We start from the raw sequence: 43,892 nt of genomic DNA on the forward strand, positions 1-43,892 counted from the left end.
TCTGAAAGACGCTGTCGGCCGAGGTGTAAAGGATCGGCCAGCCGGTCCGCAGATGTTCGGCGCCGAGCCGCTCGACGATCTCGGTGCCCGAGGCATGGCAATTGCCCAGCGTGCCGTCGGTGCCCGCGATCTGGCGGATCTCGGCCAGCAGATCCTCGGGGAAGGCGGGAAGCTCTCGCGGGAAATAGGTCCAGTCCCAGGGCACCGGCACCCCGGCCAGTTCCCAATGCCCCGAGGGCGTATCCTTGCCGCGCGACACCTCGGTCGCGGCGCCCCACAGCCCCTGCGGCGCGGCCCCAAGCCCCGGCGCAGTCCGCCCCGAGGCCAGACGACTGGCGGCCCCCAGACCCAGATTGTCGAGATTGTGCAATTTCAAAGGCCCGGAACGCCCGGTATCGGCGCGGCCCTCGGCACAGGCCTGTGCGATATGGACAAGTGTGTTCGCGCCGGTATCGGGCCGGTCCTCGTTGAAGAACCCGTCGGCATCGGGCGCCCCGCCGCAGCCGACGGAATCCATCACCACGAGGAAGGCCCGGCTCATCGCAGAACCCTCCGCTGCACCAGCGGCGGGATCTCGGGTGCGGTGTCGCCCAGGCGGAAGGCCGCCCGCACCCGCGCCGCGACCGCGTCGGCATCGGTGTCGCTGGCCGCGTGGACAATGGCCAGCGGCTCGCCCGGTGCGATCCGGTCGCCCAGCGCCGCCATCTCGGCCAGCCCGACCGCCGGGTTGATCCGGTCGCCCTCGCGCCGCCGCCCGCCGCCAAGCGTCACCACCGCAAGGCCCAGCGCCTCGCCGTCGATCGCCTGAACGATGCCGCCCTCGGGCGCCGTGATCTCGCAAAGCACCGGCGCGGCCGGCAGCCGGTCGGGCCAGCGCTCGACGAAATCGGCCGGGCCGCCGAGCTCGGCCACCATCTCGCCGAACTTGAGCGCGGCCTCGCCCGATTCCAGCGCATTCGCGATCCTCAGCGCGCCGTCGGCCGCATCATCGGCCAGACCGCCCAGCGCCAGTACCTCGCCGCCCAGCGCGCAGGTCAGATCCCAGAGCGCAGGCGTGACACCCGTGCCGGTCAGGGTCTCCATCACCTCGATCACCTCAAGCGCATTGCCCGCGGCGCCGACCAGCGGCTGGGACATGTCGGTGATCAGCGCGGCCGTCATGCAGCCCGCCCCCTGCGCCGTCGCGACCAGCGCGCGGGCCAGATCCTCGGCCTCTTCCATGTCCTTCATGAAGGCGCCCGACCCGACCTTTACGTCGAGAACCAGCGCCTCGAGCCCGGCAGCCAGTTTCTTGGACAGGATCGAGGCGGTGATCAGGTCGATGCTCTCGACCGTGCCCGAGACATCGCGGATCGCGTAAAGCCGCCGGTCTGCGGGGGCGATGTCGCCCGAGGCGCCGACGATGGCGCAGCCAACCTGCGCCGTGATCGCCCTGAGATCCGCGACCGACACCTCGCTGCGATAGCCGGGGATCGATTCGAGCTTGTCGAGCGTGCCGCCGGTATGACCGAGCCCGCGCCCCGAGATCATCGGCACGAAGGCGCCGCAGGCGGCGAGCGCGGGCGCCAGCGCCAGCGACACGCAATCGCCGATGCCGCCCGTCGAATGCTTGTCGAGCACCGGCCCCGGCAGGTCCCAGTCGAGCACCTTGCCGCTGTCGCGCATCGCCCGCGTCAGCCCGACCCTCTCGGGGGCGGTCAACCCGTTCAGCAGAACCGCCATGGCAAAGGCGCCCGCCTGGGCATCGGTCACGGCGCCGGTGGCGAGGCCCTCGGCGAACCAGAGCAGGTCCGCGTCGGTCAGGGCCTCGTCATCGCGAACCCGCGCGATGATGCTGCGGGCATCCATGTCAGTTGTCCATATGGGCGGGCGTGAAGGCCCCGGGCAGCAGGTCGGCCAGGGTTGCGACCCGGGTGGCGCCGCCGGTCGTGGCCAGCGTCACCCTGACCTCGGGCCCGGCGAACTCGGCCAGCTTCTGGCGACAGCCGCCGCAAGGCGGCACCGGATCGGGGCTGTCGGCAATCACCGCCACCTCGCGGATCTCGCGGCAGCCCGCAGCCACCATCGCGGCAATCGCACCGGCCTCGGCGCAGGTCCCTTCGGGATAGGCCGCGTTCTCGACATTGCAGCCGGTATAGACCTGCCCGTCCGCCCCCAGGATCGCCGCCCCGACCTTGAAGTTCGAATAGGGGGCATAGGCGTTTTCGCGCACCGCGCGGGCAGCGGTCAGTAGCGGCATGGGGTCCTCCCGTTTCCCGGACAATCTGCGGCGCCGGTGCGGCCGATGCAAGCCCACGCGAAATCGCGACGAATTGGCGCGGCGGGCGGGCGATTGCGCTAACATTCATTTGAGATGGAGTTTCTATCTTGCGCAACTTGAACTCCCTGCGTAACAGAATTGCGCCAGTTACGCGGAGGGAAGGAAAGTCATGTCATATGCCGAGGTCTACGAACGCTGGAAGGCGGACCCCAACGGCTTCTGGATGGAAGCCGCAGAGGCGATCGACTGGGTGGAAAAACCCTCCAAGGCGCTGTTCGACGAGAATGCGCCCCATTACGAATGGTTCAGCGACGGCATGGTCAACACCTGCTGGAACGCGGTCGACCGTCATGTGGAACAGGGCCGCGGCGAACAGGTCGCGATCATCTATGACAGCCCGATCACCCATACCAAGCGCGAAATCACCTATGTGGAACTGCGCAACCGCGTGGCGACGCTGGCGGGGGCGCTGCGCGACAAGGGCGTGACCAAGGGCGACCGGGTCATCATCTACATGCCGATGATCGTCGAGGCGCTGGAAGCGATGCTGGCCTGCGCGCGTCTGGGCGCGGTCCATTCGGTGGTGTTCGGCGGCTTCGCCGCGCACGAACTGGCCGTCCGGATCGACGACGCCAAGCCGAAATGCATCATGGCCGCCTCCTGCGGGATCGAGCCGGGCCGTCTGGTGCATTACAAGCCTCTGCTGGACGGCGCCATCGACCAGGCCACCCACAAGCCCGAATTCTGCGTGATCTACCAGCGCGAACAGGAAGTGGCGCAGCTGACCGAGGGTCGCGACGTCAACTGGCACGGCTTCCAGTACGGCGTTCAGCCCGCGGAATGCGTGCCGGTCGAGGGCAACCACCCGGCCTATATCCTTTATACCTCTGGCACCACCGGCCAGCCCAAGGGGGTGGTGCGTCCGACCGGCGGCCATCTGGTGGCGCTGAACTGGACGATGAAGAACATCTACAACCTCGAGCCGGGCGATGTGTTCTGGGCCGCCTCGGACGTGGGCTGGGTCGTGGGGCACAGCTATATTTGCTATGCGCCGCTGATCCACGGCAACACCACCATCGTCTTCGAGGGCAAGCCCGTGGGCACTCCCGATGCCGGCGTGTTCTGGCGGGTGGTCTCGGAACACAAGGTGAAGAGCTTCTTCACCGCCCCCACCGCCTTCCGCGCCATCAAGCGCGAGGACCCGAACGGCGAATATGTCAACAAATACGACCTGACCGGGCTGAAGGCGCTGTATCTCGCGGGCGAACGCGCCGATCCGGACACCATCAAATGGGCGCAGCGCATGCTGGGCGTCCCGGTGATCGACCACTGGTGGCAGACCGAAACCGGCTGGGCCATCGCGGGCAACCCGCTGGGGATCGAGAAGCTGCCGGTCAAGATCGGCTCGCCCTCGGTGCCGATGCCGGGCTATGACGTGCATATCCTCGACGAGGGCGGCCACGAAGTCGGCGCGAACACGCTGGGCGCCATCGCGATCAAGCTGCCGCTGCCTCCGGGTACGCTGCCAACGCTGTGGAACGCCCCCGAGCGGTTCGAGAAATCCTATCTCAGCCACTTCCCCGGCTACTACGAGACCGGCGATGCAGGCTACAAGGACGAGGACGGCTATCTTTACATCATGGCGCGGACCGATGACGTCATCAACGTCGCGGGCCACCGGCTGTCGACCGGCGCCATGGAGGAAGTGCTGGCGAGCCACCCGGATGTCGCCGAATGCGCGGTGATCGGCGTCGCCGACGAGCTGAAGGGGCAACTGCCGATGGGCTTCGTGTGCCTCAACGCGGGCTGCGGCCGCGACCATGGCGAGATCGTCCGCGAATGCGTGAGACTGGTGCGCGACCAGATCGGGCCGGTCGCGGCCTTCAAGCTCGCCTGCGTCGTCGACCGGCTGCCCAAGACCCGCTCGGGCAAGATCCTGCGCGGGACCATGGCCAAGATCGCCGACGGGCTGGACTTCAAGATGCCCGCGACCATCGACGACCCGGCGATCCTCGACGAGATCGCCGATGCGGTGAAGCGGCTGGGTTACCCGCAGGCGGCCTGAGAGGCGGTCCGCGGGCCCCGGCGTCGGGTCCCGGACTGAAAAAGCACCTGGATTAGAGCCGACGCAGAGACAATCTTGCGTCGGCTCGCGTTTTTTTTACCTTTTAGGCACTTTTTTTCCCGATCCTGGCCGGACCTGACGAATAGACAGGTTGGTGCTTGGCCGCAGGCGCGATAGTAAGATGAAAATGCAACCCATGCGAGTGTAGTGATGTTGCCGATCCCGGAACGCACCGCCAGTGGGACTGTCGGCGGGGACGAGGACTTCGGCCCGACCGGTCGGGGCATGCTCGCAGAGCCGAGTTTTGCCGGGCGCGGGGCACAGAAACGCGCGGCCATGCTGGGCCATGACATGCGGGCTGCAATCTCGGATATTCTCGGCGGGCTGGCGCTGGCAGAGCTGGGTCCGCTCGACGCCGATTCCCGGTTGCAGCTCAAGCGCGTCCAAAGCGCGGCCGAACAGCTTGCCCGGCTGACCGATGAAACCGTCGCACTGATGTCGGGCGACGAGGTCGACCGGGCCGAGGTGCCGGTCCACACCCAGTTGCACCCGTTCCTCGACCGGATCGCCAGCCGCTGGCGCGCCCATGCCGACGAGCACGGGCTGACCTTCGCACTCGACGCCGATGGCGACCTGCCCGGCATTGTCGGAACCGACCCCGCCGCGCTGGAACGGATACTGGCGAACGTGATCGGCAATGCGATGAAGTATTCCCAGGCAGGAACGGTGCGGCTGCGGGTTCATATGGGGCCGCAGGAATCGCTGTGCCTGCGGGTGCGCGATGCCGGCCCCGGCTTTTCCGAGGCGGCGCTGGCACGGCTTTTCGAATTCGCCGGACGGCCGGTCGAAAGCAGCCGCCCCGGCACCGGGCTGGGGCTTCATATCGTGCGGGATCTGGCACGGCGCGTGCGCGGTCAGCTTCAGGTCGTGAACCTGGCCGATGGCGGGGCCGAGGTTTCGGTCATCCTGCCGCGCGGCGCCTGGGCGCCGGGGGTGCATGCGCCGGGCGATCTGCATGACCTGCCCGATCTGTCCCGCTGCGACGTGCTGTTGGCCGAGGACAACCCCACGAACCAGCTTCTGATGCGGCAGATGCTGGAAACCCTTGGCGCGCGCTGCACGCTGGTCAAGGACGGCCAGGCCGCGGCCGAGCTTCTGGCCGCGCGCCGCTTCGACATCGCGCTGATCGACATCGAAATGCCGCGCCTGTCGGGCATCGACGTGATCCGGCGCCTGCGCACGTCCGAAGGCGACGGGCCCGGCACCGCGGTGCTGGCGGTGACGGCCTTCGTGCTGTCGGCCAATCGCGACCAGATCTATGCCGCCGGCGCCGACGGGATCCTCGCCAAGCCGATCCTCAGCCTCGACTCGTTCGGCGAAGCCATCCTGCGGGTGTTGCGCAAGCGGCCCTGCGGCTGCATGCTGGTTCCGTCCCATGACGTCGCGCCCTTCGACGCGCTGCATCTCGACCGGTTGCTGGCGCTGGCGGGGCCCGAGGACGGGCGCGAGCTTCTGACCCGGATGCGGGACGATCTCGAAACCGTGCGCGCCGGTCTGACCGAGGCCCTCGCCCAGGGCGACCGGGCCAAGCTGCGGTCGCAAACCCATGTGCTGATCTCGCTGGCGGGCGCAGTCGGCAATGGCGCCCTGCAGGCGATGGCCGAAAACCTCAATGCCGCCGCACGCCTGCCCGACGAGACCGAGATCGCGCGGCTCTGCCCAGGCACCATCACCAGCATCGATGACCTCTGCACCGCGCTCCGGGCCGAATTCGACAGCCGTTACAGCAAGGCAGGCGCATGAGTGTTCCCCCGCTTCTGATGATCGAGGACACACCGTCTCTGCAGATGATTTACGAGACGGTGCTGCGCAATGCCGGTTACAAGGTGGTCTCGGCCTCGACCGCGGAAGAGGGGCTGGCGGCGTTCCGCGAACTCAAGCCGCCGGTCGTGCTGCTGGACCTTATGCTGCCCGATCGTCCGGGGCAGGAGTTGTTGCAGGAATTCTTGTCCCTCGCGCCGGAAACCCGGGTGATCGTGGTCACCGCCAACGGCTCGATCAATCGCGCGGTCGAGGCGATGCGGGCCGGCGCCTATGAATTTCTGCTCAAGCCCTTCAACGAACAGCGCTTCCTGCATGCGGTCGAAACCGCGCTGGCCGAACGCGGCGCGGTCCGCGAACCGCCGACCCCCGCCCCGCCGGTCCGGACAACCCCGGAACCGCCGACGGGCTTTGTCGGCAGTTCGCCGCAGATGGTGGCGGTCTACGACCGGATCGCCTCGGTCGGCAGGTCCAAGGCCACGGTCTTCATCACCGGCGAAAGCGGCACCGGCAAGGAGATCTGCGCGCAAGCCGTGCATGCCGCCTCGGCGCGGGCCGACGGCCCCTTCGTACCGCTCAACTGCGCCGCAATCCCGCGCGATCTTCTGGAATCCGAGGTCTTCGGCCATCTCAAGGGCGCCTTCACCGGGGCGCTGGCCGACAAGCCTGGCGCGGCGGCGGTCGCCGACGGCGGGACGCTCTTCCTCGACGAGATCTGCGAAATGGACATGGGGCTGCAGACCAAGCTCCTGCGCTTCCTGCAGACCTCGACGGTGCAGCCGATCGGCGCCTCGCATCCCCGCAAGGTCAATGTCCGGATCGTCTGCGCGACGAACCGCGATCCGCTCGAGGAGGTCAAGCTCGGCCGGTTCCGCGAGGATCTCTACTACCGCCTGCACGTGGTGCCGATCCACCTGCCGCCGCTGCGCGATCGCGGCGAGGACGTCGTCGAGATCGCCCAGGCCGCACTCGAGAAGCTTTCGGCCGAGGAAGAGCGCAGCTTCGACAGGCTCGCGCCCGACGTCGCGGACCTGTTCCGGCGCCTGCCCTGGCCCGGCAACGTGCGTCAGTTGCTGAACGTGCTGCGCCATGCGGTGGTGCTGAACCAGGGCCCCGAGGTCACGCTCGACATGTTGCCGATCGCGCTGCAGCAAGAGCGCGGGCGTCTGGCGGGGCCGGGTTTCAGCCCGCAGCCGGCGACCGGCAGTACGACGCCGCCGGTCCAGGTCGAAGACCTGATCGGCCGTACGCTGGCCGAGATCGAGCAAGTGGTGATCGAAGGCACCATCGCACGGGAAGGCGGCTCGTTGCCGCGCGCGGCCAAGGTGCTCGACGTGTCGCCCTCGACGCTTTACCGAAAACGCGAGGCTTGGGCGCGCAAGGACCAGGTCGGCTGACCGGTCCGCGCCCCCGATTTTTCGCAGAAAAATCGCGCCTGCCCCGGCCGCCGGGTTCTAAAGAAACTGTTCGCGGATCAGCCGCTCTTCGAGCCCGTGGCCCGGATCGAACAGGATCCGGTGCGCAATGGCCGATTCCGACCGGATCTCGACCATGCTGACCACCCCCGCCCCACGGCTGTCGCCCTCGGCCATGACCGGGCGCTTGGCCGGTTGCAGAACTTCGATCTTCACTGTCGCCCGCTTGGGCAGCAACGCGCCACGCCAGCGCCGCGGCCGATAGGGTGCGACCGCCGTCAGGGCCAGCACATCCGATCCGATCGGCAGGATCGGACCGTGGGCCGAATAGTTGTAGGCCGTCGAGCCCGCCGGGGTCGCCACCAGAGCACCGTCGCAGACCAGTTCCTCGAGCCGCACCTTGCCATCGACCGAAATCCTAAGCTTGGCCGCCTGGGGTCCCGCGCGCAGAAGGCTGACCTCGTTGATCGCCAGCGCCTCCACCACCGCCCCGTCCGGCCGGGTCGCCCTCAGTCTGAGCGGGTTGAGGATCTCTTCGGCGGCCGCCTCCAGCCGCTCGATCAGACAATCCTCCTGAAACTCGTTCATCAGAAAGCCGATGGTGCCGCAATTCATGCCATAGACGGGCAGGTCATGCGCCTGCGTCGCATGCAGCGTCTGCAGCATGAAGCCGTCGCCGCCCAGCGCCACGATCACCTCGGCCGCCTCCGGCGCGGTCTGGCCGTAACGCGCGGTCAGCCGGTCCAGCGCGCCCTCGGCGCTCGCCGTTTCGCTTGCCAGAAAGGCGATCCTCGTCCTGCCGGCCATGTCCCTGTCCTTCGCGCGTTTCCGGCCAAGTCATTGCGCGCGCCGATCGGAAACGCAAGGCCCGGCTCCGCCCCGCGCCGGACCCCGGCCCCGGCCAAAACGGGCTTTTGCGATGCCCGGGCTTCCGATAGAACCACCGTCATCCGGCCCAGGCTGTTTCGAGGAGACCCAAGATGAATGCCCATCACCAAGACAGTGGCTTTTTCCAAGACGACCTTGCCACCCGCGACCCCGAAATCGCCAACGCCATCGGCCTGGAACTCGGCCGCCAGCGCGACGAGATCGAGCTGATCGCCTCGGAGAACATCGTCAGCCGCGCCGTGATGGAGGCCCAAGGCTCGGTGATGACCAACAAATATGCCGAAGGCTACCCGGGCAAGCGCTATTACGGCGGCTGCCAGTTCGTCGACATCGCCGAGACCCTGGCGATCGAGCGCGCCTGCAAGCTGTTCGACGTGGCCTTCGCCAATGTCCAGCCGAACTCGGGCAGCCAGGCCAACCAGGGCGTCTTCACCGCGCTTTTGAAACCCGGCGACACCATCCTCGGCATGAGCCTCGATGCGGGCGGCCACCTGACCCATGGCGCCGCCCCGAACCAGTCGGGCAAATGGTTCAACGCGGTCCAGTACGGCGTGCGCGAAAGCGATCTCGAGATCGACTACGACCAGATCGCGGCGCTGGCCAATGAGCACAAGCCCAAGCTGATCATCGCCGGCGGCTCGGCCATTCCGCGCATCATCGACTTCAAGCGTTTCCGCGAGATTGCCGACAGCGTGGGGGCTTATCTCATGGTCGACATGGCCCATTTCGCGGGTCTGGTGGCGGCGGGCCTGTATCCCTCGCCCTTCCCGCATGCCCATGTCGCCACCACCACGACACACAAGACCCTGCGCGGGCCGCGCGGCGGCATGATCCTGACGAATGACGAGGCGCTGGCCAAGAAGTTCAACTCGGCCATCTTCCCGGGCATCCAGGGCGGGCCGCTGATGCATGTGATCGCGGGCAAGGCCGTGGCCTTCGGCGAGGCGCTGCGCCCCGAGTTCAAGACCTATCAGGACCAGGTCATCAAGAACGCCAAGGCTCTTGGCGCGGCGCTGGTCGAGGGCGGGCTCAGCCTTGTGACGAACGGCACCGACAGCCACGTGCTGCTGGTCGACCTGCGGCCCAAGGGCGTGAAGGGCAACGCCACCGAAAAGGCCCTTGGCCGCGCCCATATCACCTGCAACAAGAACGGCATCCCCTTCGACACCGAAAAGCCCACGATCACCAGCGGCATCCGTCTGGGCAGCCCCGCCGGAACGACCCGCGGCTTCGGCGAGGAGGAATTCGCCCAGATCGGCCGCTGGATCACCGAGGTCGTGGACGGGCTCGCCGCCAATGGCGAAGAGGGTAACGCTGAGGTCGAGGCCCGGGTCAAGGCCGAGGTCGCGACGCTCTGCGTCCGCTTCCCGATCTATCCCGCGCTCTGAGCCTGCCGTCCAGACGCCTGCCGAAGGCGTTCTGGACGGACCCGCCCGGCGCGATGGTTCGCAGACAACGTCCGGCCGCCGGTCGAGCGGAACCGTGCGGATGCCCTGGCGCCCGGTCGTCAGGACGGGTTTGTCCGACACGTCTTCTGCTGCCGGCCTGATGCGGGTTGGCCGCTTGCAGGCCTTCGGAGGGTCCGTTGTTCTTGTCTTGACCAAAGGATCGGGGGCGACGGCTATGGCGGCCCCCTGAGGCCCGCTGTGGCCCTTCACCCGCCGCAAGTCTGTCAGGCGATCCGATCGGCCCCGGGAGCGGGACTACCGAAACCGGTGCGCAGGCCGGAGGAGCGGCGGCAAATCCATGCGCCGCACATGACACCCGAAACGGCGTCAGAAGCACGGTCGAATGGCACCGGGACCCGCCCGCCCGAAGGTCAGCCTCCCAGCCCCAGACGGTCCAGCAGGTCGCGCAGGTTCACGCGGTCCGCGTCGCTGTAATCGGCCGAGCGCGACTTGAAAAGCGTCGCCTGGCTGCGGTGGATCAGCCCGTCGGACAGAATTTTCAGGTGGTTGGCGCGCAGCGTCTCTCCGGTCGAGGTGATGTCGGCGATGGCCTCGGCGGTCAGGTTCTTGACCGTGCCCTCGGTCGCGCCCTGGCTGTCGACCAGCTGATAGTCGGCCACCCCCGCATCGCGCAGGAAGACCCGCACCAGGCGGTGATACTTGGTCGCGATCCGCAGCCGGTGTCCATGGGCCGCACGGAAGGCCGCCGCCGCCGCGTCGAGATCGTCGAGCGTGTCGACATCGGCCCAGCAGCGCGGCACCGCGATGATCAGATCGGCAAAGCCGAAGCCCATGGGTTCAAGCGCCAGCACGCGGTGTTCCCAGTCGGCAATCCTCTCCTGCACAAGATCGGACCCGGTCACGCCCAGATGGATGCGCCCCGAAGCCAGCTCGCGCGGGATCTCGCCCGCCGAGAGCAGCACCAGCTCGATCCCGTCGACACCCTCGACCGCCCCCGAATATTCGCGCTCGGACCCGGTGCGGGCGATGGCAATGCCGCGCTCGGCGAACCAGTCGAAGGTCTTTTCCATCAGCCGCCCCTTGGACGGCACCCCGAGTTTCAGCGTCATGCCAGCGCCTCCGTCAGCGACAGCACCAGTTCGGGCCGGACCACGCCGCCGACCGCGGGCACCTCGCGGCCGCGCCCCAGAATGCGGGTCAGCGCGTCATAGCGCCCGCCCGTGGCGACCGGCGGCAGCCCCGGCTTGCGCTCGGCGTAGAAGCCGAAGACGAAGCCGTCGTAATATTCCATCGTGGTCCGGCCATAGCTCGCCTCGAAATCCAGCAGATCGACGTCGATCCCCTGCCCCGCCAGCGCGTCGAGCCTCGCCTGCATCCGGTCGACCGCGGGGCCGATGGTCTTGAGGTCGACCGCAATGTCGCGCAGATGCGCCAGCGCATGGACCGAGGTCTCGCGGATCGACAACAGATCCTCCAGAAGTTCAGTCTCGCCGGTCGAAACCGGCGGCTCGGCCGCGTCCTGCACCAGCGCATGCAGCCTGTGGGCCACGTCGGCGCGCGAGCGCAGCCCGATTTCCGGCGCGGCCGCCTTCAGAACCGCCTCGACCCCATGCGCCTCGATCTCGGCCAGCAGGCGCTTGCGGCTTTCGGGCAGCGGGATGCGCCCCGCGAACCGTTCCAGCAGCGCGCGGAACCGGCGCGGCCGCCAGACATGCCGACGCAGCGCCGCCTTGCGCTTGTCGGTCGTGGAAAGCCCGTCGACGGCGGCAAGGATCAGCCCGATATCGCCGGTCGCGGCCCGCAGGTCGAGCGGCGAGAGCGCCTCGGAAAACAGCGCAAACACCTCGGCATCGGCCTCGGCCGGGCTGTCGCCGCCGAAAAGCTCGTAGCCGACCTGGATATATTCGTTGGGCCGGGACGGGTCGCGTTCCTGCCGCCGGAACACCTCGCCGCAATAGGTGTAGCGGGCCGGGTCGGCGGCGCTGTCCATATGCATCTGCACCACCGGCACGGTGAAATCGGGGCGCAGCATCTGTTCGCCCCGCAGCGCGTCCGAGGTCACATAGGCCCGCGCCCGGATGTCCTCGCCATAAAGGTCGAGCAGGGTCTCGGCCGGTTGCAGGATCGCGGTCTGAACCGGCTCGGCCCCCGCGCCCCGGAAGAACACATGCAGCCGTTCGGCCTGTGCGAGGATGCGGCCCTTGTCCTGCACCGCTCAGCCCTCGCCCTGGGCCAGCAGCCGCCGGACCTCGGCCACCAGATCCGCGCGCGCCGCCTCGAACTGGGCGGGCTGGGACTTCCATTCCTCGAGGCTGGCGCTTTCGGCGATCTTCGCGCCCAGCACCAGGTCCTTGATCTGCACGACGCCGCGCGCCGCCTCGTCGCTGCCCTGGATGATGGCGACGGGCGACTGGCGTTTGTCGGCGTATTTCAGCTGGTTGCCGAAGTTCTTCGGATTGCCCAGATAGACCTCGGCGCGGATGCCGGCACTGCGCAGCTCGCCCACCATGGTCTGATACTCGGCCATCCGGTCGCGATCCATCACGGTCACGATCACCGGCCCGTCCATTCCGGCCCCGGCGCGGCCCTTGGCGCGCAGCGCCGCCAGCAGCCGGTCGACGCCGATCGAGACGCCGGTCGCGGGCACTTCCTGCCCGGTGAAGCGCTTGACCAGATCGTCATAGCGCCCGCCGCCCGCAACGGACCCGAATTGCCGCGGCCGCCCCTTCTCGTCGAGGATCTCGAAAGTCAGCTCGGCCTCGAAGACCGGGCCGGTGTAATAGCCGAGGCCCCGCACGACGGAGGGGTCGAGGACGATCCGGTCGGGGCCATAGCCCTGAGAAGCCAACTGGTTGCTTATTTCCAGCAACTCAGCAACCCCCTCCAAACCCGTCTCCGATCCAGCAACAAGGTCGTTCAGATACTCGACCACCGCGTCGTTCCAAAGACCATACTCGGGCCAGCTAGTGAATTCTTTGCCGAGAACGTGCTGAAATCTGCGATCCGTCGCGTCGGAAGCGATCAGTAGCTTAGCACTACTATTTTTTTCGACGCGAGCGCTCCAACGCGTAAAGTCGTCTTTTACCCTTCGCTTTGCTGAAACGAAGCGCATCACGACTTCAGCCTGCGCATTCGAGAGCTTCGCGCCATCGGTGAAATCGCCCGAATCGTCCTTGCGGCCCTCGCCCAGAAGCGCGCGCACACCCGCCTCGCCCAGCCGGTCGAGCTTGTCGATGGCGCGCAGAACGATGCCGCGTTCGGCTTCGAATTTCGAGGGATCGGCAGGGTCGAGCACGCCCGCAACCTCCATCACCCCGTTCAGGACCTTGCGGTTGTTCACCCGGACCACGTAATCGCCGCGCGGGATGCCGACCGTTTCCAGAGCATCCGAGAGCATGGCGCAGATCTCGGCATCGGCGGCGATGCTCGCGGCACCCACCGTGTCGGCATCGCATTGATAGAACTGGCGGAACCGCCCCGGCCCCGGTTTTTCGTTGCGCCAGACCGGTCCCATGGCGTAGCGCCGGTAGGGGCTGGGCAGATCGTTGCGGAACTGCGCCGCGACCCGGGCCAGCGGCGCGGTCAGGTCGTAGCGGAGCGCGACCCAGTCGCTGTCCTCCTCCTGCCAGGCGAAGACGCCTTCGTTGGGACGGTCGACATCGGGCAGGAACTTGCCCAGCGCCTCGACAGTTTCGACGGCAGAGGTCTCAAGAGGATCGTAACCATAGCGGTGGTAGACCTCGGCGATACGGTCGAGCATCGCCTTTCGTTCCGTGACATCGATGCCGAAATAGTCGCGGAACCCCTTGGGCGTCTCGGCCCTGGGGCGGCGGGGTTTCTTGTCCTTGGCCATCGGTCTCTCGCCACTGCCTACGCGTCGCGCGGGGTCTAGCGGAAGGGGGGCCGGGGGGCAAGGTCGCGCAAGGTCCGGAGGACGCATGGATCGGGAACTGACGGCACTGGAAACGCGGCTGACCCGGCTGGGCACCGAGGTCGAGGGGCTGACACGCGCCATCGACCGACAGGCGAAAGAGATCGCCGGGTTTCAGCGCCTGGTCGCCGGAACGCTTGCACGCAGCGCGGCACGCGACCGGGCGGATGCGGGGTCGGAACGGCAACCGGCACAAGTGGCGCGCTGACCCCGCGGGCCCGCGCGGACGGCCGGTGGAGCGCCTTGGGTATTTGAGCCAAGAAGAAGGTCGCGAAGCGGGCGTCTTGCGGCGGGACGGGCGCGCCGCAGGCATCCCGGGCAACGCATGCGCCCCCTTTTGCGGACGGCACGGTTCCGGACCATCGGAGCGCACCGAGATCGGGGACGGTCTCGCCGCCCCGAAGTCCGGCCGACGGGCAAGGCGGGTTCAGACCTCTTCGACGGTGGCGACGCCTGGCAGGCTGCGCAGCGCGCCCTTGATCTGGGGATTGACCGGATAGCGGTCGTTCAACGCCATCCGGACCTCGCCGGGCAGGTCCGGCGCGATCAGGCAGAATTCAATGGGGCCGCGAGCGCGCGGGCCGCTTTCGGCTCGTGCCCGGTCCAGCAAGGCCGCGACCGCCTCGACCGCGGCTTCGGTTTCGACCACCACCTTGAGCCCGGTCGCCCCGGCATCGGCCACCACGGCATCGACCGGCTTCACCGACCGGCCCAGAAGCTTCAGTTGCTCGTTCTCCAGATTGGCCTCGACCTGGATCACCACATTCATGCCGGGTTCGAGACTGTCGCGCGCGACCTCGAGCACGTCCGAGAACAGCGTCACCTCGAAAAGACCCGTCGGGTCCGACATCTGGACGAAGGCAAAGCGGTTGCCCTTGGCCGATTTCCGTTCCTGCCGCCCGGCCACGGCGCCCGCCATCTGAACGAGGGCCGGCCCCGCCTTGGTCTTTTCCTCGACCTCGGCCCGGGTCATCACCTTCTTCCGGCGCAACGCGGGCATGTAGTCGTCAAGCGGGTGGCCAGAGAGGTAGAAACCGATGGCCTTCTGTTCCTCTGCAAGCCGTTCGTTCGGCAGCCAGTCGGTCACCGGGGCCAGCCGCGGCTCGGGCAGATCCTCGCCCGCCTCACCGAAAAGCGACACCTGCGCCGAGGCGCGCTGCTCGTGAATGGCCGCCGAATAGGCCACCAGCGCATCGAGGCTTTCGAAGACCCGGCGGCGGTTTCCGTCCAGCGCGTCGAACGCCCCGGCGCGGGCCAGCATTTCCAGAGGGCGCTTGCCCACATGCTTCATGTCGACCCGGCGGGCGAACTCGAAGAGCGAGCCGAAAGGTCGGCCGTCGCGGGCCTCGACGATCAACTTCATCGCCTCGATGCCCACGTTCTTGAGCGCCCCCAGCGCGTAGACCAGCCGTCCCTCCTGCACGTCGAAGGTGGGAAGCGAGCGGTTCACACAGGGTGCGACGATCTCGAGGTCAAGACCGCGGCGGACCTCTTCGGCATAGACCGCAAGCTTGTCGGTCAGATGGATATCGCAGTTCATGACGCCCGCCATGAACTCGACCGGGTGATTGGCCTTCAGCCAGGCGGTCTGGTAGCTGACGACGGCATAGGCTGCGGCGTGCGACTTGTTGAAGCCGTAATTGGCGAACTTTTCCAGAAGGTCGAAGACCTCGGTCGCCTTCTTGGCATCGACGCCGTTCTTCTTGGCGCCCTCGACGAATTTCGGGCGCTCGGCGTCCATTGCCTCCTTGATCTTCTTGCCCATGGCGCGGCGCAGAAGGTCGGCGCCGCCGAGGCTGTAGCCCGCCATCACCTGGGCGATCTGCATCACCTGTTCCTGATAGACGATGATGCCCTGGGTCTCGGCCAGGATGTGGTCGATCGTGGGATGGATCGATTCCAGCGGCTTCAGCCCGTGCTTCACCTCGCAATAGGTCGGGATGTTCTCCATCGGGCCGGGCCGGTACAGCGCCACCAGCGCCACGATGTCCTCGATGCAGGTGGGTTTCATGCGCCGCAGCGCGTCCATCATGCCCGAGCTTTCCACCTGGAACACCGCGACCGTATGGGCCGTCGCGTAAAGCTCGTAGGTCTTCGGGTCATCCAGCGGGATATGCCCGATGTCGTTCTCGGCTCCGGCCGCCGGCTGGTAAAGCTCGGCCCCGTCGGCTGCCCGGTGCAGCGGCCGGCCGCTGCCGAGGATCAGGTCGATGGCGTTCCGGATCACCGTCAGCGTCTTCAGCCCGAGAAAGTCGAACTTTACCAGACCGGCCTGTTCCACCCATTTCATGTTGAACTGGGTCGCGGGCATGTCGGACCGCGGGTCCTGGTAAAGCGGCACCAGATCGTCGAGCGGCCGGTCGCCGATCACCACCCCCGCCGCGTGGGTCGAGGCGTTCCGTAGAAGCCCCTCGACCTGCTGGCCATAGGTCAGCAGCCGGTCCACGACCTCTTCGTTCTTCGCCGCCTCGCGCAGCCGCGGCTCGTCGGTCAGGGCCTGCGCGATCGAGACCGGCTTCACGCCCTCGACCGGGATCAGCTTCGACAGCTTGTCGACCTGACCATAGGGCATCTGCAGCACCCGGCCCACGTCGCGCACCGCGGCCTTGGACAGGAGCGCGCCGAAGGTGATGATCTGGGCCACCTTCTCGCGGCCGTATTTTTCCTGCACGTAATGGATCACCTCCTCGCGGCGATCCATGCAGAAGTCGATGTCGAAGTCGGGCATCGAGACCCGTTCGGGGTTCAGGAAGCGTTCGAACAGCAGCGAATAGCGCAAGGGGTCGAGGTCGGTGATGGTCAGGGCATAGGCCACCAGCGAGCCCGCGCCCGACCCCCGCCCGGGACCCACCGGGATGCCGTGATCCTTGCCCCATTTGATGAAGTCGGCCACGATCAGGAAATAGCCCGGGAAACCCATCCCCTCGATGATCCCGAGCTCGAATTTCAGCCGCTTCTCGTACTCCTCGACCGGCGCGGCATGGGGAATGACCGCCAGCCGGGCCTCGAGCCCTTCCCAGGCCTGACGGCGCAGCTCCTCGACCTCGTCATCGGCAAAGCGCGGCAGGATGGGCTTGCGCTTTTCCGATTTCACCGCACAGCGGCGGGCGATCTCGACGGTGTTTTCCAGCGCCTCGGGCAGGTCGGCGAACAGCGCCGCCATCTCTTCGGGCGTCTTGAAATAATGCTGGGGCGTCAGGCGGCGGCGCGGCTCGGCCTGATCGACATAGGCGCCGTCGGCGATGCACAAAAGCGCGTCATGGGCCTCGTACATCTCGGATTTGGGGAAATAGACGTCATTGGTCGCGACCAGCGGCAAATCCATCGCATAGGCCATCTCGACATGGCCGCGCTCGGTCTCGCGCTCGGCCTCGGTCGGCTGGCCGCCCTCGCCCGGATGGCGTTGCAATTCGACATAAAGCCGTGTCGGAAAAGCCGCGGCCAGCCGGGTCACAAGCGCCTCGGCCTTCGCGCGCTGGCCCTCGCGAATGAGCCGCCCCACGGGGCCATCCGGCCCGCCTGTCAGGCAGATCAGCCCCTCGGCATGATCGATCAGCTGATCGGGCGCAACCTGAGGCAGCTCGCCCGATTTGCCCAGATAGAGGCAGGAATTCAGCTTCATCAGATTGCCATATCCGGCCTCGTCCTGCGCCAGCAGGACCACAGGCGCAGGCGCGCGCGGACGCTCGCCGGGGGCCGCCGGATCGTAGGCCAGATCGACCTGACAGCCCAGGATCGGCTGGATCCCCGCCCCCGTGGCATAGCTGGAAAACTCCAGCGCGCAGAACATGTTATTGGTGTCGGTCACGGCAACCGCGGGCATTCCCGCGGCCTTGCAGAGATCGGGCAGTTTCTTGACCCGCACCGCCCCCTCGAGCAGCGAGTATTCGGTATGCAGGCGAAGATGGATGAATCGGGGCGCGGCCATGGCCCCACCCTATCCAGAGCCGCCGCCGGGCGAAAGGCTCAGACCGGCTCCAGAAACTCGATTCGGTTGCCGAACGGGTCGTCGACATAGAACCGCCGCATCCCCGGCAACGCTCCGTCCCAGCGCGGCGCAAGGCCCGCGCGCTCCAGCCGGTCGGCAAGCGCCCCCAGCCCGCGCACCTCCAGCGCCGGATGCGCCTTGCGCGCGGCCGCAAAGGGCGTCTCGACTCCCAGATGCAACCGCAATTCGCCGCGCCGGAACCAGACCCCGCCGCGCGCCTCCAGCGCCTCTGGCTTCTGCTCTTCCTCCAGCCCCAGAAGCCCGCCGTAAAAGGCCCGCGCCTCCTCCTCGCGCCCCTCGGGCATCGCCAGCTGAACGTGATGCAGCGCGTGCGGATACATGTCGCCCCCGGTCCTTCTGCCAATTTCAGCATAGGGGCGCAGCCCCGCCCCTGCCAAGCCGCATTCCCCCAAAAGCAACGCCGCGTTCGCCCATTTTTTGGGCACCAGCCGCCGCCCCGCCGCATCTTCGCCCGGTTTTCCCTTGCCAAGCCCGGCACCGCCCGATCTGCTGAGCGACAGGACCAGACAGGGGCCGCTCCTTCTACGCCGCATCGAGGGAGCCCGGCCCGGGAACGACGGCGACAACCCGGTAAGGCGGCGGAATCACGGCATGGACATCGCCTTTCTTCTGAACGGAGAAAGAGTGGCTTTGACGGGTGTTGCGCCCACCGCGACGCTGCTCGACTGGCTGCGCGAGACACGCGGCCTCACCGGCACCAAGGAGGCCTGCCGCGAAGGCGATTGCGGCGCCTGCACGGTCATGGTGACCGATGCCGACGGCTCCCGCGCGCTCAATGCCTGCATCCTCTTCCTGCCGCAGATCCACGGCAAGGCGATCCGCACCGTCGAAGGTCTGGCAGCACCCGATGGCCGGCTGCATCCGGTGCAAGAAGCGCTGATCGACCATCACGGCAGCCAGTGCGGCTTTTGCACCCCGGGCTTCGCGGTCTCGATGGCGACGGCCCACAAGACGGGGGAAACCGATCTCGACAGCGCGCTCGCGGGCAATCTCTGCCGCTGCACCGGTTATGCCCCGATCCTGCGCGCGGCCGAGGCCGCCCGCCACGCCCCGGTCCCCGACTGGATCGAGGACGATGCCAGCTTCTTCTTGGCCGAAATACCCTCGGGGGGTGCCGATCCGCAGGATCGGCGGGGGGCGGACAGCCCCCCCGCCTTCCGCCCTGCCACCGCCGACGCGCTGGCCGCCTGGTATGACGCCCATCCCGATGCCACGCTGATCGCAGGCGCCACAGATGTCGGGCTCTGGGTCACCAAGGGCCTGCGCGACCTCGGCCTGGTCGCCTTCCTGTCGGGCTGCGAGGACCTGAAACGGATCGAGACGACCGAAACCGAGATCCGCATCGGCGCGGGCGTCACGATCGCGCGGCTTCTCGATCTGATGCGCGCCCACCACCCGCATTTCGCGCGGATGCTGACCCGCTTCGGCTCGGCCCAGGTCCGCGCCGCCGCGACGCTGGGCGGCAACATCGCCAACGGCTCGCCCATCGGCGACAGCCCGCCCGCGCTGATCGCGCTGGGTGCCACCCTGCACCTGCGCAAGGGCGACACCCGCCGCGCCCTGCCGCTCGAGGACTTCTTTCTCGAGTATCGCAAGCAGGACCGGGCGCCCGGCGAATTCGTCGAGGCGGTGACGGTCCCGCGCCAGCCCGACACCTTGCGCTGCTACAAGCTCTCGAAACGCCGCGATCAGGACATCTCGGCCGTGCTCGGCTGTTTCAACCTGACCCTGCGCGACGGCCGCATCGAAAGCGCCCGCATCGCCTTCGGCGGCATGGCCGGCATCCCGAAACGCGCCGGCGAAGTCGAGGCCGCGCTGATCGGACGGCCCTTCACCGAAACCACGCTCGAGGCCGCCCTGCCCGCCTTCGCGACCGATTTCCAGCCGATGTCCGACATGCGTGCCTCGGCCGGATACCGGCTGCAGGCCGCCCGGAACATGTTGATGCGGCTCTGGCACGAAAGCCGGAACGAGCCCGCCGATATCGCCGAGGTCGCCCCGTGAGCGTGACGCATCCCCTGCCCCATGACGCGGCGCGCCTGCATGTGACCGGCGAGGCGCGCTATCTCGACGATATCCCGGCCCCGGCAGGCACGCTGCACCTCGCCTTCGGCCTGTCCGAGGTCGCCCATGGCAGGGTTCTGACGATGGACCTCGCGCCGGTGCGCGCCGCCCCCGGGGTGGTGGCGGTGCTCGGGCCGGACGATCTCGACCCGATGCCCGACTGTTCGCCCTCGGCCCATGACGAGCCGCTGCTGGCACCCGGAGAGATCAGCTATTGCGGCCAGCCGCTGTTTCTGGTGATCGCCGACAGCCATCTTGCCGCCCGCAAGGCCGCGCGGCGCGCGGACGTGACCAGCGAGGACCGGCCCGCGATCCTGACGATCGACCAGGCGCTGGCCGCAAACAGCCGCTTCGAGGACGGGCCGCGGATCTGGGAACGGGGCGACGCGGCCGCGGCCATCGCGGGGGCTGCCCACCGGGTCGAGGGCGTGATCGAGATCGGCGGGCAGGAGCATTTCTACCTGGAAGGCCAGGCCGCGCTCGCCCTGCCGCAGGAGGGGGGCGACATGGTCATCCATGCCTCGACCCAGCACCCGTCCGAGATCCAGCACAAGGTCGCGGACGCGCTGGGCCTGCCGATGCATGCGGTCCGGGTCGAGGTGCGGCGCATGGGCGGGGCCTTTGGCGGCAAGGAAAGCCAGGGCAATGCGCTGGCCATCGCCTGCGCGCTGGCGGCGCGTGCGACCGGGCGGCCCTGCCGGATGCGCTATGACCGCGACGACGACATGGTCATCACCGGCAAGCGCCACGATTTCCGCATCCGCTATCGGGCGGGCACCGATGGCGAGGGCCGCCTCGAAGGCGTCGAGTTCGTCCAGTATACCCGCTGCGGCTGGGCGCAGGACCTGAGCCTGCCGGTCGCCGACCGGGCCATGCTGCATGCCGACAATGCCTATTTCCTGCCCGCCGTTCGGATCGAAAGCCACCGGCTGAAGACCCACACCCAGTCCGCAACCGCCTTTCGCGGCTTCGGCGGGCCGCAGGGAATGGTCGGCATCGAGCGGGTGATGGACCACATCGCCCATGCGCTGGCCCGCGATCCGCTGGAGGTGCGGCGGATCAACTACTATGACAGCGCCCCGGCCGGGGCTGGGGGGCTGTCTGCCCCCCGCCGATCCTCCGGATCGGCCCCCCCCGAGGGTATTTCCGCCAAGAAGAAGACGACCACGCCCTATGGGATGGAGGTCGAGGATTTCATGCTGCACGAGATGACGGCCGCACTGGCGGAGCGCGCCGATTATGCCGCGCGGCGGGCGGCGGTGGCCGAGTGGAACGCGCGGCATGCCGTGCTGAAGAAGGGGATCGCGCTGACGCCCGTGAAGTTCGGGATTTCCTTCACGCTGAGCCACCTGAACCAGGCGGGCGCGCTGGTGCATGTCTATCAGGACGGGTCGGTCCATCTGAACCATGGCGGCACCGAGATGGGTCAGGGGCTGTTCCAGAAGGTGGCGCAGGTCGCGGCCAGCGCTTTCGGCCTGCCGGTCGGGGCGGTGAAGATCACCGCCACCGATACCGGCAAGGTTCCCAATACCTCGGCCACCGCGGCCTCGTCGGGGTCCGACATGAACGGGATGGCGGTCAAGGCCGCCTGCGACGAGATCCGTGGCCGGATCGCCGCCCATCTGGCCGAGCTGCATCAGACCGAGCCCGCCGAGGTGCATTTCGCCGACGGCCGGGTCTTTGCCGGCGGCAACGAGATGAGCTTCGCCACGGCCGCGAAAAGCGCCTATGAGGGCCGGGTGAGCCTCAGCGCCACCGGGTTTTACCGCACACCGGGGCTGAGCTGGGACCGGATCGCGGGCACCGGCCGGCCGTTCTTCTATTTCGCCTATGGGGCGGCGGCGAGCGAGGTGGTGATCGACACGCTGACCGGCGAGAACCGGATCCTCAGGACCGACATCCTTCACGATGCGGGCGCAAGCCTGAACCCCGCGCTCGATATCGGCCAGATCGAGGGCGGCTTTGTGCAGGGCGCGGGCTGGCTGACCATGGAAGAGCTGGTCTGGGACGCCAAGGGGCGGCTGTCGACCCATGCGCCCTCGACCTACAAGATCCCGGCGGTCGGCGACCGGCCCGGCATCTTCAACGTGGCGCTCTGGGACGCGCCGAACCCGGCCGAGACGATCTACCGCTCGAAGGCGGTGGGCGAGCCGCCCTTCATGCTGGGCATTTCGGTCTTGATGGCGCTGTCCGACGCGGTCGCGGCCTGCGGCCCGGGCTATCCGGCGCTCGACGCCCCGGCGACGCCCGAACGCATCCTCGCCGCCATCGACAGGGTCCGGGCATGAGCCTCGATCGGGACGCGCTGGCGCGGGCGGTGGCGGCCGAGGGCCGCGTCGTCCGGGTCGTTGTAGCCGAGATCCGGGGGTCGGCCCCGCGCGAGGCGGGAACGGCGATGCTGGTCTGGGCAGAGGGGCAAGGCGGCACCATCGGCGGCGGCGCGCTGGAATTCGAGGCCGCGGCCGAGGCCCGCCGCCTGCTGCGGGACCGGTGCAGCGCGCGGGTCGCGCGGGTAGCCTTGGGTCCCGGGCTCGGGCAATGCTGCGGGGGGGCGGTGACGCTGGTCAGCGAGGTCTTCGATGCGGAGGCGGTCGCGGCCCTGACCGGAGAGGTCCATGCCCGCCGGGTCGAGGGCGACGGCCCGATGCCGCTGGCGGTGCGCCGGGCTCTGGCGGGCGTCCGGGGCGGGCTTGGCGCGCCGCCGGTCCTGCTGAAGGAGGGCTGGTTTCTGGAACCCGTGGCACCGCCCGCCCGGGCGCTCTGGATCTGGGGGGCGGGCCATGTCGGCCGCGCGCTGGTGGGGGTGCTGGCGCCGCTGCCGGGGCTGGCCATCACCTGGGTCGATACCGCGGCCGCACGGTTTCCCGATGTGCTTCCCGACGGGGTGGTGCCCCGGGCAGCACCCGATCCGGCCGCGCTGGTGCCCGAGGCGCCGACCGAGGCCCACCACCTGATCCTGACCTATTCGCACGCGCTCGACCTTGCGCTGTGCCATGCGCTGCTGGTCCGGGGCTTTGCCTCGGCAGGGCTGATCGGATCGGACAGCAAATGGGCGCGGTTCCGGGCTCGGCTTGGGCAGCTTGGGCACAGCCCTGCCGAAATCGCACGCATCTGCTGCCCGATTGGGCAGAAGTCCCTGGGGAAACACCCTCAAGCCATTGCGATTGGCGTCGCCGCCGCGCTACTAAGCGAGGGCGTAGACCGGATCGCAGCGAGGGACATCGCGGGGTGACAGCGCTTCTGAAAGTCGAGGGCCTGACCAAGGCCTATCCCGGCGTGGTCGCCAATGACCATGTGAGCTTCGAGATCGCCGAGGGCGAGGTGCATGCGCTTCTGGGCGAGAACGGCGCCGGGAAATCCACCCTCGTCAAGATGATCTACGGGCTGGTGCAGCCCGACAGCGGGCGGATGACCCTGCGCGGCGCGCCCTATGCGCCGCCCGAACCCAGCGCCGCGCGGCGCGCCGGGGTGGCGATGGTGTTTCAGCATTTCTCGCTGTTCGACGCGCTGAGCGTGGCCGAGAACATCGCGCTGGGCATGGAGACGCCACCGCCGATGCGCCGCCTTGCGGGCCAGATCCGCGAGGTCAGCGAAACCTACGGGCTGCCGCTGAACCCCGACCGCCTGGTCGGCGATCTTTCGGCGGGCGAACGCCAGCGGGTCGAGATCATCCGCTGTCTGCTGCAGGACCCGCGCGTCCTGATCATGGACGAACCGACCAGCGTGCTGACGCCGCAGGAGGTCGATATCCTGTTCGCGACGCTCAGGAAACTGGCGGCCGAGGGCACCGCGATCCTTTATATCTCGCACAAGCTCGAAGAGATCCGGGCGCTGTGCGACCGGGCGACGATCCTGCGGCTGGGCCGGGTCGTCGAAAGCTGCACCCCGCACGAGAAGACGGCGGCCGAACTGGCCGAGATGATGGTGGGCGCGAAGCTCGCCACCCCGTCGCGGGCGGGCAGCGCACCGGGCGCCCCGGTGCTGGAGGTCTCGGGGCTCAGCCTGCCTTCGGCCAATCCGTTCGGCACCAGCCTGCGCGACATCACCTTCACCGTCCGCGCGGGCGAGATCCTCGGGATCGGCGGGGTCGCGGGCAACGGGCAGGACGAATTGCTGGATGCGATTTCGGGCGAGGCGCCGGTCGCGCCCGACACGGTACGGCTGCACGGTCAGGCCATCGGCGCGCTGGGGCCGAGCCTGAGGCGCCGGATCGCCGTGCTGGCCGCGCCGGAAGAACGGCTTGGCCATGCCGCGGCGCCCGACATGAGCCTGACCGAAAACGCGATGCTGACCGCCGCGATCCGCCAGGGTCTGGCCACGCGCGGCTTTCTGAAATGGCCCGCCGCCCGCGCCTTCGCCGAAAAGGTGATCGACGCCTTCGACGTGCGCACCCCCGGCCCCGGCAATGCCGCGCGCTCGCTGTCGGGCGGCAACCTGCAGAAATTCGTCATCGGGCGCGAGGTGCTGCAACGCCCCGAGGTGCTGGTGGTGAACCAGCCGACCTGGGGCGTCGACGCCTCGGCGGCCGCCTCGATCCGGCAGTCGCTGCTGGATCTGGCCGAGGCCGGGACGGCCGTCGTCGTCATCAGCCAGGACCTGGACGAGCTGATGGAGATATCCGACCGCTTCGCCGCGCTGAACGAGGGCCGGTTGTCGGCCCCGCGCCCGGCCAAGGGGCTGAGCCTCGAGGAAATCGGCCTGATGATGGGCGGCGCCCACGGGATGGAGGTGGCACATGTGGCCGAGTGAGGAGACGGCCCTGTGATCCGTCTGGAAAAACGCCCCTCGCCGTCGCGCGCCTGGACCGCGGCGACGCCGGTTCTGGCGGTCGCACTGACCATGGTGGCGGGCGGCGTGCTATTCGCGATGCTGGGCAAGGACCCGGTCGCGGCGATCCGCATCATCTTCTGGGACCCATTGTTCAATGAACAGTTCGCCAGCTACTCGCGCCCGCAGCTTCTGGTGAAGGCCGGGCCGCTGATCCTGATCGCCATCGGGCTGAGCCTCGGGTTTCGCGCGGGCATCTGGAACATCGGCGCCGAGGGGCAATACATCATCGGCGCGCTTGCGGGCGCGGGCGTGGCGCTGGCCTTCTATCCGCTAGAGGCCTGGTTCGTCTTTCCGCTGATGGTGATCGCAGGCGGGCTTGGCGGCTGGGCCTGGGCAATGATCCCGGCGATCCTCAAGACCCGGTTCCGAACCAACGAGATCCTGGTGTCGCTTTTGCTGGTCTATGTGGCCGAGCAGATCCTGGCCGCGATGGCGCTGGGGACCATGCGCAACCCCGAGGGCGGCGGCTTTCCGGGCAGCCGCAACCTGCAGCAATACCCCGCCGCCGCCAATACCGAGCTGATCGCGAATAGCGGCATGCATTGGGGCGTGGTGGCGGCCTTCGTCTCGGTGATCGCGGCCTATGTCCTGCTGAACCGGCACATGCTGGGCTTTCAGATCCGGCTGACCGGGCAATCGCCCCGGGCCGCGCGCTTTGCCGGCGTCAATCCCAATGGGCTGATCGTCTTCTGCCTGGGCGCATCCGGCGCGCTGGCGGGACTGGCCGGGCTCTTCGAGGTCTCGGGCCCCGCGGGCCAGGTCTCGATCGACTTCAATCAGGGCTACGGCTTTACCGCGATCATCGTGGCGTTCCTCGGGCGGCTGAACCCCGTGGGCATCCTGCTGGCGGGGCTGCTGATGGCGCTGACCTATATCGGCGGCGAGCTTGCGCAATTCATGCTGAACCTGCCCGCCGCCGCGATCCAGGCGTTTCAGGGGATGCTGTTGTTCTTCCTTCTGGGGCTCGACGTGCTGACCAATTACCGGCTCCGCTGGGGCAAGAGGGAGATCGCCTGATGGACCTGTCCGCCATCGACCCCGTCATCCTGATCGCCTCGCTGATGGTGGCCTCGACCCCGATCCTGCTGGCCGCGACCGGCGAGCTGATCGTCGAGAAATCGGGTGTGCTGAACCTGGGCGTCGAAGGGATGATGATCACCGGCGCGATCTGCGGCTTTGCCGCCTCGGTACAGACCGGCAGCCCCGCGCTGGGGTTTCTGGCCGCAATGGTCGGCGGCGCGGCGCTGTCGATGATCTTCGGGCTGCTGACCCAGGTGCTGATGTCGAACCAGGTTGCGACGGGGCTGGCGCTGACGCTGTTCGGGCTGGGGCTGTCGGCGCTGATCGGTCAGGGCTATGCCGGGATGAAACCGCCGCCGACCCGGCCGCTCGACCTTGGGGTCCTGTCGGATCTGCCGGTGATCGGAAAGATCGTCTTTTCCCATGATGCGATGGTCTATGTCAGCCTCGCCCTCGTGGCGCTGGTCTGGGCCTTCCTGCGCTATACCCGCGCGGGCCTGATCCTGCGCGCGGTCGGCGAAAGCCACGAAGCCGCCCATGCGCTGGGCTACAAGGTGGTGCGCATCCGCCTGATGGCGATCGGCTTCGGCGGTGCGATGGCGGGCCTGGGGGGCGCCTATCTGAGCCTCATCCGCGTGCCGCAATGGACCGAGGGCATGACCGCGGGCGCGGGCTGGATCGCGCTGGCGCTGGTGGTCTTCGCCTCCTGGCGGCCCTGGCGACTGCTGCTCGGGGCCTACCTTTTCGGCGGCATCACCGTGCTGCAGCTGAACCTGCAGGCTGCCGGTGTCGCGGTTCCGGCAGAGTTCTTGTCGGCCACGCCCTATCTGGTAACCATTCTGGTACTCGTGCTGATGTCGGCCGACCGCAGCCGGGCCGCCCTGCATGCGCCGGCCGATCTGGGCAAGACCTTCCACGCCTCGAGCTAGAGGCGCGCGCAACCGACGGGGCCGCCACGCGCCCCGGATTCGTATCGGAGACAGAGACCCCATGAAACGCAGAACATTCCTTGCCACCAGTGCGCTGGCCCTCGGCCTTGCCGGAACCGCTTTCGCCCAGGACAAGGTCAAGGTCGGCTTCATCTATGTCGGCCCCGTCAACGATGGCGGCTGGAGCCAGCACCACCACGAATCCGCGATGGTGATGAAAGAGCATTTCGGCGATGCCATCGACCTGGTGGAACAGGAAAGCGTGCCCGAGGGCGCCGATACCGAACGCGCACTGACCCAGATGGCGCTGTCGGGCTGCGACATCGTCTTCGCGACCTCCTTCGGCTTCATGGACCCGACGATCAACGTGGCCAAGAAGTTCCCGAAGGTGAAGTTCGAACACGCCACCGGCTACAAGCGCGCCGAGAACGTCTCGACCTATTCGGCCCGGTTCTATGAAGGCCGCGCGGTGCAGGGCCTGCTGGCCGGCCGGATGACCCAGTCGAACGTGATCGGCTATATCGGGTCCTTCCCGATCCCCGAGGTGATCCGCGGCATCGACTCGGCCTTCATCCACGCCCGCAAGGTCAACCCCGACGTGCAGTTCAAGGTGGTCTGGGCCAATACCTGGTTCGACCCGGCCAAGGAGGCCGACGCGGCCACCGCGCTGATCAACCAGGGCGCCGACGTGATCCTGCAGCATACCGACTCGACAGCGCCCCATGCCGCCGCCGAGAAGGCGGGCAATGTCTATACCTTCGGTCAGGCCGCCGACATGGCCGAATACGCGCCGAAGCCCCGGATTTCCTCGATCATCGACAACTGGGCGCCCTATTACATCGAGCGCGTGCAGGCGGTCATCGACGGCACCTGGGAAAGCACCGACACCTGGGGCGGCATCGCCTCGGGCATGGTCAAGATCGGCGAGATTTCGGACGCGGTCCCGGCCGAAATCCGCGACGAGGCGCTGGCACTGGAAGAGTCGATCTCCAGCGGGGCTTATCACCCCTTCACCGGGCCGCTCAACAAGCAGGACGGCAGCGTCTGGCTGGCCGAGGGCGAAGTGGCCGACGACGGCACGCTTGCCGGTCTCAACTTCTACGTCGAAGGGCTGAGCGGCGAAGTCCCGAAATAACCCGGTCGTTCCCCGACAGGTCGACGGAAGGGCCCGTGCGCGGGCCCTTCGCATGTCGAGGCCCCTCCAGCGCCAGCCCCCTCGCCGTGCCCCGGGACCAATCCGACGCCTGTGACAACGGGCCTCGCATAATGTTTCAAAACCGCGTCCGAATCTGCTAGTTTCCCCAACGTAATTCATTTGTGGGGCCAGCCGTCCGGGGCGTCGAACCGGCGCGTTGGTCGGGATCTTCCCGCGCTTGCCCTCACCCCCAAAAAGGCATGTCCCGCGGGCGCCCGCCCGCAGACATGTGTGCTTTGTCCACGGACCGGGACCGCGGGCAACCGACCGAACTCTGAGGCGGCACTGCCTCCTGCGGCGCCGGTCCTCTGGCGGCCCGGAAGGGTGGTACCTGCCGGGCAGTCCGAGAGACATGCGCCCGCGCGCGGTTGCTGCATGACCGCGTGCACCCGCCGCCTCCGGAGCGGCGCGCGGCAGGGGTTTCCCTCTGCCGCGCGCTTGTGCTTATCTCGCGCCATGGATACGGATTTCATCGTCATCGGCGGCGGCATCGCCGGGGTATCGGTCGGGGCGCGGCTCGCACCTCTGGGCCGTGTCACGTTGCTCGAAACCGAAAAGGCGCTGGGCTATCATGCCTCGGGCCGCTCGGCCGCGCTGTTCGACGAATGCCTGGGCGCCCCCCCGATCGTCGCGCTGAACCGGGCCGGGCACAGCTATCACCAGACCGCCGATGGCGGCGTGCTGTCGCCCCGGGGGCTGATGGTCGTGGGCCGTGCCGAAGACGGCGCCGCCTTCGAGGCCGACCGCCGCCACATGGACCTGCGCGCGCTGACGCCCGACGAAGCACAAGAGATCGTGCCGATCCTCGATCCCGCCCGCGTCGCCTTCGCCGGGATCACCGACCGTGCCTGGGACATCGACACCGACCGGCTGCTGCAAGGCTTCGCCCGCCAGATCCGCAGCCAGGGCGGCCGGATCGAGACCGGGCGCCAGGTCACCGCCATCGTGCGGGTCGAAACCGGGTGGCAGGTCACCGCAGGCGGCGAGACCGTCGAGGGCCGCATCCTGATCAATGCCGCCGGCGCCTGGGTCGACGACGTCGCCCGGATGGCCGGGCTGGCCCCCTTGGGCTTTACCCCGATGCGCCGGTCGATGGCCCAGTTGCCTGCCCCTGCCGGGCAGGACCCGCGCCGCTGGCCGATGATCCTTGGCGCGGGCGAACGCTGGTACTGCAAGCCCGAGGCGGGCAAGCTTCTGGTGTCGCCCGCCGACGAAGACCCGATGGCGCCCCATGATGCCTTCGCCGACGACATGGTGCTGGCCGAGGGGCTGGCGCGCTACGAAGAGATGGTGACCGCACCGGTGACCCGGGTCGAAACCAGCTGGGCGGGCCTGCGCACCTTCGCGCCCGACCGCCTGCTGGTGATCGGCTTCGATCCGCGCGATCCGGCCTTCTTCTGGCATGCGGGCCAGGGCGGGGTCGGCATGCAGACCTCGCCCGCCGCCAGCGAACTGGCCGCCGACATCCTGGGCGGCCGCGCCTCGGAACTCCGGCGCATGCTCGAGGCCAGTTTCAGCCCGGCCCGGTTCTGCTGATGCCCCGGCGGCTGGACCTGCCCGACAGCGCCTCGGTCGCGACGCCGGGCATGGGCGGGCGGCTCAGCGCGCCCTCGGCCTTGCGCAACGCGGATGCGATCTGCGCGGTTCTTGAAACCCTGGCCCCGCCTCGCGGGCGCGTGCTGGAACTGGCCTCGGGCACCGGCGAACATGCGGTCCGCTTTGCAGCGCGCCTGCCCGGTCTCATCTGGCAGCCGACCGAGATCGACCCGGCGCGCCGCGCCTCGATCGACGCCTGGGCGGCCGAGGCGGCGCTGCCGAACCTGCGCCCGGCGATCGCGCTCGATGCCTGCCAGCCGGGCTGGGGCGCGACCCATGCCGGGCAGGACCTGATCTTCGTCAGCAACATCCTGCATCTTGTCAGCGCGGCCGAGGCTGAAACCCTGATCGCCGAGGCCGCCCGGGCGCTGGCGCCGAAGGGCGTGCTGGCGATCTACGGGCCCTTCCTGCGTGAGACCGGCTTCGCCAGCCCCGGGGATGCCGCCTTCCATGCCAGCCTGACCGCCCAGGACGCCCGGATCGGCTACAAGCCGGTGGCCACGGTGACCGGCTGGGGCGTTGCCGCCGGATTGTTGCCTGAGGCACAGATTTCCATGCCGGCCAATAATCTGACGATAATTTTTCGCCAGCCCCTGTGAACGCGCAACGAAACCTATAATTAGGGCAAGGTAAAACGCATCTCCGACTCAGCTTCGGACCAAAGGAGACCGATATGGACTGGACCGCCAAACGCGATGGAACCAAGGACCAGCTGCGCCGCCTGAACAAGGCCATTCCCGAGCAAACCAAGGCCTTCGGCGCGCTCGGCAAGGCCGTCAAGGAAGGCGGCGAGCTTGACTTCAAGACCAAGGAATTCATCGCGCTCGGTATCGCGGTCACCCAGCGCTGCCAGGCCTGCATCGTGCTGCACATGGAGGCCCTGGTGCGGGTCGGCGCGTCCCGCGAAGAGGTCGGCGACGTGCTGGCGATGGCGATCCAGATGGGCGGCGGGCCGGCCATGATGTACGCGGCCGAAGCGATGGAATGCTACGACCAGCTGACCGAGGAAAAGGCAGCGGCCGCCGAATAGGCCCAGGGGGCCGGGGCGCCTTAAGGCGCCCTGCCCCTGTTGCAGTTGCCGCAGGCCGCGGATGCGACTACCTCTTGGACACCGCGATCCAAGGAGTCCTCCGATGCGCCGCCCCATCCGTTCCGCCCTTGCCCTTTCGGGCTTCGCCCTTGCCCTTGCCGCCGGGTCCGCAGGCGCGGACACCCAGCGCGCGCCCATACTCTACGAGAAATGGGACGCCGACCGCAGCGGCACCATCAACCGCCATGAACTGCAAAGCCAGGCCCGCCACATCTTCGCGGCCTTCGATACCAATGGCGACGGCCATCTCGACGCGACCGAAGCCGCGGCCTTCGACCGCGCCCGCGGCCCCTTGGCCTATTTCCGCGGCGAAGAGGCCTATGAGCGCAAGGTCGTCGTCAAGGGCCAGAAGCTGATGCGCAACGACCTCGACGGCAACGGGCGCATCGAGCTTTCGGAATTCCGGATGGCAGCCAATGAATGGCTCGCGATGCACGATCGCGACGGCGACGGGCGGCTCACGCTTTGGGACGTGTCCGCCCGCTGACCGGTGGGGAAGGCGGGCGGCTCAGCCGTCCGCCCGGATCCGTGCATTCGTCGGGTCGTGGGGGCTGTCCTCGACCACCTCGGCGGTCCAGAGCGCGTCGAACATCCTGATGCTCAGCCGGGTGCCCGGCACCGCTAGCTCGGGCCGCACATAGCCCATGCCGATGGACTTGCCGAAGGCGACCGACCAGCCGCCCGAGGTCAGCCGCCCGACCCGGGTCTCGCCATCGTAAAGCGCCTCGCGGCCCCAGGGATCGGCATCCTCCGGCCCGTCGATCAGCAGCGTGACGCATTTCGAGCGGAGGCCCTTGGCCTCCATCGCCGCCTTGCCGTGGAAGTCCTTCGACAGATCGACGAAACGGTCGAGCCCGGCCTCGAGCGGCGTGGCGTCGCGCCCCAGTTCGGTGCCGAAGGCGCGATAGCTTTTCTCCTGCCGCAGCCAGTTCTGCGCCCGCGCCCCCACCGGCTTCAGCCCATGCGCGGCGCCTGCCTCCATCAGCCGGTCGAACAGGTGGTTCTGCATCTCGATCGGGTGATGCAACTCCCATCCCAGCTCGCCGGTATAGGCCACGCGAAGCGCGTTGACGGGGACCATACCCAGCTCGATCTGCCGCGCCGACAGCCAGGGGAAACGCTTGTTCGACAGCGCCGTCGCCGGATCGGCATCGCGGATCAGCCCGGCCAGGATCGCCCGCGCATTGGGTCCCGCCAGCGCGAAGACGCCATGGCGCGTGGTGACATCCTCGACGATCACCGGACCGAACTCGGCCGCCTTGTCCTCGGCCGCCTTCAGCAGGAAATCCTCGTCATAGGCGTGCCAAGCCCCGGCCGAGACCAGGTAATAGACATCCTCGGCCTGACGCACGATGGTGTATTCGGTCCTGACCGTGCCCGCGACGCTGAGGGCATAGGTCAGGTTGACCCGACCCACCTTCGGCAGCTTGTTGCAGGTGAACCAGTCCAGGAAAGCCGTCGCCCCGGGGCCGCGCACGACATGCTTGGCGAAGGCGGTGGCGTCGATCAGCCCGGCCGTCTCGCGGATCGCCCGCGCCTCGGCCTCGGCATATTGCCACCAGCCGCCGCGCCGGAAACTGCGCGCGGCATGGTCGTCAAAGCCCTCGGGGGCGAAATAGTTCGGCCGCTCCCAGCCATTCACCTGGCCAAACTGCGCGCCCAGCGCCTTCATCCGGTCATAGCAGGGCGCGGCTCTCAGCGGCCGGGCGGCCGGGCGTTCCTCGTCGGGATGGTGCAGGATATAGACATGCTCATAGGCCTCTTCGTTCTTGGCCACGGCATAATCGGTCGTCATCCAGGACCCGTAGCGCCGGGGGTCGAGCGCGCCCATGTCGATCTCGGCCTCGCCCTCGGTCATGAGCTGGGCAAGGTAATGGCCCGACCCGCCCGCGGCGGTGATCCCGAAGGAAAAACCCTCGGCCAGCCACATGTTCCTTAGCCCCGGCGCCGGCCCCAACAGCGGGTTGCCATCGGGCGTATAGCAGATCGGGCCGTTGAAATCGTCCTTCAGCCCCACCGTCTCCGAACTGGGCAGCCGGTGGATCATCGACATGTATTCCTCCTCGATCCGGTCCAGATCGAGCGGGAACAGATCGGCGCGGAAGCTGTCGGGGCAGCCATAGGCGAACCGCGCGGGCGCGTTCCGTTCATAGGGGCCGAGGATCCAGCCGCCGCGTTCCTCGCGCACATACCATTTGGCGTCGGCATCGCGCAGGACCGGGTGTTCGGGATTGCCGGCCTTGCGCCATGCGACCAGCTCCGGGTCGGGTTCGGTCACGATATATTGGTGCTCGACCGGAATCGCCGGGATCTTGAGGCCCAGGAGCCGCGCCGTGCGCTGCGCGTGGTTGCCGGTGGCGGTGACCACATGTTCGGCGGTGATGACGGTCTGTTCCTCGGTCGGCACGAGGTTGCCGCCCTTTTCGGCCATCTTCGTGACCGTCACCCGCCATTCGGACCCGGTCCAGTCGTAGGCGTTGACCTGCCATTTCCGCTCGATCACCGCGCCGAGCTGCCGCGCGCCCTTGGCCATGGCCTGGGTCACGTCGGCCGGATTGATGTAGCCGTCGGTCGGATGGTAGATCGCACCGATCAGATCGTCGCAGCGCATCAGCGGCCAACGCTCTTTCAGCTGCGCCGGGCTCAGCCATTCATAGGGCACGCCACAGGTCTCGGCCGTGGTGGCATAGAGCCTGTATTCGTCCATCCGCGCCTGGGTCTGCGCCATGCGCAGGTTGCCCACCACGCTGAAGCCGGGGTTCAGCCCGGTCTCGACCTCGAGCGTCTTGTAGAACTTGATCGAGTAGTCGTGGATATGGGTCGTCGCGAAGGACATGTTGAAATAGGGCAAAAGCCCCGCCGCATGCCAGGTCGAGCCCGAGGTCAGTTCGTCCCGCTCCAACAGCAGGGTGTCCCAGCCCGCCCTGGCCAGATGATATGCGATCGAAGTGCCGACGGCGCCACCGCCGACCACCAGGGCTTTGACATGAGTCTTCATCGGCCTTCACTCCTGCTTGCCGCTCGTTTCCCCCAGTTAGGCAGGATTCGGTCGGCGCGGCGGGGGCCATCCGACCCGAAATGGACGGAAACCGACGCGGGGCTGCGCGCGCTTACCGCAGGGCCGCGCCGAAATCGAAAAGGGTCACCACTATCTCGCGCGGGGTGCCCTCGTCGAAACGGTAGGGCACCTGCACCTCGCGGGTCAGCACCGGCTCGGGCAGGCTCTCGCCGGGATAGCCCTGCTCTTGCAGCAGGCCCAGGATGCCCGGCACGCCCTTGCGGTCGACGACCACCAGCACCCTGCCCTCCGGCTCGGCCAGTTGCCGGGTCGGGAAGGGCGGAAATGCCGCCCAGTCCGGCAGATGCAGCAGCAGGTTGCCGGTATAGTAATGCGGCCCCAGCAGCACCGGCCGGTCGGGCAGCGTTTCGGCCAGGGTCTCGGCCAGCAGATCGACCCGAAGCGAATCGCTTCCAGCGCCGCGCAGCCGGGTGTCGGCAATGGCCGCGAGGATCAGCAGCGCAAGGCCCGCCATGGCGCGCAGGAAATTGCGCCAGACGCGGGCCGGGGCGTTGCCGAAAACCGTCATCGCCAGCGGCGGCAGACCAAGGATGAAAAGCGGCATCAGCCAGCGCGACCGCACAAAACCGGTATCGGTCGCCACCACCCCGACCGCGGTCAGCGCCAACCCGATCAACGCCGCCCGCAGCAGAAGCTGCGCCTCGGGCGGGGTTTTCAGGCTGCGGCGTGCCGCGGCCCCGCCAAGCCCCAGGGCAAGACCGACGGCCAGCAGCATCGGAACAAGCTCGAGGAGGGTGGACTGCCCCAGATAGGCCAGCCCCGCAGGCCACATCGCCTGCGCAGGTCCGCCAGCGCCCGTGCGGAACTCCCACAGATCGGAGAAGGCCGCCAGCGGATCGGCCAGCATCGCGGCATAGGGCAGGATGGCCACGGCCAATGCCACAGCCGCCGTCAGCCAGAGCCGCCGGTCCCACAGGAGCGGACGGAGCGCAGCCATGCTGAGCCCCGCCAGAATCAGCGCGGGCGGCACGATCCAGAAATTCGGCTTGGCAAGCCCGCCCAGCCCGACCGCGAGGCCAAACAGCACAAAGCCGCGCGTGCCGGGGCGGCGCAGCAGCCACAGGAAGGCCGCGACCGTCAGCACCGTGGTAAAGGCCAGCGCGATGCTGTGCGACCCGGTCCGCTGGCACCACCAGGCAAGGTTCGGGATCAACCCGAGGGCAAGTGCGCCCGCCATCGCGGGCCGGGTTCCTGCGACGGGACGCAAGGCGAGGAAGGCCGTCGCATAAGTGCCGAACAGCAGAAGGTTCTTGGCCAGCACCAGACCCAGCGTGTTGACGCCGAAGAGGTCGAAAAAGACGGTCTGATACCAGTTGTAAAGCGGCGGCTGCGAGCCATAGGCGAAATGCCAGTCCCGCGACAGGACGACCATTTCGGCCTCGTCGCCTTCGAAACTGCCCCCCAGCCACAGCCGCAACCCGATCTGCGCGGCGAAATAGGCGGCGATCGCCAGAAGAAAGAGCGTGACGGTGCGGGCGTCTTTCGCGCGAGCGGCGGTCATGGCAAGGCGGGCGTTCTGGCAAGGACAAAGCGGAAGGGCATTTCTGCCCCGGACCGGCGGTATGGCAGGGTAAAGCTGCCCTCCTCCAGCACCTCCGGTTCTGTGCCCGGCGGCCATCCGGCCTGGGCGAGACCGGCCGCAAGGTCGCGGGGTACGGTCTCGCGCATCAGAAACAGCACCGGCCCGCCCGCAAAGCGGTGCGCCGCGAAGGGCAGATAGGGCGCGATGCGCCAATCCGGCTCGGCGGCGGCAAGGTTTCCGGCGGTGTAGAATTCCGCGATGACCGGCACGCCCTCGGCGCCCTCGATCCCGGCCAGGCGCCCGGGCAGGCCGGTGAAATCGACGTCGCGCCGCGCGCCCTCCTTGAAGCGGTCATAGGTCAGGCCCGCGCAGACCAGAACGGCAAAGACCGCCGCGGCAGCGAATATGCCCCGCCGCGCGACCGGGCCGATCCGGGGCGCAAGCGCCAGAAAAAGACCCGGCGCGGCGAGGAAGGCCAGAGGCAGCAGCCAGCGCGCCGTGACCGTGCCCGCCTGCGCAAGCCAGACGCCCAAGGCCATCAACACGGCCACGACCGCGCCCGCCCGCAGCAACAGCGCGGGCAGCGGCCCGACCGGGTCCGGTTCGGCCCGCCGCCGCCCGAAGGCCCAGGCCACCGCCGCCACCAGAAGCGGCAGCGCCAGAAGCGACAGCATGCCGCCCGGCAGCATCGCCAGCCCATCGGGCAGCACGGCGCGGGCGCTGTCGGTTTCAAGCCGAAGCTTGCCGACCGAGGAGAACGCAAGGTCGCGATTCTGCACCATCCAGCCATAGGGCGCCGCCAGAATGGCGGCGGCGATGGCGGGCACGACCAGCGCCCGGCGCGTCAGGATCCGGGCGCGGAACGGGGCCAACGTCAGCGCCGCCGTCAGCAAGCCAACCGGGACCAGGAAGAAATTGTATTTCGACAGCCCCCCAAGCCCGACGGCAATGCCCAGCGCGACCCAGGCGGCCCAGCTTCCGCCCCGCATCGCCCAGAGAAAGGCCGCCAGCGTCGCCGCCGAGACCGAGATCAGCATGTTGGAATGGGTGGTCGCCCGCTGCGCCTCCCAGGCGATGTCGGGCACGAAAAGCAGCGACAGCGCGCCCAGAGCCGCGACACCTGCGGGCAGCCACAGCCTGAACCCAAGGAAGACCAGAAGATAGGTCAGCCAAAGCAGCCCGTTCTTGAGCAGCGACAGCGCCAGCAAAGACCTGCCCAGAAGCTCGAAAAGTCCAAGCTGCAACCAGTTATAAAGCGGCAGTTGCGGTCCATAACCCAACTGAAAACCGGGGGTCATGACCAGCATTTCGGCTTCGTCGGTTTCAAAGGCGCCGCCCAGCGTCAGACGCAACACGACTTGCACTGCGAAATAGGCCGAGATCGCGAAAAGGAAAATAGCGGTCGCGGTTCTGCCACCTGTCCCGGACATCGCAGGCGCCTAGAGCATGCTGGGCACGACCAGATCCGGTGGCCGGTGCCCATCGGCGAAGGTCTTGATGTTGATGATGACCTTTTCGCCCATCTCGCTGCGCCCCTCGATCGTGGCGGACCCCATATGCGGCAGAAGAACCACATTGGGCAGCTCGCGCAGGCGCGGGTTGATCTCGTGCCCATGTTCGAAAACGTCAAGCCCGGCGCCCGCAATCTCGCCCGCGCGCAGCATCCGGGTCAGCGCGTTCTCGTCGATGACCTCGCCCCGCGAGGTGTTCACGATCACCGCGTCCTTCTTCATCAGCTTGAGCCGCCGCGCGTTCATCAGATGGAACGTCGAGGGCGTATGCGGACAATTCACGCTGATCACGTCCATCCGGCTGACCATCTGGTCGAGGCTGTCCCAGTAGGTCGCCTCGAACTCGGCCTCGATCTCGGGGCGCAGGCGCTTGCGGTTGTGATAGTGGATCTGCATGCCGAAGGCCCGCGCCCGCCGCGCGACCGCCTGCCCGATCCGTCCCATCCCGAGAATCCCCAGACGCCGGCCGCCGATCCGCCCGCCCATGAAGGCCGTGGGCGCCCAGCCGCGCCAGTCGCCCGCCTGCATCACATGCAGCCCCTCGGGGATGCGGCGGGTCACCGCCAGCATCAGCGCCAGCGTCATGTCGGCGGTATCCTCGGTCACCACGCCGGGCGTGTTCGACACCAGAATGCCGCGCTGGCGGGCGGTCTGCACATCCAGATGATCCACCCCGGCGCCGTAATTCGCGATCAGTTTCAGCCGGTCCCCGGCCTGGGCCAGCATCGACTGGTCGATCACGTCGGTCACGCAGGGCACCAGCACATCGGCGCGGCGCATCGCATCGACCAGCTGCTCGCGGGTGAGCTTGACATCGGCCTCGTTCAGCTCGACGTCGAAAAGTTCCTTCATCCGGGTCTCGACCGCCTCGGGCAACCGTCGCGTCACAACCACACTGAGACGTTGTGCGGGCATCCCAGAGCCTCCCTGCTTTTCATCCCTTGGCGTCAGTGGCAAACTGTCCGAGATCGGGGCGCGGCACAAGACCCCGAAACCAGCTGGCAGGACGTTATGCGGGCACGACTGCGCGAATGCGCATCTCTGGCGATTTCCTTTTTGTTTCTGATTGGCGTGCTCACCTCGACGGGTCCCGTCCTGGCCGAGGAACGCGGGCGGGTGACCAATCTGCCGCTGCCGCGCTATGTCTCGCTGAAGGCGGCCGAGGGCAATGTGCGGCGCGGCCCGAGCCTCAGCCACCGGATCGACTGGGTCTATACCCGGCGTGGCGTGCCGTTGCAGATCACGGCGGAATTCGGCCATTGGCGGCAGGTGCGCGACCGCGACGGCGCGGGCGGCTGGGTGCATTATTCGCTGCTGTCGGGCGTCCGCACGGTGATCGTCGATCAGGACATGCTTCCGCTTCTGCGCGCGCCCCGCCCCGAGTCCGAAGTGCTGGCGAAGGCCGAAGCCGGGGTGATCGCCCGGCTGGGAGAATGCAGTATAGACTGGTGCCGGATCAGCGCCGACGGCGCGGCGGGCTGGGTGCCCAAGGCCGCGATCTGGGGCGTGGACGCCGACGAGATCCGCGAGTGAGCTTGCCCCGCCATGCGCTCGGCTGGTAAGCGGGGGCCGCACCCCCTGTCGAGCCAGCCGCCATGCCCAAGATCTCCCGCCTTAACCTCTCTGCCGGGGTCGCCTCTGTCGCCACCGCGATCACGCTTGTTGCGCTGAAGCTCTGGGCGCTGGGCCAGACCGGGGCGCTGTCGATCGCGGCCTCGCTGGCCGACAGCGCGCTCGATCTGATGGTCTCGCTGGGCGCGCTGGCCGCGATTTTCTATGCCGCCCGACCGCCGGACGACGATCATGCCTTCGGCCACAGCGCAGCCGAGGATCTGGCTGCGCTGGGACAGGCGGTGTTCATCCTGGCCTCGGCCAGTATCATTGCTTTCGCGGCCATGACCCGGCTTCTGGAGGCAGATCCCGAACCGCTGTCGCAGGAAGGCCCGGGGATCGTGGTGATGGCGCTGTCGATCGCACTGACGGCGATGCTGGTGCTTTACCAGCGCTGGGTCGCGCGGCGGACCGGCAACCGCGTCGTGGCCGCCGACTCGCTGCATTATCTGGGCGATCTGCTGCCCAATATCGGGGCGATCTTCGCGCTTTGGGCCTCGGCCAATCTGGGGCTGGTGCGCATCGACGCGGTGGTCGCGCTGGCCGCGGCGGGGATGCTGGCGGTCGGCGCGCTGGGGATCGGCAAGGGGGCGTGGGATGCGCTGATGGACCGCGCCGCGCCGCCCGAAACCATCGCGCGGATCGAGGCGCTGGCCAAGGCCTGCACGGGCGTGCGGGGCTTTCACGACCTCAAGACCCGCCGGTCCGGCCCGCGCCTTTTCGTGAACCTGCATATCGAGCTTGATGGCGCGCAAAGCCTGAACGATGCCCATGCCATCGGCGCCCGGCTGAAACACGCGATCCTTGCAGAGTTTCCGGTCGCCGATGTGATCATCCATTTCGACCCGGTACGCTGAGCCCTCAGAGCCGAACAGCGCCACAGGCCGGGCAGTCTTCTCGGCGGTGGAGCGCGATGGTCCGGGTCTCGCCGTAAAGCGCGTCATAGATCAGCATCCGCCCGCCAAGCCCTTCGCCCGCGCCGGTCACGAACTTGATCGCCTCGACCGCCATCATCGCGCCCACGACGCCCGGAAGCGCGCCCACGACGCCCGCCTCGGCACAGGTCGGCGCAAGGCCCGGCGCCGGGGCCTCGGGGAAGATGCATTGATAGCAGGGCGTCCCATGCGCCGGGTCGTAAAGGCTGATCTGGCCTTCCCACTGGGCGATGGCCCCGGCGATCAGCGGCTTGCCCAGACGCGCGGCCATCCGGTTGACCAGATAGCGCGTTTCGAAATTGTCGGTGCCGTCCAGGATCAGATCGTAATCGGGAAAGAGTGCGGCGGCCGACTCTTCATCCAGACGACGCTTGTAGGGGCGTATGGTGACAAAGGGATTCTGAGCCAGAATGGCCTTTTGCGCGGAAAAGACCTTGGGCATGCCCAGCCGCGTATCGGTATGGATCACCTGACGCTGCAGGTTCGAAAGATCCACGTCGTCGGGATCGACGATGCCGATGGTGCCGACCCCCGCCGCCCCGAGATACAGCAAAGCGGGGGAGCCGAGCCCGCCGGCCCCGATCACCAGAACCCGCGCCTCTTTCAGCTTGCGCTGGCCCGGCCCGCCGATTTCGCGCAGCATGATGTGGCGGGCATAACGGTCCAGCTCGACCGGCCGCAGCGGGCCTTGGGGGGCCATCGGCACGACCTCGCGGGCCACGCGCCGCTTGAGCGCGCCCAGCACGCCGCGATAGGCCACGACCAAGAGCGCCAGGACCCCAAGCGCCGCCCACCCCTCGGGCGTGCCACCGATGGCTTGGCGCAGGGGATGGCCCGCGGGCATGGCGATCTGCAGGATCAGGACGCCCGCATAAAGCCCCCCGATCATGCCCCAGCGCCCCTGGCGCGAGATCCGAAGGATCATCCCCAGCGACCAGAGCACCAGCGCAATTCCCAGCACCAGCCCCATCAGCCGCGCCCCGTCGACCCGAACCCGCCCTCGCCGCGCACGGTCTCGTCCAGCGCCTCGACCACCTCGAAGGCCGCCTGCACCACCGGCGCCACGATCATCTGGGCGATCCGGTCGCCATGGCGGATGGTGTAGGGCTCGGCCCCGAAATTGACCAGCAGCACGCCAAGCGGCCCGCGATAGTCGCTGTCGATGGTGCCGGGCGTGTTCGGAAGCGTGATCCCGTGCTTCAGCGCCAGGCCCGAGCGCGGACGGATCTGCACCTCGAACCCAGCGGGAAAGGCCATCCGGAAGCCCGTGGCCACGATCCGGCGCTCCATCGGCGCCAGCGTCAGCCCGGCCTCGCGATCTTCGGGCGGCAGGTTCGCGCGAATGTCGGCTCCGGCCGAGCCCGGGGTCTGATAGGCGGGCAGCGGCAGGCTGCGATCGGCCCAGTCTTCCCAGACGATCTGCAGACGCGGGCTCATGCCAGCGCCTCGGCGATCCGGCGGGCAAGCCGCTGGGCGACCTCGTCCTTCGACAGACGCGGCCAGGTTTCGGCGCCCGAGGCGGTAATCAGCGTCACCTCGTTCTCGGCCCCCCCCATGATGCCGGTCGCGGGCGAGACGTCATTGGCAACGATCCAGTCGCAGCCCTTGCGCGCGCGCTTGGCCTCGGCATGGGCCACGACATCATGGGTTTCGGCGGCAAAGCCCACCACGAGACGCGGCCGGTCTTCGGCCCGCCGGGCGATGCGCGCCAGAATGTCGGGGTTTTCGGCGAAATCCAGAACCGGCGCCCGGCCCGAACCGTCCTTCTTCATCTTGCGGTCGGCCGCATTGGCGACATGCCAGTCGGCAACGGCGGCGGCGCAGACCGCGGCATCGGCCGGAAGGGCGGCCTCGACCGCGGCCAGCATCTCGCGCGCGGTCTCGACCCGCACCAGATCCACGCCCTCGGGCGGCGGCACCGAAGCCGGGCCGGTGACGAAGACGACCTGTGCCCCCAGCGCCATCAGCGCCCGGGCCAGCGCCGTGCCCTGTGCGCCCGACGAGCGGTTGGCGATGTAGCGGACCGGATCAATCGGTTCATGCGTCGGGCCCGAGGTCACGACGATGCGGCGCCCGGCAAGCGGCCCCGCCCCCAGCGCGGCCTCGATCGCGGAAAGGATCTCGGGCACTTCGGCCATCCGCCCCGGCCCGTATTCGCCGCAGGCCATGCCGCCCTCATTGGGCCCGACGACGCGGATCCCATCCGATTGCAGGGCAGTCAGATTGCGCCGGGTCGCGGGATGGGTCCACATCCGCACATTCATCGCGGGCGCGACCAGAACGGGCGTGTCGGTCGCCAGCAGCAGGGTCGAGGCCAGATCGTCGGCGAGCCCGCCCGCCATCTTTGCCATCAGGTTCGCGGTGGCGGGCGCCACCACCACCAGATCGGCCGAGCGCGAAAGCTGGATATGCCCCATCTCGGCCTCACGGGTCAGATCGAAGAGGTCGCGATGCACCGCCTCGCCCGCCAGTGCCGAGACCGACAGCGGCGTCACGAAGCGTTCGGCCGCCTGCGTCATCACCGGAGTGACCGCCGCGCCCCGCTCGCGCAAGCGGCGGATCAGATCGAGTGTCTTGTAGGCGGCGATGCCCCCCGCGACGATCAGAAGAATGCGTTTGCCGGAAACCATGCCGCCCGCCCGTCAACCTCTTGCCAGAACACCTTGGAAAGACAGTCTTAGGCCCCGGACGAGGCCGAGACAAGCACGCCCACCGGCCCTAGCCGCCAGTCAGCGCGGCGCAGGGGTCGCCGCGATCGGCCGCCCCCGTGACCAGCCAGTAATCATAGGGCGGCGAGCCCGTCGCGGCCCCCTCGAGCTGGCCGACAGAGATCAGCCGGGCGCCCTCGGCGACCCGGGCAAAGGCCGCGGGCAGGCCCCAGTCGGTGCGAGCATGGCCGTTGCCCGCGATCACCGCGACCGGGCCGCCGGTGTCGTCCAGCGCCTGACGCGCGGCCCGGGCCAGCGCGGCATCGCGCAGCCGCTGAGCCTCGACCATACCGGGCAGAAGATGTTCGGGCAAAGCGTTGCAATGGGCCTCGCGCTGATCGTTGATCCGTTGCTCGCCTTCGGCCTCGGGCAGCGGGTCGGTCAGGCCATAGGTCGCGGCATCGGCACCGAAGACGGCCGCCGCCCCATCGGTCACGGCCCGGCGGACCTCGTCGCGGGGCAGCGCCGCACCATAGATCCGCGCCTCGGGCGCGGCCGAGAAAATCGGAAAATACATCGCGAAATCAGGCCAGCCCGAGGCCTCCCAGCCCAGCGCCTGGCCCAGCGCCACACCGTCGAGCCGAAGCCCGGGCGTCACCTTTGCCGCCTGCTCGGGCGTCAGCATCTCGAAAACCAGCGCCCTGGGCGCCAGCGCCTTGACGGCTGCGGCCTGATTGGCGTGCTGGTCGGGGTTGTCATGGGTCTCGCCCAGCACCACCACATCGGCGGCAGGCAGCGAGGCGAAAGCCGCCGGGCCGATTTCCTCGGCGCCGACGGCATGGGCGGTCAGGGCCACGGCCAGCGCGGCGATTCGTGCAACATGTCTCACGCGAGGAAGTGAAGCACCTCGGGCGACTGGGCTTCAAGGCTCTTGCGCATCTTGCCGAAGGCCGCGGCCTCGAGCTGACGCACCCGTTCCTTCGACAGGCCAAGCTCGTTGCCAAGACTTTCAAGCGTCCGCGGGTCGTCGCGCAGCTTGCGTTCCTTGACGATGAAACGTTCGCGGTCGTTCAGCTGACCCATGGCATGGACGAGCCAGCCGCGCAGTTGCGCCCGGTCGCGCCCCTCCTCGACCAGTTCGGCTGCCTGCGCGCTGTCATCCTCGATGGTCTCGATCCATTCGCGCCCCTCCTCGTCGGTGGATTGCGAGGCGTTCAGCGAGAAGTCGGACCCCGAGAGCCGACCCTCCATCATCTCGACATCCTGCAAAGGCACGCCGACCTCGGAGGCGATCATCTGGCGCAACTGGTGCCGGTCAAGCGTCTCGCCCCGGCCCGCCGCCTCGCGTTCCAGCCGGGCCTGGACCCGGCGCATGTTGAAGAACAGCGATTTCTGGCTGGAAGTCGACCCGGTCCGCACCATCGACCAGTTCCGCATCACATAGTCCTGGATCGAGGCCTTGATCCACCAGACCGCATAGGTCGAAAAGCGCACGCCCCGGTCGGGGTCGAACTTGTCGGCGGCCTTCATCAGGCCAAGGCTCGCCTCCTGGATCAGGTCGTTCATCGGCGCGCCGTAGCGCTTGAATTTCGCCGCCATCGAGATCGCCAGCCGCATATAGGCCGTGATCAGGCGGTGAAGGGCTGCCTCGTCGCGTTCGTCGCGCCAGGCATAGGCAAGCTTCAGTTCGGTCTCGGCGTCCAGAAGCTCCGCCTTCATCGCCTGACGCGACAGCGTGTTCGCATCGAATCCATCAAATGCCATGCCAAATTCCCGTCAGACAGAGTTTTATCGTTTCCTAAACTATACTGCGCCGATCCGGTTCCGGATCACACAAGAGCTTGAGCGACTCGAAATATTCCCGCGATACTTGTGTGCAAATTCGCACATATTCATGGGTTTCACCTGGGCATCGCGCGCCGACATCGGAACGATCACGAAAATGCGCTTTCTCCGGACGCGCCCGGAGGCTAGGTCATGTTGACAAATGGCGGACCCAGAGACGGATCGACGTGATGTCAATGAAGCCGAGGAAGCTCTCAGCGGTCTTGTCGTAGCGGGTCG

The 43,892-nt window shown here is 68.1% G+C and carries 36 protein-coding genes and 1 pseudogene (1 of these 37 cut by a window edge); 18 read left to right on the top strand and 19 right to left on the bottom strand.

Going from position 1 to position 43,892, the window contains the following annotated elements; all coding sequences use genetic code 11:
* The 3 genes in view from EV657_RS13810 to EV657_RS13820 are tightly spaced (at most 1 nt apart) and all read right to left on the bottom strand, a layout consistent with a single transcriptional unit that may run on beyond the window.
* On the bottom strand, positions 1-541 hold the start of the coding sequence (locus EV657_RS13810) for a phosphopentomutase (RefSeq protein WP_134078375.1). 671 nt of this gene lie to the left of the window's left edge; 541 of the gene's 1,212 nt are visible here — the first part of the coding sequence; its start codon is at positions 539-541; the stop codon falls past the left edge of the window.
* On the bottom strand, positions 538-1,848 hold the full coding sequence (locus tag EV657_RS13815; protein ID WP_134078377.1) for a thymidine phosphorylase: 1,311 nt from the start codon (positions 1,846-1,848) through the stop codon (positions 538-540). Before EV657_RS13815 ends, EV657_RS13810 begins: the two co-directional genes overlap by 4 nt.
* A gap of 1 nt (position 1,849) precedes the next feature.
* Positions 1,850-2,239: a cytidine deaminase gene (locus EV657_RS13820; RefSeq protein WP_075786617.1), complete on the bottom strand. Its 390-nt coding sequence runs from the start codon at positions 2,237-2,239 to the stop codon at positions 1,850-1,852.
* 190 nt (positions 2,240-2,429) lie between these two features.
* Here EV657_RS13820 and prpE point away from each other — a divergent pair, with 190 nt between their 5' ends.
* From prpE to EV657_RS13835, 3 genes are all read left to right on the top strand, one after another.
* On the top strand, positions 2,430-4,325 hold the full coding sequence (gene prpE / locus EV657_RS13825) for a propionate-CoA ligase PrpE (protein WP_134078380.1): 1,896 nt from the start codon (positions 2,430-2,432) through the stop codon (positions 4,323-4,325).
* 210 nt (positions 4,326-4,535) lie between these two features.
* On the top strand, positions 4,536-6,128 hold the full coding sequence (locus EV657_RS13830) for a hybrid sensor histidine kinase/response regulator (RefSeq protein ID WP_134078382.1): 1,593 nt from the start codon (positions 4,536-4,538) through the stop codon (positions 6,126-6,128).
* On the top strand, positions 6,125-7,543 hold the full coding sequence (locus EV657_RS13835) for a sigma-54-dependent transcriptional regulator (protein WP_134078385.1): 1,419 nt from the start codon (positions 6,125-6,127) through the stop codon (positions 7,541-7,543). Before EV657_RS13830 ends, EV657_RS13835 begins: the two co-directional genes overlap by 4 nt.
* Positions 7,544-7,600: 57 nt before the next feature.
* Here the strand turns inward: EV657_RS13835 and EV657_RS13840 are convergent, their stop codons facing one another.
* Positions 7,601-8,368 (bottom strand): NAD kinase, encoded by a 768-nt coding sequence (locus EV657_RS13840; protein ID WP_113670369.1) that lies wholly within the window; start codon positions 8,366-8,368, stop codon positions 7,601-7,603.
* Positions 8,369-8,541: 173 nt separating this feature from the next.
* On the opposite strand from EV657_RS13840, the gene glyA reads away from it, so the two are divergent.
* On the top strand, positions 8,542-9,837 hold the full coding sequence (gene glyA, locus EV657_RS13845) for a serine hydroxymethyltransferase (protein WP_134078386.1): 1,296 nt from the start codon (positions 8,542-8,544) through the stop codon (positions 9,835-9,837).
* Between the two features lie 431 nt (positions 9,838-10,268).
* On the opposite strand, the gene hisG is transcribed toward glyA, so the two are convergent.
* From hisG to hisS, 3 genes are read right to left on the bottom strand one after another with little or no spacing between them, the layout of a single operon-like run.
* Complete coding sequence (hisG, locus tag EV657_RS13850; RefSeq protein ID WP_113670371.1) at positions 10,269-10,967, bottom strand: ATP phosphoribosyltransferase; 699 nt, start codon at positions 10,965-10,967, stop codon at positions 10,269-10,271.
* Entirely contained in the window at positions 10,964-12,070 is a 1,107-nt protein-coding gene (locus EV657_RS13855; RefSeq protein WP_113670372.1) for an ATP phosphoribosyltransferase regulatory subunit, read from the bottom strand. The genes hisG and EV657_RS13855 overlap by 4 nt, the downstream gene beginning before the upstream one ends.
* A gap of 3 nt (positions 12,071-12,073) precedes the next feature.
* On the bottom strand, positions 12,074-13,711 hold the full coding sequence (gene hisS / locus EV657_RS13860) for a histidine--tRNA ligase (protein WP_134078389.1): 1,638 nt from the start codon (positions 13,709-13,711) through the stop codon (positions 12,074-12,076).
* A gap of 85 nt (positions 13,712-13,796) precedes the next feature.
* Between hisS and EV657_RS13865 the strand changes: the two genes are divergently transcribed.
* Positions 13,797-13,997, top strand: coding sequence for a hypothetical protein (locus EV657_RS13865; RefSeq protein WP_075786626.1), 201 nt, complete (start codon positions 13,797-13,799; stop codon positions 13,995-13,997).
* A gap of 219 nt (positions 13,998-14,216) precedes the next feature.
* Here EV657_RS13865 and dnaE read toward each other — a convergent pair whose 3' ends face one another.
* Together dnaE and EV657_RS13875 are read right to left on the bottom strand one after the other, a co-directional pair.
* A complete protein-coding gene (dnaE, locus tag EV657_RS13870) occupies positions 14,217-17,717 on the bottom strand; it encodes a DNA polymerase III subunit alpha (protein ID WP_134078392.1) in 3,501 nt (1,166 codons plus the stop codon).
* A gap of 38 nt (positions 17,718-17,755) precedes the next feature.
* Positions 17,756-18,118 (bottom strand): VOC family protein, encoded by a 363-nt coding sequence (locus EV657_RS13875; RefSeq protein ID WP_075786628.1) that lies wholly within the window; start codon positions 18,116-18,118, stop codon positions 17,756-17,758.
* A gap of 271 nt (positions 18,119-18,389) precedes the next feature.
* On the opposite strand from EV657_RS13875, the gene xdhA reads away from it, so the two are divergent.
* The 11 genes from xdhA (at position 18,390) to EV657_RS13930 (ending at position 31,009) form a co-directional block, all read left to right on the top strand.
* Positions 18,390-19,802: a xanthine dehydrogenase small subunit gene (xdhA, locus tag EV657_RS13880; protein WP_134078394.1), complete on the top strand. Its 1,413-nt coding sequence runs from the start codon at positions 18,390-18,392 to the stop codon at positions 19,800-19,802.
* Positions 19,799-22,150 (top strand): xanthine dehydrogenase molybdopterin binding subunit, encoded by a 2,352-nt coding sequence (gene xdhB, locus EV657_RS13885; RefSeq protein WP_134078397.1) that lies wholly within the window; start codon positions 19,799-19,801, stop codon positions 22,148-22,150. The genes xdhA and xdhB overlap by 4 nt, the downstream gene beginning before the upstream one ends.
* Positions 22,147-23,094, top strand: coding sequence for a xanthine dehydrogenase accessory protein XdhC (gene xdhC / locus EV657_RS13890; RefSeq protein ID WP_134078400.1), 948 nt, complete (start codon positions 22,147-22,149; stop codon positions 23,092-23,094). The genes xdhB and xdhC overlap by 4 nt, the downstream gene beginning before the upstream one ends.
* The gene (locus EV657_RS13895; RefSeq protein ID WP_134078402.1) at positions 23,091-24,611 is read left to right on the top strand and encodes an ABC transporter ATP-binding protein; all 1,521 of its coding nucleotides are present in this window, start codon (positions 23,091-23,093) and stop codon (positions 24,609-24,611) included. Before xdhC ends, EV657_RS13895 begins: the two co-directional genes overlap by 4 nt.
* 12 nt (positions 24,612-24,623) lie before the next feature.
* A complete protein-coding gene (locus EV657_RS13900; protein ID WP_113670380.1) occupies positions 24,624-25,709 on the top strand; it encodes an ABC transporter permease in 1,086 nt (361 codons plus the stop codon).
* Positions 25,709-26,641, top strand: a complete 933-nt coding sequence (locus tag EV657_RS13905; RefSeq protein ID WP_113670381.1) for an ABC transporter permease — start codon at positions 25,709-25,711, stop codon at positions 26,639-26,641. The genes EV657_RS13900 and EV657_RS13905 overlap by 1 nt, the downstream gene beginning before the upstream one ends.
* A gap of 61 nt (positions 26,642-26,702) precedes the next feature.
* Complete coding sequence (locus tag EV657_RS13910; protein ID WP_075786635.1) at positions 26,703-27,776, top strand: BMP family ABC transporter substrate-binding protein; 1,074 nt, start codon at positions 26,703-26,705, stop codon at positions 27,774-27,776.
* Positions 27,777-28,292: 516 nt separating this feature from the next.
* Positions 28,293-29,372 carry an NAD(P)/FAD-dependent oxidoreductase gene (locus EV657_RS13915; protein WP_134078405.1) on the top strand — a complete coding sequence of 360 codons (1,080 nt, stop codon included), beginning with the start codon at positions 28,293-28,295 and terminating at the stop codon, positions 29,370-29,372.
* Positions 29,372-30,031: a DUF938 domain-containing protein gene (locus tag EV657_RS13920; protein ID WP_134078408.1), complete on the top strand. Its 660-nt coding sequence runs from the start codon at positions 29,372-29,374 to the stop codon at positions 30,029-30,031. The genes EV657_RS13915 and EV657_RS13920 overlap by 1 nt, the downstream gene beginning before the upstream one ends.
* Before the next feature lie 74 nt (positions 30,032-30,105).
* Entirely contained in the window at positions 30,106-30,462 is a 357-nt protein-coding gene (locus EV657_RS13925) for a carboxymuconolactone decarboxylase family protein (protein WP_075786638.1), read from the top strand.
* 103 nt (positions 30,463-30,565) lie between these two features.
* On the top strand, positions 30,566-31,009 hold the full coding sequence (locus tag EV657_RS13930) for an EF-hand domain-containing protein (RefSeq protein ID WP_166673710.1): 444 nt from the start codon (positions 30,566-30,568) through the stop codon (positions 31,007-31,009).
* A 21-nt stretch (positions 31,010-31,030) separates the two neighbouring features.
* On the opposite strand, the gene EV657_RS13935 is transcribed toward EV657_RS13930, so the two are convergent.
* From EV657_RS13935 to EV657_RS13950, 4 genes are all read right to left on the bottom strand, one after another.
* Positions 31,031-33,520, bottom strand: coding sequence for a GcvT family protein (locus EV657_RS13935; protein ID WP_134078412.1), 2,490 nt, complete (start codon positions 33,518-33,520; stop codon positions 31,031-31,033).
* A gap of 112 nt (positions 33,521-33,632) precedes the next feature.
* Positions 33,633-35,102, bottom strand: coding sequence for an ArnT family glycosyltransferase (locus tag EV657_RS13940; RefSeq protein WP_165828160.1), 1,470 nt, complete (start codon positions 35,100-35,102; stop codon positions 33,633-33,635).
* Positions 35,099-36,553, bottom strand: a complete 1,455-nt coding sequence (locus EV657_RS13945) for a glycosyltransferase family 39 protein (protein WP_134078415.1) — start codon at positions 36,551-36,553, stop codon at positions 35,099-35,101. Before EV657_RS13945 ends, EV657_RS13940 begins: the two co-directional genes overlap by 4 nt.
* Positions 36,554-36,562: 9 nt before the next feature.
* On the bottom strand, positions 36,563-37,549 hold the full coding sequence (locus EV657_RS13950) for a 2-hydroxyacid dehydrogenase (protein ID WP_113670388.1): 987 nt from the start codon (positions 37,547-37,549) through the stop codon (positions 36,563-36,565).
* 96 nt (positions 37,550-37,645) lie between these two features.
* Here EV657_RS13950 and EV657_RS13955 point away from each other — a divergent pair, with 96 nt between their 5' ends.
* Together EV657_RS13955 and EV657_RS13960 are read left to right on the top strand one after the other, a co-directional pair.
* Positions 37,646-38,167, top strand: a complete 522-nt coding sequence (locus EV657_RS13955) for an SH3 domain-containing protein (protein WP_134078417.1) — start codon at positions 37,646-37,648, stop codon at positions 38,165-38,167.
* Between the two features lie 62 nt (positions 38,168-38,229).
* A complete protein-coding gene (locus EV657_RS13960; protein ID WP_134078418.1) occupies positions 38,230-39,102 on the top strand; it encodes a cation diffusion facilitator family transporter in 873 nt (290 codons plus the stop codon).
* Between the two features lie 4 nt (positions 39,103-39,106).
* Here EV657_RS13960 and EV657_RS13965 read toward each other — a convergent pair whose 3' ends face one another.
* The 6 genes and pseudogenes from EV657_RS13965 to EV657_RS13990 form a co-directional block, all read right to left on the bottom strand.
* Positions 39,107-40,150: a HesA/MoeB/ThiF family protein gene (locus EV657_RS13965; protein ID WP_134078420.1), complete on the bottom strand. Its 1,044-nt coding sequence runs from the start codon at positions 40,148-40,150 to the stop codon at positions 39,107-39,109.
* On the bottom strand, positions 40,150-40,617 hold the full coding sequence (gene dut / locus EV657_RS13970) for a dUTP diphosphatase (RefSeq protein WP_113670392.1): 468 nt from the start codon (positions 40,615-40,617) through the stop codon (positions 40,150-40,152). Before dut ends, EV657_RS13965 begins: the two co-directional genes overlap by 1 nt.
* The gene (gene coaBC, locus EV657_RS13975) at positions 40,614-41,810 is read right to left on the bottom strand and encodes a bifunctional phosphopantothenoylcysteine decarboxylase/phosphopantothenate--cysteine ligase CoaBC (RefSeq protein ID WP_134078421.1); all 1,197 of its coding nucleotides are present in this window, start codon (positions 41,808-41,810) and stop codon (positions 40,614-40,616) included. Before coaBC ends, dut begins: the two co-directional genes overlap by 4 nt.
* Positions 41,811-41,898: 88 nt before the next feature.
* Positions 41,899-42,717, bottom strand: a complete 819-nt coding sequence (locus tag EV657_RS13980) for a ChaN family lipoprotein (RefSeq protein ID WP_243837618.1) — start codon at positions 42,715-42,717, stop codon at positions 41,899-41,901.
* Entirely contained in the window at positions 42,714-43,592 is an 879-nt protein-coding gene (locus tag EV657_RS13985) for an RNA polymerase factor sigma-32 (protein WP_075786649.1), read from the bottom strand. The genes EV657_RS13980 and EV657_RS13985 overlap by 4 nt, the downstream gene beginning before the upstream one ends.
* 211 nt (positions 43,593-43,803) lie before the next feature.
* Positions 43,804-43,892 (bottom strand): annotated as a pseudogene (locus EV657_RS13990) (IS5/IS1182 family transposase); the annotation flags it as partial.

The organism is Rhodovulum visakhapatnamense, assembly GCF_004365965.1.
Taxonomy (GTDB): Bacteria; Pseudomonadota; Alphaproteobacteria; order Rhodobacterales; family Rhodobacteraceae; genus Rhodovulum; species Rhodovulum visakhapatnamense.

Bases quoted from the DNA above. Each gene is read 5' to 3' on its own strand.
- EV657_RS13820 (WP_075786617.1), bottom strand. From the start codon at position 2,239: ATGCCGCTACTGACCGCTGCCCGCGCGGTGCGCGAAAACGCCTATGCC.
- prpE (WP_134078380.1), top strand. From the start codon at position 2,430: ATGTCATATGCCGAGGTCTACGAACGCTGGAAGGCGGACCCCAACGGC.
- EV657_RS13865 (WP_075786626.1), top strand. From the start codon at position 13,797: ATGGATCGGGAACTGACGGCACTGGAAACGCGGCTGACCCGGCTGGGC.
- EV657_RS13840 (WP_113670369.1), bottom strand. From the start codon at position 8,368: ATGGCCGGCAGGACGAGGATCGCCTTTCTGGCAAGCGAAACGGCGAGC.
- EV657_RS13965 (WP_134078420.1), bottom strand. From the start codon at position 40,150: ATGGGGCTGGTGCTGGGAATTGCGCTGGTGCTCTGGTCGCTGGGGATG.
- EV657_RS13905 (WP_113670381.1), top strand. From the start codon at position 25,709: ATGGACCTGTCCGCCATCGACCCCGTCATCCTGATCGCCTCGCTGATG.
- EV657_RS13960 (WP_134078418.1), top strand. From the start codon at position 38,230: ATGCCCAAGATCTCCCGCCTTAACCTCTCTGCCGGGGTCGCCTCTGTC.
- hisG (WP_113670371.1), bottom strand. From the start codon at position 10,967: ATGACGCTGAAACTCGGGGTGCCGTCCAAGGGGCGGCTGATGGAAAAG.
- EV657_RS13920 (WP_134078408.1), top strand. From the start codon at position 29,372: ATGCCCCGGCGGCTGGACCTGCCCGACAGCGCCTCGGTCGCGACGCCG.
- coaBC (WP_134078421.1), bottom strand. From the start codon at position 41,810: ATGGTTTCCGGCAAACGCATTCTTCTGATCGTCGCGGGGGGCATCGCC.
- EV657_RS13940 (WP_165828160.1), bottom strand. From the start codon at position 35,102: ATGACCGCCGCTCGCGCGAAAGACGCCCGCACCGTCACGCTCTTTCTT.
- EV657_RS13915 (WP_134078405.1), top strand. From the start codon at position 28,293: ATGGATACGGATTTCATCGTCATCGGCGGCGGCATCGCCGGGGTATCG.
- EV657_RS13985 (WP_075786649.1), bottom strand. From the start codon at position 43,592: ATGGCATTTGATGGATTCGATGCGAACACGCTGTCGCGTCAGGCGATG.
- xdhC (WP_134078400.1), top strand. From the start codon at position 22,147: ATGAGCCTCGATCGGGACGCGCTGGCGCGGGCGGTGGCGGCCGAGGGC.
- EV657_RS13815 (WP_134078377.1), bottom strand. From the start codon at position 1,848: ATGGATGCCCGCAGCATCATCGCGCGGGTTCGCGATGACGAGGCCCTG.
- EV657_RS13950 (WP_113670388.1), bottom strand. From the start codon at position 37,549: ATGCCCGCACAACGTCTCAGTGTGGTTGTGACGCGACGGTTGCCCGAG.
- dnaE (WP_134078392.1), bottom strand. From the start codon at position 17,717: ATGGCCGCGCCCCGATTCATCCATCTTCGCCTGCATACCGAATACTCG.
- dut (WP_113670392.1), bottom strand. From the start codon at position 40,617: ATGAGCCCGCGTCTGCAGATCGTCTGGGAAGACTGGGCCGATCGCAGC.
- EV657_RS13935 (WP_134078412.1), bottom strand. From the start codon at position 33,520: ATGAAGACTCATGTCAAAGCCCTGGTGGTCGGCGGTGGCGCCGTCGGC.
- EV657_RS13945 (WP_134078415.1), bottom strand. From the start codon at position 36,553: ATGTCCGGGACAGGTGGCAGAACCGCGACCGCTATTTTCCTTTTCGCG.
- EV657_RS13830 (WP_134078382.1), top strand. From the start codon at position 4,536: ATGTTGCCGATCCCGGAACGCACCGCCAGTGGGACTGTCGGCGGGGAC.
- EV657_RS13925 (WP_075786638.1), top strand. From the start codon at position 30,106: ATGGACTGGACCGCCAAACGCGATGGAACCAAGGACCAGCTGCGCCGC.
- EV657_RS13875 (WP_075786628.1), bottom strand. From the start codon at position 18,118: ATGTATCCGCACGCGCTGCATCACGTTCAGCTGGCGATGCCCGAGGGG.
- hisS (WP_134078389.1), bottom strand. From the start codon at position 13,711: ATGGCCAAGGACAAGAAACCCCGCCGCCCCAGGGCCGAGACGCCCAAG.
- EV657_RS13930 (WP_166673710.1), top strand. From the start codon at position 30,566: ATGCGCCGCCCCATCCGTTCCGCCCTTGCCCTTTCGGGCTTCGCCCTT.
- glyA (WP_134078386.1), top strand. From the start codon at position 8,542: ATGAATGCCCATCACCAAGACAGTGGCTTTTTCCAAGACGACCTTGCC.
- EV657_RS13955 (WP_134078417.1), top strand. From the start codon at position 37,646: ATGCGGGCACGACTGCGCGAATGCGCATCTCTGGCGATTTCCTTTTTG.
- xdhA (WP_134078394.1), top strand. From the start codon at position 18,390: ATGGACATCGCCTTTCTTCTGAACGGAGAAAGAGTGGCTTTGACGGGT.
- EV657_RS13910 (WP_075786635.1), top strand. From the start codon at position 26,703: ATGAAACGCAGAACATTCCTTGCCACCAGTGCGCTGGCCCTCGGCCTT.
- EV657_RS13835 (WP_134078385.1), top strand. From the start codon at position 6,125: ATGAGTGTTCCCCCGCTTCTGATGATCGAGGACACACCGTCTCTGCAG.